Origin of the sequence: Vibrio sp. Isolate25, from assembly GCF_022398025.1 — a bacterium.
In the GTDB taxonomy this organism is placed as follows: Bacteria; Pseudomonadota; Gammaproteobacteria; order Enterobacterales; family Vibrionaceae; genus Vibrio; species Vibrio coralliilyticus_A.
In genome coordinates, this window is sequence record NZ_JAKEUT010000010.1 from 57,672 (window position 1) to 115,342 (window position 57,671).

At 45.3% G+C, this 57,671-nt stretch carries 52 protein-coding genes and 1 other annotated feature (2 of these 53 cut by a window edge); of the genes, 28 read left to right on the plus strand and 24 right to left on the minus strand.

Annotation, left to right across the window (positions count from 1 at the left end; all coding sequences use genetic code 11):
- From L1D15_RS16650 to mtnN, 4 genes are all read right to left on the minus strand, one after another.
- Positions 1 to 595, minus strand: the 5' portion of a protein-coding gene (locus L1D15_RS16650; RefSeq protein ID WP_239838507.1) for a TRIC cation channel family protein. It extends 26 nt beyond the left edge of the window; the window shows 595 of its 621 coding nt (coding positions 1-595); the start codon lies at positions 593 to 595; its stop codon lies off the left edge, out of view.
- An 81-nt stretch (positions 596 to 676) separates the two neighbouring features.
- Positions 677 to 1,498 carry a vitamin B12 ABC transporter substrate-binding protein BtuF gene (btuF, locus tag L1D15_RS16655; RefSeq protein ID WP_239876469.1) on the minus strand — a complete coding sequence of 274 codons (822 nt, stop codon included), beginning with the start codon at positions 1,496 to 1,498 and terminating at the stop codon, positions 677 to 679.
- 3 nt (positions 1,499 to 1,501) lie between these two features.
- Complete coding sequence (locus L1D15_RS16660) at positions 1,502 to 2,455, minus strand: cobalamin biosynthesis family protein (protein ID WP_239868702.1); 954 nt, start codon at positions 2,453 to 2,455, stop codon at positions 1,502 to 1,504.
- Positions 2,456 to 2,479: 24 nt separating this feature from the next.
- On the minus strand, positions 2,480 to 3,178 hold the full coding sequence (mtnN, locus tag L1D15_RS16665; RefSeq protein WP_239876470.1) for a 5'-methylthioadenosine/S-adenosylhomocysteine nucleosidase: 699 nt from the start codon (positions 3,176 to 3,178) through the stop codon (positions 2,480 to 2,482).
- A 299-nt stretch (positions 3,179 to 3,477) separates the two neighbouring features.
- Between mtnN and rpsO the strand changes: the two genes are divergently transcribed.
- From rpsO to L1D15_RS16700, 7 genes are all read left to right on the plus strand, one after another.
- A complete protein-coding gene (gene rpsO, locus L1D15_RS16670) occupies positions 3,478 to 3,747 on the plus strand; it encodes a 30S ribosomal protein S15 (RefSeq protein ID WP_006957756.1) in 270 nt (89 codons plus the stop codon).
- 331 nt (positions 3,748 to 4,078) lie between these two features.
- Positions 4,079 to 6,208, plus strand: coding sequence for a polyribonucleotide nucleotidyltransferase (gene pnp / locus L1D15_RS16675; RefSeq protein ID WP_239876471.1), 2,130 nt, complete (start codon positions 4,079 to 4,081; stop codon positions 6,206 to 6,208).
- A gap of 121 nt (positions 6,209 to 6,329) precedes the next feature.
- On the plus strand, positions 6,330 to 7,253 hold the full coding sequence (gene nlpI / locus L1D15_RS16680; protein ID WP_239876472.1) for a lipoprotein NlpI: 924 nt from the start codon (positions 6,330 to 6,332) through the stop codon (positions 7,251 to 7,253).
- 108 nt (positions 7,254 to 7,361) lie between these two features.
- Entirely contained in the window at positions 7,362 to 7,775 is a 414-nt protein-coding gene (locus L1D15_RS16685; RefSeq protein WP_239876473.1) for a MarR family transcriptional regulator, read from the plus strand.
- A gap of 58 nt (positions 7,776 to 7,833) precedes the next feature.
- Complete coding sequence (locus L1D15_RS16690) at positions 7,834 to 9,171, plus strand: MATE family efflux transporter (RefSeq protein WP_239876474.1); 1,338 nt, start codon at positions 7,834 to 7,836, stop codon at positions 9,169 to 9,171.
- Between the two features lie 297 nt (positions 9,172 to 9,468).
- Entirely contained in the window at positions 9,469 to 10,803 is a 1,335-nt protein-coding gene (vpsR, locus tag L1D15_RS16695) for a cyclic-di-GMP-binding transcriptional regulator VpsR (protein ID WP_239868689.1), read from the plus strand.
- Between the two features lie 514 nt (positions 10,804 to 11,317).
- Positions 11,318 to 11,569 carry a DUF1127 domain-containing protein gene (locus L1D15_RS16700; protein ID WP_239838498.1) on the plus strand — a complete coding sequence of 84 codons (252 nt, stop codon included), beginning with the start codon at positions 11,318 to 11,320 and terminating at the stop codon, positions 11,567 to 11,569.
- A gap of 71 nt (positions 11,570 to 11,640) precedes the next feature.
- On the opposite strand, the gene L1D15_RS16705 is transcribed toward L1D15_RS16700, so the two are convergent.
- Positions 11,641 to 12,675 (minus strand): NADP(H)-dependent aldo-keto reductase, encoded by a 1,035-nt coding sequence (locus L1D15_RS16705; protein WP_239876475.1) that lies wholly within the window; start codon positions 12,673 to 12,675, stop codon positions 11,641 to 11,643.
- 127 nt (positions 12,676 to 12,802) lie between these two features.
- Between L1D15_RS16705 and L1D15_RS16710 the strand changes: the two genes are divergently transcribed.
- A complete protein-coding gene (locus L1D15_RS16710; RefSeq protein WP_239868683.1) occupies positions 12,803 to 13,114 on the plus strand; it encodes a DUF6482 family protein in 312 nt (103 codons plus the stop codon).
- A gap of 1 nt (position 13,115) precedes the next feature.
- On the opposite strand, the gene mutH is transcribed toward L1D15_RS16710, so the two are convergent.
- Positions 13,116 to 13,781: a DNA mismatch repair endonuclease MutH gene (mutH, locus tag L1D15_RS16715; protein WP_239876476.1), complete on the minus strand. Its 666-nt coding sequence runs from the start codon at positions 13,779 to 13,781 to the stop codon at positions 13,116 to 13,118.
- Between the two features lie 621 nt (positions 13,782 to 14,402).
- Between mutH and rppH the strand changes: the two genes are divergently transcribed.
- The 5 genes from rppH to L1D15_RS16740 are packed head-to-tail and all read left to right on the plus strand — an operon-like array spanning position 14,403 to position 19,697.
- Positions 14,403 to 14,921, plus strand: a complete 519-nt coding sequence (rppH, locus tag L1D15_RS16720; RefSeq protein WP_239838494.1) for an RNA pyrophosphohydrolase — start codon at positions 14,403 to 14,405, stop codon at positions 14,919 to 14,921.
- A gap of 2 nt (positions 14,922 to 14,923) precedes the next feature.
- Complete coding sequence (ptsP, locus tag L1D15_RS16725) at positions 14,924 to 17,170, plus strand: phosphoenolpyruvate--protein phosphotransferase (RefSeq protein ID WP_239868677.1); 2,247 nt, start codon at positions 14,924 to 14,926, stop codon at positions 17,168 to 17,170.
- A gap of 8 nt (positions 17,171 to 17,178) precedes the next feature.
- Positions 17,179 to 17,970, plus strand: coding sequence for a sulfite exporter TauE/SafE family protein (locus tag L1D15_RS16730; RefSeq protein WP_255906151.1), 792 nt, complete (start codon positions 17,179 to 17,181; stop codon positions 17,968 to 17,970).
- A gap of 44 nt (positions 17,971 to 18,014) precedes the next feature.
- Entirely contained in the window at positions 18,015 to 18,836 is an 822-nt protein-coding gene (lgt, locus tag L1D15_RS16735; RefSeq protein ID WP_239876477.1) for a prolipoprotein diacylglyceryl transferase, read from the plus strand.
- A gap of 9 nt (positions 18,837 to 18,845) precedes the next feature.
- Positions 18,846 to 19,697: a thymidylate synthase gene (locus L1D15_RS16740; protein WP_239876478.1), complete on the plus strand. Its 852-nt coding sequence runs from the start codon at positions 18,846 to 18,848 to the stop codon at positions 19,695 to 19,697.
- Between the two features lie 262 nt (positions 19,698 to 19,959).
- Here L1D15_RS16740 and L1D15_RS16745 read toward each other — a convergent pair whose 3' ends face one another.
- Positions 19,960 to 21,105: a Na/Pi symporter gene (locus L1D15_RS16745; RefSeq protein WP_239876479.1), complete on the minus strand. Its 1,146-nt coding sequence runs from the start codon at positions 21,103 to 21,105 to the stop codon at positions 19,960 to 19,962.
- 406 nt (positions 21,106 to 21,511) lie between these two features.
- On the opposite strand from L1D15_RS16745, the gene nhaR reads away from it, so the two are divergent.
- Together nhaR and L1D15_RS16755 are read left to right on the plus strand one after the other, a co-directional pair.
- Positions 21,512 to 22,402: a transcriptional activator NhaR gene (gene nhaR, locus L1D15_RS16750; RefSeq protein WP_239838489.1), complete on the plus strand. Its 891-nt coding sequence runs from the start codon at positions 21,512 to 21,514 to the stop codon at positions 22,400 to 22,402.
- A 127-nt stretch (positions 22,403 to 22,529) separates the two neighbouring features.
- Positions 22,530 to 22,835: a metalloregulator ArsR/SmtB family transcription factor gene (locus L1D15_RS16755; protein ID WP_239838488.1), complete on the plus strand. Its 306-nt coding sequence runs from the start codon at positions 22,530 to 22,532 to the stop codon at positions 22,833 to 22,835.
- Between the two features lie 97 nt (positions 22,836 to 22,932).
- Here the strand turns inward: L1D15_RS16755 and rpsT are convergent, their stop codons facing one another.
- The gene (gene rpsT, locus L1D15_RS16760) at positions 22,933 to 23,193 is read right to left on the minus strand and encodes a 30S ribosomal protein S20 (RefSeq protein ID WP_004410238.1); all 261 of its coding nucleotides are present in this window, start codon (positions 23,191 to 23,193) and stop codon (positions 22,933 to 22,935) included.
- A 260-nt stretch (positions 23,194 to 23,453) separates the two neighbouring features.
- Here rpsT and murJ point away from each other — a divergent pair, with 260 nt between their 5' ends.
- The 6 genes from murJ (at position 23,454) to ispH (ending at position 31,064) form a co-directional block, all read left to right on the plus strand.
- Positions 23,454 to 25,016 (plus strand): murein biosynthesis integral membrane protein MurJ, encoded by a 1,563-nt coding sequence (gene murJ, locus L1D15_RS16765; protein WP_239876480.1) that lies wholly within the window; start codon positions 23,454 to 23,456, stop codon positions 25,014 to 25,016.
- Positions 25,017 to 25,088: 72 nt separating this feature from the next.
- Positions 25,089 to 26,024 carry a bifunctional riboflavin kinase/FAD synthetase gene (ribF, locus tag L1D15_RS16770; RefSeq protein WP_239876481.1) on the plus strand — a complete coding sequence of 312 codons (936 nt, stop codon included), beginning with the start codon at positions 25,089 to 25,091 and terminating at the stop codon, positions 26,022 to 26,024.
- A gap of 64 nt (positions 26,025 to 26,088) precedes the next feature.
- Positions 26,089 to 28,935, plus strand: a complete 2,847-nt coding sequence (ileS, locus tag L1D15_RS16775; RefSeq protein WP_239876482.1) for an isoleucine--tRNA ligase — start codon at positions 26,089 to 26,091, stop codon at positions 28,933 to 28,935.
- A 76-nt stretch (positions 28,936 to 29,011) separates the two neighbouring features.
- Positions 29,012 to 29,524, plus strand: coding sequence for a signal peptidase II (gene lspA, locus L1D15_RS16780; protein ID WP_239838484.1), 513 nt, complete (start codon positions 29,012 to 29,014; stop codon positions 29,522 to 29,524).
- Positions 29,525 to 29,640: 116 nt separating this feature from the next.
- Positions 29,641 to 30,072, plus strand: a complete 432-nt coding sequence (gene fkpB, locus L1D15_RS16785; protein WP_239838483.1) for an FKBP-type peptidyl-prolyl cis-trans isomerase — start codon at positions 29,641 to 29,643, stop codon at positions 30,070 to 30,072.
- A gap of 26 nt (positions 30,073 to 30,098) precedes the next feature.
- A complete protein-coding gene (gene ispH, locus L1D15_RS16790) occupies positions 30,099 to 31,064 on the plus strand; it encodes a 4-hydroxy-3-methylbut-2-enyl diphosphate reductase (protein WP_239876483.1) in 966 nt (321 codons plus the stop codon).
- 131 nt (positions 31,065 to 31,195) lie between these two features.
- On the opposite strand, the gene L1D15_RS16795 is transcribed toward ispH, so the two are convergent.
- Entirely contained in the window at positions 31,196 to 32,680 is a 1,485-nt protein-coding gene (locus tag L1D15_RS16795; protein ID WP_239876484.1) for a carbon starvation protein A, read from the minus strand.
- A 207-nt stretch (positions 32,681 to 32,887) separates the two neighbouring features.
- Between L1D15_RS16795 and L1D15_RS16800 the strand changes: the two genes are divergently transcribed.
- Complete coding sequence (locus L1D15_RS16800) at positions 32,888 to 33,238, plus strand: DUF2799 domain-containing protein (RefSeq protein ID WP_239838480.1); 351 nt, start codon at positions 32,888 to 32,890, stop codon at positions 33,236 to 33,238.
- A gap of 52 nt (positions 33,239 to 33,290) precedes the next feature.
- On the opposite strand, the gene murQ is transcribed toward L1D15_RS16800, so the two are convergent.
- The 4 genes from murQ to L1D15_RS16820 are packed head-to-tail and all read right to left on the minus strand — an operon-like array spanning position 33,291 to position 37,796.
- On the minus strand, positions 33,291 to 34,214 hold the full coding sequence (murQ, locus tag L1D15_RS16805; protein ID WP_239868654.1) for an N-acetylmuramic acid 6-phosphate etherase: 924 nt from the start codon (positions 34,212 to 34,214) through the stop codon (positions 33,291 to 33,293).
- A 12-nt stretch (positions 34,215 to 34,226) separates the two neighbouring features.
- Positions 34,227 to 35,336 (minus strand): anhydro-N-acetylmuramic acid kinase, encoded by a 1,110-nt coding sequence (locus L1D15_RS16810; RefSeq protein WP_239876485.1) that lies wholly within the window; start codon positions 35,334 to 35,336, stop codon positions 34,227 to 34,229.
- Positions 35,329 to 36,207, minus strand: a complete 879-nt coding sequence (locus L1D15_RS16815) for a BadF/BadG/BcrA/BcrD ATPase family protein (RefSeq protein ID WP_239876486.1) — start codon at positions 36,205 to 36,207, stop codon at positions 35,329 to 35,331. Before L1D15_RS16815 ends, L1D15_RS16810 begins: the two co-directional genes overlap by 8 nt.
- Positions 36,204 to 37,796 (minus strand): sodium:solute symporter, encoded by a 1,593-nt coding sequence (locus L1D15_RS16820; protein WP_239876487.1) that lies wholly within the window; start codon positions 37,794 to 37,796, stop codon positions 36,204 to 36,206. The genes L1D15_RS16815 and L1D15_RS16820 overlap by 4 nt, the downstream gene beginning before the upstream one ends.
- A gap of 235 nt (positions 37,797 to 38,031) precedes the next feature.
- Here L1D15_RS16820 and L1D15_RS16825 point away from each other — a divergent pair, with 235 nt between their 5' ends.
- Both L1D15_RS16825 and nagZ read left to right on the plus strand, forming a co-directional pair.
- Positions 38,032 to 38,880 carry a MurR/RpiR family transcriptional regulator gene (locus tag L1D15_RS16825; protein ID WP_239838475.1) on the plus strand — a complete coding sequence of 283 codons (849 nt, stop codon included), beginning with the start codon at positions 38,032 to 38,034 and terminating at the stop codon, positions 38,878 to 38,880.
- A gap of 9 nt (positions 38,881 to 38,889) precedes the next feature.
- Complete coding sequence (nagZ, locus tag L1D15_RS16830; protein ID WP_239876488.1) at positions 38,890 to 39,873, plus strand: beta-N-acetylhexosaminidase; 984 nt, start codon at positions 38,890 to 38,892, stop codon at positions 39,871 to 39,873.
- 43 nt (positions 39,874 to 39,916) lie between these two features.
- Here nagZ and btsR read toward each other — a convergent pair whose 3' ends face one another.
- Both btsR and L1D15_RS16840 read right to left on the minus strand, forming a co-directional pair.
- Entirely contained in the window at positions 39,917 to 40,639 is a 723-nt protein-coding gene (btsR, locus tag L1D15_RS16835) for a two-component system response regulator BtsR (protein WP_239838473.1), read from the minus strand.
- A gap of 9 nt (positions 40,640 to 40,648) precedes the next feature.
- The gene (locus L1D15_RS16840; protein ID WP_239868633.1) at positions 40,649 to 42,322 is read right to left on the minus strand and encodes a sensor histidine kinase; all 1,674 of its coding nucleotides are present in this window, start codon (positions 42,320 to 42,322) and stop codon (positions 40,649 to 40,651) included.
- A gap of 240 nt (positions 42,323 to 42,562) precedes the next feature.
- On the opposite strand from L1D15_RS16840, the gene L1D15_RS16845 reads away from it, so the two are divergent.
- Together L1D15_RS16845 and tyrA are read left to right on the plus strand one after the other, a co-directional pair.
- Positions 42,563 to 43,636, plus strand: coding sequence for a 3-deoxy-7-phosphoheptulonate synthase (locus L1D15_RS16845; protein WP_239838471.1), 1,074 nt, complete (start codon positions 42,563 to 42,565; stop codon positions 43,634 to 43,636).
- Between the two features lie 24 nt (positions 43,637 to 43,660).
- Entirely contained in the window at positions 43,661 to 44,788 is a 1,128-nt protein-coding gene (tyrA, locus tag L1D15_RS16850) for a bifunctional chorismate mutase/prephenate dehydrogenase (protein ID WP_239868630.1), read from the plus strand.
- 69 nt (positions 44,789 to 44,857) lie between these two features.
- Here tyrA and L1D15_RS16855 read toward each other — a convergent pair whose 3' ends face one another.
- The 3 genes from L1D15_RS16855 to ettA form a co-directional block, all read right to left on the minus strand.
- Positions 44,858 to 45,817, minus strand: a complete 960-nt coding sequence (locus L1D15_RS16855) for a M23 family metallopeptidase (RefSeq protein WP_239876489.1) — start codon at positions 45,815 to 45,817, stop codon at positions 44,858 to 44,860.
- Between the two features lie 9 nt (positions 45,818 to 45,826).
- Entirely contained in the window at positions 45,827 to 46,198 is a 372-nt protein-coding gene (locus L1D15_RS16860) for a PilZ domain-containing protein (protein ID WP_239838468.1), read from the minus strand.
- 167 nt (positions 46,199 to 46,365) lie between these two features.
- A complete protein-coding gene (gene ettA, locus L1D15_RS16865; protein ID WP_239876490.1) occupies positions 46,366 to 48,033 on the minus strand; it encodes an energy-dependent translational throttle protein EttA in 1,668 nt (555 codons plus the stop codon).
- Between the two features lie 259 nt (positions 48,034 to 48,292).
- Between ettA and sltY the strand changes: the two genes are divergently transcribed.
- Together sltY and trpR are read left to right on the plus strand one after the other, a co-directional pair.
- Positions 48,293 to 50,248, plus strand: coding sequence for a murein transglycosylase (gene sltY / locus L1D15_RS16870; protein WP_239876491.1), 1,956 nt, complete (start codon positions 48,293 to 48,295; stop codon positions 50,246 to 50,248).
- Positions 50,249 to 50,278: 30 nt separating this feature from the next.
- Entirely contained in the window at positions 50,279 to 50,575 is a 297-nt protein-coding gene (trpR, locus tag L1D15_RS16875; protein ID WP_239838465.1) for a trp operon repressor, read from the plus strand.
- 25 nt (positions 50,576 to 50,600) lie between these two features.
- Here trpR and yjjX read toward each other — a convergent pair whose 3' ends face one another.
- The 6 genes from yjjX to L1D15_RS16905 all read right to left on the minus strand — a co-directional run.
- Complete coding sequence (gene yjjX, locus L1D15_RS16880) at positions 50,601 to 51,134, minus strand: inosine/xanthosine triphosphatase (RefSeq protein ID WP_239876492.1); 534 nt, start codon at positions 51,132 to 51,134, stop codon at positions 50,601 to 50,603.
- On the minus strand, positions 51,100 to 53,445 hold the full coding sequence (locus tag L1D15_RS16885; RefSeq protein ID WP_239876493.1) for an EAL domain-containing protein: 2,346 nt from the start codon (positions 53,443 to 53,445) through the stop codon (positions 51,100 to 51,102). The genes yjjX and L1D15_RS16885 overlap by 35 nt, the downstream gene beginning before the upstream one ends.
- Complete coding sequence (locus tag L1D15_RS16890; RefSeq protein WP_239876500.1) at positions 53,429 to 54,469, minus strand: spermidine/putrescine ABC transporter substrate-binding protein; 1,041 nt, start codon at positions 54,467 to 54,469, stop codon at positions 53,429 to 53,431. Before L1D15_RS16890 ends, L1D15_RS16885 begins: the two co-directional genes overlap by 17 nt.
- A 158-nt stretch (positions 54,470 to 54,627) precedes the next feature.
- A complete protein-coding gene (pheA, locus tag L1D15_RS16895; RefSeq protein ID WP_239876494.1) occupies positions 54,628 to 55,806 on the minus strand; it encodes a prephenate dehydratase in 1,179 nt (392 codons plus the stop codon).
- A 13-nt stretch (positions 55,807 to 55,819) separates the two neighbouring features.
- Positions 55,820 to 55,941 (minus strand) — a sequence feature (Phe leader region).
- 128 nt (positions 55,942 to 56,069) lie between these two features.
- Positions 56,070 to 56,399 (minus strand): ribosome-associated translation inhibitor RaiA, encoded by a 330-nt coding sequence (gene raiA / locus L1D15_RS16900; RefSeq protein WP_239838460.1) that lies wholly within the window; start codon positions 56,397 to 56,399, stop codon positions 56,070 to 56,072.
- A 343-nt stretch (positions 56,400 to 56,742) separates the two neighbouring features.
- Positions 56,743 to 57,671 carry the 3' portion of a lytic transglycosylase F gene (locus L1D15_RS16905; protein WP_239876495.1) on the minus strand. 514 nt of this gene lie beyond the right edge of the window, so only the last 929 of its 1,443 coding nucleotides appear in the window; its start codon lies beyond the right edge, outside the window; the stop codon is at positions 56,743 to 56,745.

Genomic DNA, 57,671 nt, shown 5'->3' on the forward strand with positions numbered 1-57,671 from the left:
GAGACAAGTGCCAGCGAATAGCGCCTAAACGAATTAATAGGGTAGAAAATACGCCGGCCAAGAAAGCCGTGTCGGAATCATGGCCCATGGCGAGTGCTGTGGTATGAAAAACACCGCCGATAATACAGGCCGTCGCATACACTTCACTGCGCAGCACCATAGGAACTTCTCGAGCTAAAACATCACGAATGATCCCTCCGCCGCACCCGGTAATCACACCCATAATGATGGCAACCAAGGCTGAATCTTGATAGGTCATGGTTTTATCCACACCAATACCAACGAAAACGGCTAGGCCAATCGCGTCGCAGACAGGAAGAATCCACCAAGCCAGACGTTTGGGGCGACGGACGATGATCATGGTCAACAGACAAGTGATGAGAATGGTCCACAAATAGTTGGTATCAGTGATCCAAAAGACAGGGGTTGCGCCTAAAGCCATATCTCGAATTGTACCTCCACCGATGGCAGTCACACTGCCTAATACGGCGACACCAAAAGGGTCCATTTTTAAGCGGCCAGCGAGTAGTACACCTGATACAGCGAAAATAGCGGTGCCGAATAAATCGACACTATAAAGCAGCATGGAGTTCACGGGGCTAATATCTCTTACAAAGGCTCAGTAGACTGAGTGACAAAAACGACGCGGATTGTATGGTAACAGAGCGTATAGAAGTTAGCGATTTCGTCTCACTGTATCGAAGTGCTCGCAAACTTCCTCGATCGCGTTGAGCGTTCTTTGGGTCGGGCGGTTCAACCAGTTAGAGTTGAGAGACCAAACTTGGTGGTTCTTCACGGCAGAAAGCTGCTGATTCCATTTATTCCATGGATGAGTGTTAGCTATGGCCGATTGTGAAGTAAAAATAACATCCGGGTTTTTTAATACGACTTGTTCTGTGCTCACTTGCGGATAGGGTGCTGAACTGCTCTCAAAGACATTGATGCCGCCACAAAAGGAAAACACTTCGCTTGGCCAACTTCGTTTTGCAACAGTAATCATGGGTTGTTCGCTAAGCTGATAGAAATACGAAACCGGAATTTCAGTTTGATAGCGTTGTTTGAATTCGGCAAGCTTAGCTCTGAATTGCTGTGCGGCTTCGATCCCAATCGATGGATTTTCTGCATATTTACTCAATTGCTCAATATTTTTGGCAATATCGTCCAGTGAATTTGTGGTGGAAAAGTAAATATTGAGACCAAACTGTTTGAGCTTCTCAAGCTCTCTTGGTGGATTACCAGCAGGCCATGCGATGACTAAATCTGGTTGAAGAGCAATAATGCGCTCTAGCTTAATTCCCTGATAGTTAGAAACTTTTTCTATTTCCTTTGCTTGTTCGGGATAATCACTATGCTCGCTCACGGCGATAAGTTTATCCCCCAGACCAGCTGCAAAAGCCATTTCAGTCGCGTGGGGGGCCAAACTGATTACACGTTTGGCTGGCTCGGCGTGGCTGAAGGTTGGAAATAGTAGAAATAAAATAAGGGACAGTCGTGTCATTATTTAAATGCCTTGATAGATTAAACCCATGATCGCACTCTGCACTAATATCCAAGCAAACATCCGCCAAGCCAGTAAGCGTTGTACCTGAGCAATGTGGATCGCAGAAGGGGCTATTCTGCCACCTAGCTTACTTCGCACAGATTTCTTCCCGTCGTAAATGGCAGGCCCTCCGAGCGATAGTTCTTGCTTCGCACCCACTGAAATGATCAGCCAAGATGGTCCTGGAAGTGGCCAACTGCTTGCTTGCTGTTTCAACAGTGCAAACACTTCACTGGTTCGTTTTCCTAACGCTATGACCAGTGCAAACAGGCGAAGTGGAATATAGTCTAATACCGCGACAGCACGGATAACAGGTAGACCAAAAGGAGAAAATTTCTCTCGAGATGGAGACCAAGCGCGAGCCAGTTCTACGGTCATACGATAAATGAAGGCACCAATCCCCCCTGCGATGGCGTACCAGAAAAGGACAGCGACGACATTGCGTCCGTAGGACATGATTAAGGTTTCTGCGCCCGCTTTGCCTAGGCCGAGTAGCGATAGTGAGTCGGTTGAGCGATTTACTATTGGCTTGAGGAGCATTCTTGCGTGTTCTTTATCCTCTCTTGCGAGTGCTTCGACAAAATGTGCGGTGAATTTATCGGTGTTGCGCCAATCAATGGCAAGCAAGAGCAGAGCCAGCTCAAACAGCTGAGCTTGCCAGACAAGAGGTTTTAGGGCGATCAACACGATAAGCATAGGAATGGTCATCAACAACCACGCTAAAGTACCGGAGATCATACTCTGCGAATAACTGGAGTTGGTGTTGACCTTGTCAGCCAGTTGCTCAGCAAATTTATGCCATAAAATAGCAGGGTGGGCTTCTCGAGGGAAAGGAAGGATAAGGTGAAACAACAAAGCGCCCCATAATACGAGGAGCGCTCCATTTGAGTACAACTGATGAAAAAGTTCTTCCATGAATATCAGTCACTCTCTAGAGGATTAAGCTTTTAACAAATCAACCATTTTTACTACCATCTCTGATGAGCTCTTAGCCGCTAATGGCAGGAACTCATCAAAGCTCATGCCCGCTTCCTTATCTGCGACGTCAGAGATAGCACGCACGACAACAAATGGTACCTTGAACTGGTGACAGGTTTGAGCAATCGCTGAGGCTTCCATTTCAACGGCAATAACGGAAGGGAAGTATTTGCGAATAAAGGCTTGACGCTCTGCGCTTGCGACAAATGCATCACCAGTACAGATTAAGCCACGTACGGCGTGTTTGTCGTCCATTTTCGCCAGTGCTTTTTCAGCGACATCCATCAGTTTATCATCTGCCATGAAAGCCGCTGGCTGACCAGCCATTTGGCCCATTTCGTAGCCAAAGGCCGTCACGTCTGCATCGTGGTGACGAACTTCCGTTGAGATCACAACATCACCAAGGTTAAGGCTAGAGTCAAAGCCACCAGCAGAACCTGTATTAATCACGACGTCAGGCTGGTATTCATCCAGCAGAATAGTGGTTCCTATCGCAGCCGCGACTTTACCAATACCAGATTGAAGTAGCACCACCTCTACACCGTTAAGCTGACCTGCGTAGAAAGTACAGCCTGCTTTAGACGCTTCTTGGCAGTTTTCAATAGCTTGCTTAAGAATAGAGACTTCTTGCTCCATTGCACCGATGATGCCGATTTTCATAAGGAATCCTGTTAATTCAAATAGGTAGGTTTGGATAGGCTAAGTGTAACAGAAAAGGGGCATAACGGAATGGACTTCATGTAAGCCCCGGTAGGGTTGTACGGAGTTTGTTTACTGAGAATGGCTGACGTTATTGTTCAAGCGAGTTTTCCTAATCGTTAAGAATAGGTGCTGGATTGGTTCTCCCCAAATACTTATTGCTTAACCCGAGCTCATCCCCTATAATTCGCGCTCCTCGTGTCGGCTGAATCAGAGATTGGCTGGCACAACGTTTAACCTACTCTTATTAGGAGAGAATTATGTCTCTGAATGCAGAAACTAAAGCAGCAATCGTTGCTGATTACGCACGTGGCGAAGGCGACACAGGTTCACCAGAAGTACAAGTAGCTCTACTGACTGCTTCTATCAACCACCTACAAGGTCACTTCAAAGCGCATAAAGGCGATCACCACAGCCGTCGTGGTCTTCTACGTATGGTTTCTCGTCGTCGTAAGCTTCTAGATTACCTAAAAGGTAAAGATCTAGATCGTTACCACGACCTAATCAAGCGTCTAGGCCTACGTCGCTAATTAGCGACTGCATAGAGCAGTTTGTCGAAAAAGGGGCTTTTAGCCCCTTTTTTGTTGCCAGTTACTTATTTTGGTTGGTATAACTTAGCCAAACAGAATTAATCCCGCTATAATACGCCCGCATGCTCTCGATGCTTTAATAAAAGATCAGAGTCTGTTCACAAAGCTCATAGCATTACAGTCAACCACGTCGACCAAAAGGTCGCGACTATTCAAAGTGAATTCAGCCTATCTCAGTTCACTTTTACTAGTCGCGATTTGTAATGCCTTGAGTATCAATCAATACACTCTAAATACATTCATATGATGTGTTTAGAAACAAGGAATAACAATGTTCGAAAAACCAGTTGTTAAAACGTTCCAGTACGGTAACCACACGGTTACTCTAGAAACTGGCGTTATCGCACGTCAAGCGACGGCAGCAGTAATGGTGACTATGGACGATACAGCAGTATTCGTTTCTGTAGTTGGTAAAAAAGAAGCGGTAGAAGGTCAAGACTTCTTCCCACTAACAGTAAACTATCAAGAGCGTACATACGCTGCAGGTAAAATCCCAGGTGGCTTCTTCAAGCGTGAAGGTCGTCCATCTGAAGGCGAAACGCTAACGGCTCGTCTAATCGACCGTCCAATCCGCCCTCTATTCCCAGATGCATTCAAAAACGAAGTTCAAGTTATCGCGACAGTTGTGTCTGTAAACCCAGACGTTCAACCTGACATCGTAACTATGATCGGTACTTCAGCAGCACTTGCTATCTCTGGTATCCCGTTCAACGGTCCTATCGGTGCAGCGCGTGTTGGTCACGTAGATGGTCAACTAGTGCTTAACCCAAGCAACACTGAGCTTGAAACTTCTAAGCTAGACCTAGTCGTTGCAGGTACTGAAGGCGCTGTTCTAATGGTTGAGTCAGAAGCTGACAACCTAACTGAAGAAGAGATGCTATCTGCTGTCGTTTACGGTCACGATCAACAACAAGTTGTGATCAAGGCGATCAACGAATTCAAAGCTGAAGTGGCTACTCCTGCTTGGGATTGGGTTGCTCCAGAAGAGAACACTGCGCTTGTAAACAAGATTGCTGAACTTGCAGAAGCTAAGCTAGTAGAAGCTTACCAAATCACTGAGAAGATGGCTCGTTACGACCGCATCCATGAGATTGCGGCAGAAGTAAACGAAGTGCTACTTGCTGAAGATCCTGAAGCGAACACGAAAGAAATTCACACTATCTTCCACGATCTAGAGAAGACAGTTGTACGTCGCAGCATTATCGCAGGTAACCCACGTATCGACGGTCGTGAAAAAGACATGGTTCGTGCGCTAGACGTACGTACTGGCGTTCTTCCACGTACTCACGGTTCTTCACTATTTACTCGTGGTGAAACTCAGGCGCTAGTAACGGCGACTCTAGGTACGCAGCGCGATGCTCAAATCATTGATGAGCTAACTGGTGAGCGTAAAGATCACTTCCTACTACACTACAACTTCCCTCCATACTGTGTAGGTGAGACTGGTTTTGTAGGTTCTCCTAAGCGTCGTGAAATCGGCCACGGTAAACTAGCTAAGCGTGGTATTGCTGCAGTAATGCCATCTGTAGACGAATTCCCATACACAGTACGTGTAGTATCAGAAATCACAGAATCTAACGGTTCTTCTTCAATGGCTTCTGTATGTGGTACGTCTCTAGCGCTTATGGATGCTGGTGTTCCAATCAAGTCTTCTGTTGCGGGTATCGCAATGGGTCTTGTTAAAGAAGGCGACGATTTCGTTGTTCTTTCTGACATCCTTGGTGACGAAGACCACCTAGGTGACATGGACTTTAAAGTAGCAGGTACTAACACTGGTATCACTGCACTTCAAATGGACATCAAGATCGAAGGTATCACTAAAGAGATCATGCAAATTGCTCTTAACCAAGCGCAAGGTGCACGTAAGCACATCCTATCTGTAATGGATGAAGCGATTTCTGGTGCTCGTGAAGATATCTCTGAGTTCGCTCCGCGTATTCACACAATGAAGATCAGCGCTGAGAAGATCAAAGACGTTATCGGTAAAGGTGGTGCCGTTATCCGTGCTCTAACTGAAGAGACGGGTACAACTATCGAAATCGAAGACGACGGTACTATTAAGATTGCTTCTGCTGAAGGCGCTGCTGCGAAAGAAGCAATCCGTCGTATTGAAGAGATCACAGCAGAAGTTGAAGTTGGCCGCATCTACACAGGTAAAGTAGCGCGTCTAGCTGACTTTGGTGCATTCGTAACTATCCTGCCAGGTAAAGATGGTCTAGTACACATCTCTCAAATTGCTGACAAGCGAGTAGAGAAAGTGTCGGACTACCTAGCTGAAGGTCAAGAAGTTCAAGTGAAAGTGCTTGAAATCGACCGTCAAGGCCGCGTTCGTCTAAGCATGAAAGAAGCCGTAGAAAAGACTGAAGAAGCAACGGAAGAAAAACCAGTAGCTGACGCATAATTTAGTCAACAATGGCGTATTAGCCTATTGTGCTAAAAGCATGTTATAAAGGGAGCATTACGCTCCCTTTTTTAATGCGGACCAGTCTGGGTTAAAGGCTCAGCAACAGGAGTATTTATTTGTGAAATGGTTTCAAACCGCAACACTTAGTTTGGCATTGTTAGTGACGGGCGGTTGTGCGTCTGTATTCGATCAGCAGCCTGATTGGATATTGCCGCCGATGGTTGAAGCGTTACAGCCTACTTTGCAACAAGAAGTACAGATAGCCCGATTAAGCCAACTGCTACAGCGCCCCGATTTACCCAATGAAACGAGAGCTAAAATGCTTAACGAAAGGGGAAATCATTATGATAATGTTGGCTTGAGAAACTTAGCTCGATTGGATTATGAGCAATCATTGGCAATCTACCCTGCTCAGGCGGATCTCTTCAATTTGTTAGGAGTCTATTTCACAGAGAATAGAAACTTTGATGCCGCCTATGATGCATTTGATTCTGCTTTAGAGTTAGCTCCAGATAACTCATATGCGGCAAGAAATCGTGCTATTGCTTTGTACTATGGTGATCGAATTGAACTAGCGCTTGAAGACATGCAGTTACATTATGATCAGGATCCCAGTGACCCCTTCCGAGCGCTTTGGTTATATATAGTCAAGTCTGAAGTTTCCCCTAATGTTGCGAAAGAAGAGTTACTGTCTAGATACGCGGACCGTGACAACCAGTGGGGGTGGTTTTTAGTCGGGATTGTTTTAGGTGAGGTGTCCGAGAGAGAGGCTTTTAAAGCCATCACGGAAGCCAGTAAGGAACGTACTGTTTTGGCTCAGCGCTTGACGGAAGCTTATTTCTATTTAGGTAAACGTTATCAAGCTCAAGGAACCGATGAAGGTCTAGCGAAAGCGATCTCATTCTATAAACTGGCTATTTCTTTCAATGTCTTTGAGTATGTTGAACATCGCTACGCATTTCTCGAACTACAGGGCATCTATGATGACGCGCATCAAAAGGGGATGGCTGATTCCCAAAATAAACAGGCCCGTTTAAAGTAGTCACTAGCTATTTCAATTGGAACCGCTGCCTTGCAGCGGTTTTTTATTGCCAAAAATCTACGCTAAGATTAACATAGTTAGCCTTGCTAACTATGTTCTGGGGTTGTTATGGAACTAGAGAATTGTTTGGTAGAACTGGAGCGTTTTTGTGCTAAAGCGTGGCGTGTGCACGCAAAAGAAGACCCATTATCGTTATTGAGTTTCAACGAGTATGATTATCTGCGGGCCATTGAAGAGCATCCGGAAGGGATCAGAATTACCGATTTGGCTAACGAGATGAAAGTCACCAAACCTTCTGCGTCAAACATGGTGGCTCGGCTACAAAAGAAAGGTTTGGTTGTACGTATGGCTTGTCATGAGGATGCACGCTCAAAGCGAGTTGTACTTAGTGAGCAGGTATTAAAAGACTTATCTAAAGAGCAGGTGGTATATCAGCATATTGCTCAAGCGATGAAGGGTAAATTAAATGACAAAGAAGCAGGACAGCTCGTGTCTTTGTTGGAAAAATCATTGAAAGGCTAATGGGAAAACTCCTTTCAATTTAACTATTTAGTTAGCATGGCTAACTTGTGGTGAGAAAATGCAAACGTCCATATATAAACAATTTTGGAAATACACCATTCCAACCGTGGCCGCTATGTTGGTTAACGGTCTTTACCAAGTTGTTGATGGTGTATTTATTGGCCGCTACGTCGGTGCCGATGGATTAGCAGGCATCAACGTTGCTTGGCCGGTTATTGGTTCCATTCTTGGTATTGGTATGCTGGTGGGAGTGGGTACCGGAGCGATGACGTCTATTCGTCAGGGGGAAAAGGATACCTTAGGAGCAAAGCAAACCTTGGCGACAGGCTTAGTGTTGCTACTTGCGCTCACGCCCGTGGTATCAGGTGTGCTGTTTTTCTTTGTGGATGACTTTTTGTATTGGCAAGGCGCGCAAGGGCGAGTTTTCGAATTGGGATTGCAGTATCTGCATATTTTGATTGGTGCCAGTGTGTTTACACTTGGTTCGATAGCGATGCCATTTTTGCTGCGTAACGACGATAGCCCAAATCTCGCGACTTTGTTGATGGTCGTTGGAGCGGTGATCAATATCATACTCGACTACTTATTTATTGCTTGGCTTGAGTGGGAATTAACAGGAGCAGCAATCGCGACAGGGATCGCCCAAATGGTGGTTACTTTGCTGGGCGTGGGGTACTTCTTTTCCGAGAGAGCCAAATTGCGTCTTCGGTTTCATGAGCTGAAATTGAGAGTAGCACTGGTTCCAAAGATATTTTCTATTGGTACATCAAGCTTTTTTATGTATGCCTATGGTTCAGTGATGGTGGCATTGCATAATAGCTTATTTGCTCAGTATGGCGATCAACTCATGATTGGTGCCTACGCGATATTAGGTTACATCGTTACAGTTTACTACTTAACAGCGGAAGGTATTGCCAATGGGATGCAGCCTTTGGTGAGTTTTAACCATGGTGCTCGTCATCAAGAAAACATTCGCAAGCTGCTTAAGGTCGCAATGGTGAGCTCTGTGATGCTAGGCCTAGTTTTTGTCATATTGCTGAATATTTTTCCGAACGAGTTTGTTTCGGTATTTAATTCTTCCGATGAAAAACTGATTGAAAACACGATATTAGGTGTCCGTTTACATATATTTGCCTTGGCTTTAGATGGATTCCTTGTAGTGACAGGCGCCTACTACCAAGCGATTAACAAAGGCAGTAAAGCCATGTTTGTTACTATAGGTAATATGCTGATTCAACTGCCTTTTCTTTACGTTATGCCGAAACTGATGGGGGTGCCGGGTATTTGGATTGCTTACCCATTATCCAATATTGCCCTCAGTATTGTGGTGTTGCTAATGCTATTAAGAGATGTACGTCGCTATCACACACAACAGACAGAACACGTGATGGCTTAATAGAAGTCGTGTTTGCAATGAATCCGGTATAGGTGAGACTTATACCGGTTTTTTCGTTTCTGATGCCTGCAATATCAAGGAAGATTGCACAGCAGCTTTGGCTCAATCTCTCTTTTTGTGCTTGGAAATGCATATTCACTTTGAATGTTGTTCGAATTGTTGTTTGGAATTTATATAATTCACTGGCTAGTCTTATAGATGAGACAGATTATCTTGCCGAGTCTCTATAATGTAACGGCTGAATTTCATGTGCCTCTGGGCATTGCATTAAAATTTGAATCAATAGGGATACATTTCATGGCTAATCAGTTCCGAATGGACTCCATTCCTGGTTCACTTGTCGTTGTCGGTGGTACGTACGAGCCCTGGCTGTCGGTGTTAGAGCAAGTTGGATGGCGTTGCACTCAATGTGCAGATTTACGCAAAGCAGATGCTTTGTTCAGTGAAACAGGGCCTTGTATTGGCATCGTCGATCTTAGCCATGATGAGTTCAGCCTCAATGGTATTGCGAATTTGGTTAGCACACACAAGCAAGTCCGTTGGCTCGCATTTATTCGTGAATCGCAGTTAAGCTCAGATACCATTTGCCAGTTTATTGTTAACTTCTGTATCGATTTCTTCACTGCGCCGATTCCGGATGCTCAGCTATTGGGCACGATTGGTCATCAACTTGGAATGCTTAAGCTAGAGAAAAAAGTCTGGCCACATTATGGCAGCAATAACGATATGGGATTGATTGGTGAGTCGATCCCCATGAAGCGTTTACGTGACCAGATCAAGCGTATTGGCCCTACTGATGTCAGTATTCTTATTTATGGTGAGAGTGGTACTGGTAAAGAGACTGTGGCTCGAGCGGTTCATAAAACTTCTTCACGTGCGCAGAAAGAATTTATCTCAGTAAACTGCCGTGCAATGTCAGAAAGGCGTCTTGAAAGTGATTTGTTTGGTATTAATCGTGATGATGTTTCAGAGCCTTCTATTCTTGAGAAAGCCAATGGCGGCACCATACTGCTCAACGATATTCTGACCTTACCTAAATCACAGCAACTGAATTTATTGCGCTTCCTTCAGGAAGGTACGATAGAAACGATAAATGGTCGCCAAGAAGTAGATGTGCGTATCCTAGCGGCAAATTCGGCAGATATTGAAAAAGCCTTGATCGATGGTGATTTCAATGAAGAACTCTATCACTACATCAATGTCTTGCGCATCAATGTGCCAAGCTTAAAAGAGCGAGCAGGGGATATTGCGATATTGGCGCGTCATTTCTTGCAGGAATATTCGAAAGAATACAATGCTCAGGCTCGCAGCTACACTGAGGAAGCGACCCGCGCTCTGACTCGCTACCACTGGCCGGGCAATGTTCGCGAGTTAATGAATCAAATTAAGCGCATTGTTTTGATGTCTGAAACGGTGATGTTGGATGAGCAACACCTAGATTTACCTAAACGTAGCGATGGTAAGCGTAGCCTCAAGAGTATTCGTGAGCGTAGTGAGCGCGATGCTTTATTGCTGGTATTAGAGTCCCATTCTGGGCAGGTGTCGATGGCAGCAAAAGAGTTGGGTGTATCACGCGCGACCATGTACCGATTGCTAAATAAGCACAACCTCATTAGTGACACAACGGTATAAATAATTGTTTTAGCTATATAAAGTCACACGCTAACTGGTGTGTATCTATATTATCTCTAGTTAATATGTCGATTAATCTGATATTGCTTAGTGGAATATCTTATGTCATTAAGCTTTATTGGGTTATTTTTAGGTTAATACCTTGTATTTAAATTTTATCTAACAAAGTGGTTGAAATATCATCGTTGATGCATAGAATTTAACCATGAGCACACGCTCATAAACCGAAACACTTTTCTATTTGGATTAATACGTTACTTAGGAGGCGCACAATGAAACATTTCAAAGCTACTTCATTGAACATTGCGTCTTGCGATCACTCAGCGATCATGGCGACTAAACAAGATAAGTCTGTTGCATGTGATCCTAGATCTACCCGAGTAATGTAATTAGTCCGTATCCTTTTATTTTTAATTGGCTGCGGAAAAGCAGCGAATTAAAAGTGTCCTCATTTTGTTGTCAGTTTATTCGTTGATCTTTTCCCAGCTGTCTATCATCCAACTGGAGAATTATCATGAGCCATTCTGTATATCTAAAACTTGCTACGCTATTGGTGAAAGCTGACCTACGTCGTGAAGAGCGTGAGTGGAAGCGTCGAGTTCGACGCAGTGCCTTCCATATCCCATGGGAAAATGAGCGTTTATTACGTGATATAGGTTTAGAAAGAGACGGTCGCCCTGTCGGTCATACAGAACCAGATAGCGTAAAAGCTGAACGCCGTATTCGTCATCTTCGTCGAGTACTCAGTGCGCGAATACCGACGTAATTAAAAGGGCCAGTCTGCTTCGCTGGCCCGAACCTTATCAACCAGCTACTGCATCAGTAGCTGGTTTCTCGTTAAGGGCAAGGATTGGAATAGGTCGTGCCAATCTCTTGAAGTCCCTGAAGCAACTCTTCACTTAATACGACATCAAGGCTGTCAATATTAGACTTGAGCTGTTCCAGGTTTGTGGCTCCTATGATATTGGAGGCAACGAACGGTCGTTGATTAACAAATGCTAAGGCCATTTGAGCAGGATCGAGCCCATGCTCTCTGGCAAGGTTGACGTAAGCTTGCGTTGCTTGGATGCCTTGCGGTGTAAAGTAACGCACAAAGCGCTCAAACAACGAACATCTTGCACCTTGTGGACGTGCATTATCGAGGTATTTGCCGCTCAAACAACCAAATGCCAATGGTGAGTAGGCAAGAAGCTGAACACCTTCATAGTGGCTAATTTCAGATAAGCCAATTTCAAAACTGCGGTTAAGCAGGTTGTATGGGTTCTGAATGGAAACAATACGTGGCAGTTCATGTTTTTCTGCCAGACGTAATAACGTCATAACGCCCCAAGGGGTTTCATTCGATACACCAATATAGCGAACCTTACCGGCTTTAATCAGTTCCGCCAAACTCTCGAGAGTTTCAATTAACGTGACTTCTTCCTGCTCATCTGGATACGGGTAGTTGAGTTGCCCGAAGCAGTTTGTCTTACGTTGAGGCCAGTGCAGTTGGTACAGATCAACGTAATCAGTTTGCAGCCGCTGCAAACTTTGGTCTATTGCTTGATGAATATTACGTCTATTCAAGCTCATATTGTCACGGATGTAAGGAACATTTCTTGGCCCTGCAATTTTGGTGGCCAGTACGACTTTCTCTCTCTTTCCCGATGTTTTCAGCCAGTTACCAATGTACTGCTCGGTTAGACCTTGAGTATTTGCTTGAGGTGGAACCGGATACATCTCAGCGGTATCGATAAAATTCACACCACGTTCAAGCGCATAATCAAGCTGGCTAAATGCTTCTTGTTCAGTGTTTTGCTCGCCAAATGTCATGGTACCGAGACAGATTTTACTAATTTCAAGAGTGGAATGCGGTAACTTGTTGTATTGCATTGAACTTCCTTACTCAATATCTCTTTGTTATCCCAATATAGGGCATCGTCACATGAGATGAAACGGGAACGATAACAATTTCGCAAAATCTGCGTAGTTAACTAGAATTTAAATACGGAGGTAAGCTATGCAAAAAAGCCAATTAGATAAATGGATTCATGGACACCATAAAGACAGCTATCAACCACCTAAAGTGTTTGTCATTGGTTGCTCAGATCTCTCACACTACCTTCTCGCGGTGGAGTATAAGCACAAATTGGAACCTATTAAGCAAGATGATGAGACGATTCATTTCGAATCATTAGACTCTGTCAAAGAGGAGCTATTGCGGCTCGGTGTCGAAAGGGCTTATCTCAGGTTACATAATGCCTATGACGAATGTGGCTCAGGGGATGCACCACTTTATCATGATGTAGAGCTGTCACTAACGACGCACTAATTTAGACAAAGTGTTGTTCAAGAATTTTGGCAGTAAACTGAGTACGAAGATAGAATCCGCGCGGCAACGTCATTATAGGTTTGCCGCTCGCTCCATAGGCTTCGGTTAAAACACGACTGTTGGCTGCTTTTGGTCTTAGTTGAAGGACTTCGCCATGGCGCGCTGTAATTTGTTCGACTCTTCCTAAAACGATCATCTCCATCAGTTCTTCCCAGTCCGTTTTGAGCTGACATTCTTCGCTTTGGTTTGGTGACCAAATAAGAGGTGAGCCAACTCGACGTTCGGCTAATGGAATTTCTCGCTCTCCTTGTACGGGCACCCAAAGAACACGTGATAGCTTGTTGCGGACATGACTGGTTTCCCAAGTTAAACCTTGAACTCCTATTAATGGTGCGACACAAACAAAAGTGGTTTCTAAGGGTTTTCCGCTATGACTGATTGGGATTGTTTTAAGCTCTATGCCGAGTTGTTCAAAGTCTTGTTGCGGCTTGCTACCCGATATGGCACCCAGATGCCATTCGAGTAGTTGTCCAACCCAGCCTTTGTCTCTTCTCAAATCAGGTGGAATGGTAAGCTCAGCTTCTGCGGCAAGCTCTTGAAAACTGATACCAGCAATCTCCCTTGCTCGGTCAAGCAGCTCTGTTTCTGACTTGGGTTCAGGTTTCATGTGGGTTTATCGGCTTGGTCAAATGTGATGGTCATTGTAACGGAATTTGATCCAAATGTGACTGGTGAAAAATTGATCTTAGAGTTGAAAAGATCATCGTTTAATGAGTTATCCACAGAATTAGTCGTGTGCTAGTTGTAATTTTTCCATATTGTATGAATAAACAGTGCTTTTAATGCGAGTTTTTACTTGAATTTTCCAACTCTAATTGTATTTGTTATTTTTTTTGTGGATAAATATAGTGCTGATGGATCTTTAACCGATCGTGTTTGGGATTGTCTGTTTGATCATTACAGCATGATGTAAATTATCACTGTTTTCTTATCTTTTTGATTTTATTTTTATTTTTTGGTTTTTGATTTAAGGTTTTATCGAGTTTTAAGGTGTAATGGATAAACAACGATCACTTTCACTAAGATTCTACACATGGTTATACACAGAAAAGGTGTATAAATGTGGCCTGAGTCTCACCTTTGTGTGTATAACCTAGCTTTAGGCTAAAAGTTATTCATGAAAGGCAAGTTAAGCCATATTTTACGTATCAGTCACACTAGTAAGTTTGCTACATCTGGGGATATGTGGAAAAATCACTGTAATTAAGAATTTATTAGAGGTTGGCCAGTGATAGATGGCGATGGTTACCGCTTAAATGTGGGAATTGTAATCTGTAACAACCATGGTCAGGTCTTCTGGGCTAAACGATACGGGCAACATTCATGGCAATTTCCTCAGGGAGGAATTGACGACGGTGAGACTCCTGAGCAGGCAATGTACCGGGAGCTCTACGAAGAGGTTGGTCTTACTAAAAAAGAGGTAAAAATTGTAGCCACTAGCCGTCATTGGTTAAGGTATAAACTACCAAAACGATTAGTGCGCTGGGATTCGAAACCTGTCTGTATCGGACAAAAACAGAAATGGTTCCTTCTTCGTCTGGATTGTGATGAATCACGAATTAATATGCAGCGAGGGAATTCCCCTGAATTTGATGGTTGGCGTTGGGTGAGTTACTGGTATCCAGTCAGGCAAGTCGTATCCTTTAAGCGTGATGTGTATCGTCGAGCCATGAAGGAATTTGCCTCTGTCGCAATGCCATTTAAAGAACGCAGAGCGAAAGGTAAACGCAAACATAAAAGAGGATAGACATGCTTTCTCAACTAAGGGACATAGTTGAACGGGTATCTAAAGTCGAAGATGTGCATCAGGCACTAAAGGTTTTAGTAAAGCAAACATGCAGCGCCATGAACACGGAGTGTTGTACTGTCTATCTCGCTAATGAAGAAATGCAACGCCTTGAGTTAATGGCAACTCAAGGCCTTCGTTTTAAAGGTAATAAAATTCATATCAATTTCAGCGAAGGTTTGGTCGGCTTGGTCAAACGTAGCGCTGAACCTCTCAACCTTGCTGAAGCTTCTCGGCATCCTAGCTTTAAATACTTTTCCCAGCTCGGCGAAGAGGTTTATCAAAGTTTTCTTGGCACGCCTATTATCTATCGCAAGCAAGTCTTAGGCGTTCTGGTTGTACAGCAAAAGCAGCCCCGTCAGTTTGATGAGATGGAAGAGTCCTTTCTGGTGACTCTGGCGGCCCAGCTAGCGGTGATCATCGCTCATGCTCAAACGCAAGGTCACTGGCGCTTAGAGAAAAAGCAACATGCCATCAAAGGTGTGCCAGCCTCGTCTGGGGTCGCGATTGGTGAGTTTTGGTGGGATGATACTCAACCAGATTTGACCGAGGTGTATCCCGCATCAACCTTAGATGTTGACCGTGAACAAGAGTGGTTATTGCTGGCAATTGAAGATGCGCTGAGCGATTTCCGTCGAATGCGTAAGAAGCTTGACAGTGAAATTAACAAAGACACTCTGGCTATTTTCGATTTGTTTACGCACTTGCTGAACGATCCGATGTTGCGCAAAGATCTCAAAGCACAGATCCAAAAAGGGGACCGTGCCGATTGGGCGTTAAGACAAGTTGTTGAGAGCTACTCTAACCGATTTGCTCGTATGTCGGATGTCTACCTCAGAGAGCGAGCACAGGACATAAAAGAGCTGGGGCAGCGCTTATTGTTCTTTCTCCACAATACAGAAAAAGATCAACCCGAGATCGATAAACCCGTTATCTTGGTTGTGCGTGAACTCACGGCGACTTTACTGGCTTCTATCCCTAAAGAAAAATTGCTAGCGGTGATCTCTCTAGAAGGGGCCGCGAATTCCCACGCAGCGATTTTATCGCGAGCTTTAGGGATCCCAGCTGTGATGGGGGTGACGCTTAACCCTAAGCCAATCAATGGCAAGCGTGGTATTGTCGATGGCTACAGTGGCAAGATTTTTGTTTCTCCGGGGAAGCAGCTACTCAGAGAATACCGTGAGCTAGCTCATGAAGAGAGTGAGTTGGCGAGCATGGTTAACCAACGAATTCTTGAGCCGGCTTGTACAAGTGATGAGGTTCGTATCGAGGTGATGCTTAATGCTGGCTTAAGCGCGGATGCCAATATCGCGGTGAACCAAGGGGTTGATGGCGTAGGTTTGTATCGGACTGAAATTTCTTTTTTGCTCCAACATCGATTCCCTTCTGAAGATGAACAAACGTTGCAGTATCAATCTGTCCTTAACACATATCCCGATAAACGTGTCGTTATGCGTACGCTGGATGTGGGTGGAGATAAGGCTTTACCTTATTTACCTATCGAGGAAGATAACCCATTTTTAGGCTGGCGGGGCATTCGATTTACTCTAGATCATCCAGATATCTTTTTAATGCAAATTCGGGCTATGATGCGTGCCAGTGCTGAGCACAATAACTTGAGTATACTTCTGCCTATGGTGTCTGGTGCTCAAGAGCTGGATGGTGCGATCGATCTCATCGAGCGTGCCTATCAGGAAGTCTCAGAGTTGGATGATAGGGTTGAGATGCCTGCGATTGGTGTGATGATTGAAGTGCCGTCGATGATTTATTTGCTGCCTTTGATTGCAGAGAAAGTCGACTTTGTTTCTATCGGGACCAACGATCTAACCCAATATCTGCTGGCCGTTGATCGTAATAATGCACGGGTGTCTGATGTGTACGAATCGATGCACCCCGCAGTGATCATGGCTTTAGATCATATTCAGCAGACATGCCAGCAACTGCAATTGCCAGTTTGTATCTGTGGTGAATTGGCTGGCGACCCTATTGGCGCACTTCTTATGGTTGGCTTGGGTTATCGTAGTTTGAGTATGAATACATCCAATGTGGCTAAGGTCAAATACTTGCTGCGCCACACTGACAGTGGTGAATTAAGGCAACTTGCTGACAAAGCATTGATGCAACCGTATGGCAATGATATTTATACAATGATGCAAACTTTCTTTGAAGAGAAAGGCTTTGCAGGTTTTATCCGTGCAGGTAAACGATAAGGAAAAACGTGAATATTGAATTTGTAGTCTTGCTGCTCCTTCTAGGCAGTATTGTTGGGGTTATGGCGGGGCTTCTCGGCATTGGTGGCGGATTAATCGTTGTACCTGCTTTGCTCTTTTTACTACCTATGGCAGGCATTGACCCTGCTATCAGTATGCAAATCGCTTTGGCGACTTCTCTTGCCTCAATTATTGTCACTTCCGGTTCTTCTGCTTTAAACCACTTTAAGCTCGGTAACGTAGACATGTATGTAGTGAAGTGGTTGATGCCTGGTGTGGTTGTTGGTGGTTTTCTTGGAGCCAATGTGGCTGAATGGATCCCTTCTCAGTATCTGCCTAAGGTGTTTGGTGTGATTGTGCTGTGTTTAGCCATACAAATGTTGTTTTCCATCAAAGGGCAGAGCCAGAGAGTCATGCCGGGTAATGGGGCAACATTGACAATTGGCACCGGGATTGGAATGGTCTCGAGCCTAGCGGGCATCGGTGGAGGCTCTTTATCTGTCCCGTTTTTGAACCGGCATGGGATTGAAATGCGTAAAGCGGTTGGCTCCTCCTCAGTTTGTGGTTGCTTTATTGCCATCTCCGGTATGATTGGTTTCATCTTGCATGGTTATCAGGCACAATCGTTGCCTTCTTACAGTTTGGGATATGTTTATGTGCCAGCGCTGATTGCGATTGCGTCGACTTCAATGTTGACGACCCGTGTCGGTGCCAAACTCGCCACCTCATTACCCACCGCAACATTGAAGAAAATTTTTGCAGTATTTTTACTCTTTGTTGCTGGAACTATGTTGCTGTAGTGGAATCTCACCTAATTATCTAAATACCAAAAGAGTATAGTTTTATGTCTCAGGGATATTTTGAATTTCCTAATATCGATCCCGTTTTAGTTGCGATTGGACCTCTGTCCATTCGTTGGTACGGGCTGATGTATCTGGTTGGTTTTGCTTTTGCACTTTGGCTGGCAAATCGCCGTGCAGATAAGCCAGACAGCGGCTGGACACGCGAGCAAGTGTCAGACTTATTGTTTGCCGGTTTTCTTGGCGTCGTGATTGGCGGCCGAGTGGGTTACGTGCTCTTTTATAACTTCGATTTGTTCCTACAAGATCCGCTTTACTTATTTAAAGTATGGACGGGTGGAATGTCATTCCACGGTGGCTTATTGGGTGTCATTACTGCGATGTTGTGGTATGCCAAGAAGAATGGCCGTACCTTCTTTGGTGTCGCTGATTTCATTGCACCGCTTGTACCGTTTGGCTTAGGTATGGGGCGTTTAGGTAACTTTATGAACAGTGAGTTATGGGGACGGGTTACCGATGTGCCGTGGGCGATCGTTTTCCCTAATGGTGGGCCTTTACCTCGGCATCCCTCCCAGCTCTATGAGATGTTCTTAGAAGGTATTGTGCTGTTCTTCATTCTCAATTGGTTTATTAAAAAACCTCGCCCACTAGGCTCAGTATCAGGGCTATTTTTAGCGGGTTATGGTACATTCCGTTTCCTTGTCGAATACGTTCGTGAGCCTGATGCCCATCTGGGATTGTTTGGCGGATTTATCTCAATGGGGCAAATCCTGTCTCTGCCTATGGTTATCGTTGGTATCTTGATGATGGTTTGGGCTTACAAGCGTGGTCACTACAAAGATGAAATCCCACAAAAAATGAAGTAAGGACTTGGTGTGAAACAGTATTTGGATCTCTGTCAGCGTATCGTTGAGCATGGTGAGTGGATTGAAAATGAACGTACAGGAAAACGCTGCCTGACGGTCATCAACGCTGATCTGACTTACGATGTTGGCCACAACCAGTTCCCATTAGTGACAACACGTAAAAGCTTTTGGAAAGCTGCGGTGGCTGAGCTACTCGGTTATATTCGTGGTTACGACAGCGCGGAAGCTTTTCGTAAGCTCGGTACCAAAACTTGGGATGCGAATGCAAACCTAAACCAAGCTTGGCTTAAGAATCCTTATCGAAAAGGTGAGGACGACATGGGCCGCGTTTATGGCGTTCAGGGACGTGCATGGGCGAAACCAGACGGTGGTCATATAGACCAACTTCGTAAGATTGTTGATGACCTAACTCGAGGTGTGGATGACCGCGGCGAAATCTTGAACTTCTACAATCCCGGTGAGTTCCATATGGGGTGTTTACGCCCTTGCATGTATAGCCATCACTTCTCGTTGTTAGGTGATACGCTTTACCTCAATAGTACTCAGCGCTCATGTGATGTGCCTCTTGGCCTGAATTTCAACATGGTTCAAGTGTATGTGTTCTTAGCGATCATGGCTCAGATCACTGGCAAAAAAGCGGGCCAAGCCTACCACAAGATTGTTAATGCGCACATCTATGAAGATCAACTGGAGTTGATGCGAGATGTACAGTTAAAACGTCAGCCTTTAGCGTCGCCAACTTTCCATATTAACCCTGAAATTCAATCTCTAGAAGATTTGGAAACTTGGGTCACATTGGATGACTTTTGGGTTGAGGGCTACGAGCATCATGACCCAATTCAATATCCATTCTCAGTCTAATACGCACTAGATGTTAAACAGCCGCCTAAAATTGGGCGGCTTTTTTATACGAGAAAAAACGGGCGGCACCTTATGGAGCGCTTTGGTACTGGAAAGTGGGATCGAGCGTCGCCTTGTTGAAAACTAGTGTTGTTTACTTAACCACAACTTATTAGCAACTCTAGATTTCCGAAGGACGAAGCCCGTTCTCAACAGCTAACGCAGACAAGCAAAAAGCCCGCAACCTAGGTTGCGGGCTTTGAATAAGCGATGGTTCTTCGAATTAAGCAGTCAGCGCTAGGATGCTACCTGGCAGTACAAGGAATACCGCAATAAGGTAACCAGCCACTACAGCTTTGTTCTTCACTGCCATATCAGAGATGATGTCAGCGGCTTTAACTGGTAGTTCACGTAGGAACGGAATACCAAAGATAAATACTGTGGCTAGGATGTTGAACGCTAGGTGTACCAAAGCAATTTGTAGAGCGAATACTGCGAACTCACCTGATGCTGCTGTTGCTGCCAATAATGCGGTAATGCATGTACCGATGTTGGCACCTAGAGTGAACGGGTAGACGTCACGAACTTTCAATACACCTGAACCTACAAGCGGAACCATTAAGCTGGTAGTGGTTGAAGAAGATTGAACCAGTATAGTAACGACTGAACCAGAAAAGATACCGTGAATAGGGCCACGACCAATGGCGCTCTTTAAGATTTCACGAGCACGGCCAACCATTAGGCTCTTCATCAGTTTACCCATCACAGTGATAGCAACGAAGATGGTTGCAATACCAAGCACGATAAGTAGTACGCCACCGACAGTATCACCAAAGGTTGCTAGCGGCTCTTTTACTGCGTTAACAACTGGCTTTGTGATTGGCTTGATGAAGTTTAGGCCTTTCATACTCATATCGCCAGTCGCGAGGAATGGTGATACTAGCCAGTGAGAAATTTTCTCAAGGATACCAAACATCATTTCGAGTGGTAGGAAGATTGCGACCGCGAGAAGGTTAAAGAAGTCGTGAATGGTTGCACTTGCAAAAGCACGTTTAAACTCTTCTTTATTTCGGATATGGCCCAGTGAGACCAAGGTGTTAGTGACAGTGGTACCTATGTTGGCACCCATGATCATAGGGATCGCGGTTTCTACTGGTAAACCGCCAGCCACAAGGCCAACAATGATCGATGTTACTGTACTGGAAGATTGGATAAGAGCGGTTGCGACAAGACCTATCATCAGGCCTGCTACTGGATGAGAAGCGAATTCGAAGAGAACTTTAGCTTGATCGCCTGTCGCCCATTTAAAGCCACTGCCTACCATAGATACTGCCAGAAGCAGTAGGTATAACATGAATGCCAAGTTAGCCCAGCGTAACCAGCGAGTAGTGCTCGATATCGGCGCCGCTGTAGTAGTAGCTTGGTTCATAATTTTCTCCGTGGACCGTATAAATTTGTATTGGTCGGTTGTTGAAACTGTGGGCGATAGTAGAGGGTAAATATTTCATTAATATTACAGTTATGTGTAATGGGATTTTTTTTGTCTCTTCGTCGCAACTTTCAATGTTTATTCACTTCTTTGCTGTGTGTATTATATTGAAAAGTAAGGGTTTTTACTGATTTTTTATGAGGTTTCTGAGAGTGTTGGAAAATGGAGTTATTTCACAAATTGACCATGATGTAACAAGCTTCCTAGTATGGCTTTGTCATATAACTTTTATTACTTGTCGGTAAAATCTTGTTTTTTTTGTTATGAGATCGGTTTTTTCGAAAGATTGTTGTCATTTGAAGCTTCTGCTATAACCATAGCCATACATAAAGCAGAGAGATTTTTCATGTCGCATTTAAATTACAACCATCTTTATTACTTCTGGATGGTATGTAAGCAGGGATCAGTGACCAAAGCTGCTGATGCGTTATTCCTCACTCCTCAGACGGTAACTGGGCAGATCAAAGCGCTTGAAGAGCGTATGGACGGTAAACTGACCAAAAGAAATGGTCGAAGTATCGAGCCAACCGAGCTTGGTCAACTGGTATTTAAATACGCTGACCGAATGTTTGGCTTAAGCTACGAGATGCTGGATATTGTCAACTATAGCCAGCGATCCAATATACTGTTTGATGTAGGAGTTGCTGATGCCTTATCAAAAAGGTTAGTCAGTAAAATTCTAATGACCACAGTTCCTCCTGATAACAGTATCCATTTACGTTGTTTTGAATCGACCCATGAAATGCTACTTGAGCAGTTATCTCAGCATAAACTGGATATGATCTTGTCCGATTGCCCTGTTGACTCCAGTCAAAGTCCCGGCTTATACAGCAAGAAGTTAGGGGAGTGCAATATGAGCTTCTTCTCTAGCCGAAGTGTTGAACAGGTAAAATTTCCTGCAGTGCTTGAACAGCGGAAATTATTGATACCGGGGAGTCGAACGGCAATGGGGCGGAAAGTTCTGCAGTGGTTCGATCGTCAGGGGCTTCAACCAAACATTCTTGGTGAGTTTGATGATGTCGCTTTAATGAAATCTTTTGCTCGTTACCATCACGATGTTATTTTTCTTGCCCCTTCTTTATATGTGTCGGAAGTCGAAAGTGATTTACCTTTGCAGTTGATCGGTCATATTGATGAGCTTAAAGAAGAATATTACGTGATTTTCGCTGAGCGTATGATTCAACACCCAGCAGTGAAGAATGTCTGTGATGCAGACTTCACGAATCTCTTTCAGTGAGAACCTTTTTCATTTCTACAAATAGATTACTGGATGTAAATAGATTAGTATCAGCTATAAATGTATCAATTTATTAATTACAGGCTGAGATTTGTTGATGTTTTGTTGTTTCAAGGGGTACTAGCCGATGAATTTACAAGAAATGGAAAAGAATTCTGCCAAAGCGGTGGTACTACTTAAAGCGATGGCGAACGAGAGACGTTTGCAGATTTTATGTTTATTACATAACCAAGAGTTGTCTGTGGGGGAATTGTGCAGCAAGCTCGAATTAAGTCAGTCAGCGCTGTCGCAACACTTAGCTTGGTTGCGCCGTGATGGCTTAGTTGATACACGCAAAGAAGCACAAACGGTCTTTTACACACTAAGCAGTGAAGAAGTGAAATCAATGATCCATTTACTACACAGCTTATACTGCAGTGAAATGACGGATTAACCTACCATCGTTAGATCTTGGGTACTCACTTTGTGAAATTCAAATATAAAAAAACCGGCCTGAGCCGGTTTTTTTTCACTGGTAAATCAGAGTTCTATTAAAGAGCTTTGATTGCAGCAGCGAAACGAGACTTATGACGAGCAGCTTTATTCTTGTGAATAAGGCCTTTAGTTGCCATGCGGTCTAGGATTGGTGTAACTGTAGCAAATGCTTCAGTTGCAGCAGCTTTGTCGCCTGCTTCGATAGCAGCAACAGTTTTCTTCATGTAAGTGCGCATCATTGAACGACGGCTAGCATTGTGCTGGCGACGTTTCTCAGCCTGGATAGCGCGCTTCTTAGCAGATTTACTATTTGCCAAGGGTCTAACTCCCAAAAACTTTAGTTCGGTGACAATTTAAGGGCGAGGAATATCCCTCATTTGCGCCTAAATGTCAAATGATTTGTGCAAAAACCAATCGGAACCAAACAAATTTTGGATTAGAAAGGTCTTCACGGTTAAGATGGCGGGGATTCTATCAGTATTTTTTTTTCATTGCTAATACTAATCTTCTCTAGTCCTGACATTCCTGTCATAGAGTGGAGCCTTATTGAAAGTATTGCAGGATTCCCGAGGTAGCTGTGAGTAAACGTCTGCTCAAGTCTGGCCTAATTGTTAGTGCTATGACTTTGATTTCTCGTGTGCTTGGATTAGTGCGCGATGTGGTAGTGGCGAATTTAATGGGCGCGAGCGCGAGTGCCGATGTCTTTTTCTTTGCCAATAAAATTCCCAATTTTTTACGTCGTCTATTCGCTGAAGGGGCATTTTCTCAGGCGTTTGTCCCTGTTTTAACGGAGTATCACGCCGCGGGTGACATGGATAAAACTAGGCAACTGATTGCCAGAGCTGCAGGTACCTTAGGTGTGCTTGTCTCTATTGTAACTGTGCTGGGAGTTTTAGGTTCTGGTGTGGTAACGGCATTATTTGGCTTTGGCTGGTTTCTTGATTGGTTGAATGGTGGGCCATCGGCTGAAAAGTTTGAGCTGGCGAGCTTCATTCTCAAAATTACCTTCCCTTATCTATGGTTCATTACTTTTGTGGCCTTATCTGGTGCGATTCTCAATACCATGGGTAAGTTCGCGGTGTCATCTTTTACTCCGGTATTTCTCAACGTTATGATCATCCTCTCGGCGTGGTTTATTTCGCCGAATATGACTCAGCCTGAAATTGGCTTAGCGATTGGGGTGTTCTTAGGCGGCCTGGTCCAGTTTCTATTTCAGACCCCTTTCCTTATTAAGGCGGGTGTTATGGTGAGACCTAAATGGGGTTGGCGCGATCCCGGAGTGGTCAAAATCCGTACCTTGATGATTCCCGCTCTATTTGGTGTCTCAGTCAGTCAGATTAATTTGTTGTTTGATACCTTTATTGCCAGTTTTCTTCAGACTGGCTCTATCAGTTGGCTTTACTATTCAGATCGCTTGTTGGAGTTTCCTCTTGGACTATTTGGCATCGCGATTGCCACTGTGATACTGCCAGCGTTGTCGCGTAAACATGTCGATGATCATAGTGATGGCTTTGCCCAAACCATGGATTGGGGCGTGCGTATGGTAACGTTACTTGGAATACCTGCAATGCTTGGCTTGATGGTATTGGCAAAGCCAATGTTGATGGTGCTGTTTATGCGTGGTGAGTTCAGTCCTCAGGACGTACAGTTCGCATCGTTGTCGCTGATTGCTTATGCTTCAGGGTTACTTAACTTTATGCTGATCAAGGTGTTAGCTCCCGGTTATTACTCTCGACAAGACACGAAAACACCGGTCAAATATGGCATCATTGCGATGGTAGCCAACATGGTCTTTAATGCTATTTTTGCTTGGTTCTATGGCTATGTTGGTTTGGCTATCGCTACAGCCCTGTCTGCATTTGTCAATATGTCGCTGCTGTATCGTGGGTTACATGTTGCTGGGGTCTATACACTGACGCGCAAGACCCTGATCTTCATATGTAAGCTGGTATTGGCTGGGGGCTTGATGGTGACATCCATTCTTTGGCAGTTAGAGGAGATGTCGGTATGGCTTATGTGGAGCCTGCTTGAGCGGGTAACTTCACTGACAATCTTGATCGGATTGGGAGCCGTCGTTTATCTGCTCACACTTGCTGTGTTAGGGGTGCGTTTAAAAGATCTAAAAGCAGCGACAGAATAAGGGGGATTAGTATATAATCCGTCAGTTTCACACTTTGCTAATAATAAAGAAGACAGGAATTAGAAGCTTCCAATGGAATTGATCCGAGGTATTCACAACATCAAAGCACATCATGCTGGGTGTGTCCTGACGATAGGAAACTTTGACGGTGTGCATTTAGGTCACCAAGCGGTACTGCGTCAAGTGTCTGAGCAGGCTGCTAAATTAGGCTTACCTGCAACGGTCATGACGTTTGAGCCTCAGCCTTTGGAGTTATTTGCAAGAGAGAGAGCGCCTGCGAGACTAACTCGGTTGAGAGACAAATTTGTCCAGCTGAGTAAATTGAGTATAGAACGCTTACTTTGTGTTAATTTCAACAAGCGCTTTGCCAATCAGACGGCAAATGAGTTTATTAGCGACTTGTTGGTGAAGCGATTGGGTGTTAAGTTTCTCGTTGTTGGTGATGATTTCTGCTTTGGTAAAGGCCGAAAAGGCAACTTCCATATGCTCAGAGAAGCCGGTAAAAAATACGGTTTTGAAGTCGTTAGCACACAAAGTTTCTGTCTCGAGCAATTGCGTGTCAGCAGTACAGCGATTCGCGAAGCCTTAGCAAGTGATGAGTTGCACTCAGCAGCAGAGATGCTGGGTCGAGATTACAGCATCAGTGGTCGAGTATCACACGGTCGTAAGTTAGGAAGAACCATTGGTTTTCCTACAGCGAATATCCCACTGAAGCGTTGCGTGTCACCTGTATCAGGCGTTTATGTCGTTGAGGCTCTAGGCCTTGGAGACAAACCGATTGGGGGCGTAGCAAATATTGGCAACCGACCGACCGTGAACGGAGTTCGCCAGCAACTAGAAGTACATTTATTTGACTTTCAAGCCAATTTATATGGCAAGCAGCTAGAAATCGTACTTTTAAATAAACTTCGCGATGAGCATAAATTTGACTCATTTGAAGCATTGAAACAACAAATTGAATTGGATGCTGAAGCAGCAAGGGTGTGGCTGCGTCAGCGTAATAGCTAAACGGTCTAGTCCACCGCTTGGCATAATGTCTAACATTCGCCCAACACAACGGAATTAAGAATCGATGAGTGAGTATAAAGATACCCTGAACCTTCCTGAAACAGGGTTTCCGATGCGCGGCAATCTGGCGAACCGCGAGCCAGAAATGCTTAAGCGTTGGTATAAAGAAGACCTTTACGGCGAAATCCGTAAAGCGAAGAAAGGCAAAAAATCTTTCGTTCTGCACGATGGCCCTCCATACGCCAACGGTGACATTCATATTGGTCACGCACTAAACAAGATTCTTAAAGACATTATTATTAAATCCAAAACACTTTCAGGTTTTGACGCGCCTTATATTCCTGGCTGGGACTGCCACGGTCTACCTATTGAATTAATGGTAGAAAAAAAGGTGGGTAAGCCAGGTCAAAAAGTGACCGCGGCTGAGTTCCGTCAGAAATGTCGTGATTACGCAGCGGGCCAGGTTGAAGGTCAAAAGGAGAGCTTCAAACGCCTTGGTATCATGGGTGAGTGGGACAAGCCTTACCGCACTATGGATTTTGCTACCGAAGCAAACATCATTCGTGCTCTAGGTAAGATTGCTGATAACGGTCACCTACTGAAAGGTTTCAAACCTGTTCACTGGTGTACAGACTGTGGCTCAGCGCTTGCTGAAGCAGAAGTCGAGTACAAAGATAAAGTATCGCCATCTATCGACGTGCGCTTTAAAGCGGCCGATGAAGCAGCGCTTCTCTCTAAGTTCTCATTGAACGAAGGGCATGAAGGTGAAGGCGGCATCTCTATCGTTATCTGGACAACTACACCATGGACTCTGCCAGCAAACCGCGCAGTTTGTCTACGTGATGATCTAGAGTATGTCTTGATCCAAGTTGAAGGTGATTCTAAAGAGCGAATCATCGTTGCTTCTGAACTTGCTAAAGACGTGATGGATCGCGCGGGTATCGAGCACTTCCATAACCTTGGTTTTGCCAAAGGTAGCGATCTTGAGCTATCTCAGTTTAACCACCCGTTCTACGATTTCACCGTTCCTGCGATCCTTGGTGATCATGTAACAACGGATTCTGGTACTGGTGTGGTTCACACAGCACCTGGCCACGGTCAAGAAGACTTTGCGGTCGGTAACAAGTACAACCTAGAAGTCGCTAACCCAGTAGGTTCAAACGGTGTTTACCTGCCGGATACTGAGCTATTTGCTGGTCAGCATGTATTCAAAGCGAACGATGCAGTGGTTGAGACGCTAAAAGAGAAAGGCGCGCTTCTACATCACCATGCTTACGAGCACAGCTACCCACATTGTTGGAGACACAAAACGCCAATCATCTTCCGTGCAACGCCACAATGGTTCGTCTCTATGGACCAAGCGGGTCTACGTGCAAAAGCACTTGAGTCAATCAAAGGTGTTGAATGGATGCCTGAGTGGGGTCAAAGCCGCATTGAAGGTATGATTGAAGGTCGCCCAGAGTGGTGTATCTCTCGTCAACGTACTTGGGGTGTGCCAATCGCTCTGTTTGTTCATAAAGAAACAGCAGAGCTTCATCCAGATACAAGCGAATTAGTAGAGAAAGTAGCTCTGCTAGTTGAAGAGAAAGGCATTCAAGCTTGGTGGGATCTAGAAATCTCTGACCTACTCGGTGAAGAAGCGGATAAGTACGAGAAAGTACTGGATACGCTAGACGTATGGTTCGACTCAGGTGTGACTCACTATTCAGTGGTTGATGCTCGTGAAGAGTACATTTTCCCTAATGAAGAAAAGGGCGCGTCGGCAGACCTATATTTAGAAGGCTCTGACCAACACCGTGGTTGGTTCCAGTCTTCACTCATTTCATCTATCGCGATGAAAGACGAAGCACCATACAAGCAAGTGCTTACTCACGGTTTCGTAGTTGACGGTCAAGGCCGTAAGATGTCGAAATCTATCGGTAACGTGGTTGCGCCCAAAGATGTGACTAACAAGCTAGGTGCTGACATTCTGCGTCTATGGGTTGCTTCAACGGACTACACGGGTGAAGTGGCGGTTTCTGATGAAATCCTAAAACGCTCTGCAGATGCGTACCGTCGTATCCGTAACACTGCGCGTTTCTTCCTTGCCAACCTAAGCGGCTTTAACCCAGCAACGGACCTTGTTCCTGCTGAAGAAATGGTGGCGCTAGACCGTTGGGCTGTAGGTCGTGCACTGGCTGCTCAAGAAGAGATCGTGAAAGCGTACGGTGAGTACAACACTCACGCAGTAACACAGCGTTTAATGCAGTTCTGTTCTATCGAAATGGGCTCATTCTACCTAGACGTAATTAAAGATCGTCAGTACACAGCGAAACTTGGCGGCCACGCTCAACGTAGCTGTCAGACTGCGCTTTACTACATCGTAGAAGCGCTTGTTCGTTGGATGGCGCCAATCATGTCGTTCACTGCAGACGAGATCTGGAACGAGATGCCGGGCGAACGCGATAAGTTTGTATTCACAGGCGAGTGGTACGAAGGTCTGTTTGGTCTAGCTGAAGGTGAAGAGCTTAACAACGAATTTTGGGCTGAAATCCAAGCGGTTCGTGGCGGTGTGAACAAGCTGCTAGAAGATGCTCGTAAAGAGAAGGCCATTGGTGGCTCTCTGCAAGCAGAAGTGACGCTTTATGCTGATGATGCACTAGCAGCGAAACTAAGCAAGCTTGAAGATGAGCTACGCTTTGCGTTACTGACGTCAGCCGCGGTTGTGAAGCCTCTAAGCGAGAAGTCAGAGGCGGCACAAGCAACCGATGTTGAAGGTCTGTTTGTTGAAGTGAAAGCAACGGAAAACGAGAAGTGTGACCGTTGTTGGCACCACTCTCCAGACGTAGGCACAATCGAAGGTCACGAGAAGATTTGTGGTCGTTGTGTGTCTAACGTTGATGGCGAAGGTGAAACACGTCGCTTCGCGTAATTTATAGCAACTAGAAGTTGAACTTTATTGAGATAATATAGCCCCAGTACTGACTGGGGTTACTTTTAGGAATCGTATGAGCGAACAAGCATTCACTTTGAAGCAATCAGGCGTGCGCTGGTTGTGGCTAGCATTGGTTATCTTTCTAGCGGATATCGGTATTAAGCTGTTTGTGATGGATAACATGGGTTATGGCTGGGCGAACCGCATTGAGGTGTTGCCTTTCTTTAATCTGCTTTATGTACATAATTACGGTGCTGCATTTAGCTTTCTGAGCGATCAGGCTGGCTGGCAACGTTGGCTGTTTACGGGGATCGCTTTTGCGGTAACCGCTATGCTGACTTACTGGATGAGTAAACTGCCAGCAAAAGAGAAATGGAACAATGTGGCTTATGCCATGATCATCGGTGGTGCGGTGGGTAACGTGTTTGATCGTGTGGTACACGGTTATGTTGTCGATTACCTCGACTTTTTCTGGGGTGACTACCACTGGCCAGCGTTCAATTTGGCCGACAGTACCATTTGTATTGGCGCTGCAATGATTATTCTTGATGGATTTCGTAAAAAAGACGCTGAAAAAAAAGCGTAAGCTGATAATGATCGAATAACCCTAAGCGCTGTCTGTTGATTCAGAGAGCGCTTTTTAATATAACGATGCCTCTATTGAATAGAAGCCGATATCTTCAATAACAAGGAAACACTATTGTGACCACAATTGTCCAGGAATCCGCAGTTACACTGCATTTTACTATCAAGCTTAAAGATGGTTCGGTAGCCGATAGTACACACAACATGGGTAAGCCGGCTAAGCTAGTCATCGGTGATGGTAGCTTGAGTGAAAATTTTGAGCAGTGTCTGTTGGGACTTGAAGTGGGTGAGCAAAAGGCTATTGAACTGAAAGCGGAAGATGCATTCGGTGCTCCTAATCCAGATAATGTGCACTATATGGATAGGGCGAAGTTTGTCGGTGATGCGGAAGTGGAAGTAGGCACAATCATGGCTTTCTCTGGTCCTGATGGTATGGAAATCCCTGGAATCATTACTGAAATTGCCGGTGACTCAGTGACGGTTGATTTTAACCACCCGCTAGCAGGGCAAGATGTGACTTTTGAAGTTGAAATTTTGTCAGTAGAATAGCGACCTGAAGCGATAAGATAATCACTATGAGCAATGAAATGAAAATTCTTTTAGCCAACCCACGCGGTTTCTGTGCTGGTGTTGATCGCGCGATCAGTATTGTTGAGCGTGCATTAGAAATGTACCAGCCACCGATTTATGTTCGTCATGAAGTCGTACACAACCGATTTGTGGTCGAGGGGCTGAAACAAAGAGGCGCTATCTTTGTGGAAGAACTTCATGAAGTGCCCGATGATAATATTGTGATCTTTTCTGCTCATGGTGTCTCTCAGGCGGTTCGTAAGGAAGCAAAAGAGCGCGATCTGACGGTCTTTGATGCGACTTGCCCATTGGTAACCAAAGTTCATATGGAAGTGGCTCGTGCAAGCCGCCGTCATATGGAAGTGGTTTTGATTGGCCATGCCGGACATCCAGAAGTCGAAGGTACAATGGGTCAGTATGCCAGCGAAGAGGGTGGTATGTACCTAGTTGAGACGCCAGCGGATGTGGTCTCTCTTAAAGAGAAAGTCAAAGATCCGAGTAATCTTCATTATGTCAGTCAGACGACACTGTCTGTAGATGAAACCGCTGATGTCATTACCGAGCTGCGTCGTGTTTTCCCAGAGATTCAAGGGCCACGTAAGGACGATATCTGTTACGCCACGCAGAATCGTCAGGATGCGGTACGTGAAATGGCAACGGATGTGGATGTCGTGATTGTCGTCGGCTCGAAGAACTCGTCAAACTCGACTCGTTTGAAAGAGCTGGCGGAGAAACTCGGTACACCAGGCTATCTCACCGATTGTTCTGAAGATATTAAGCCTGAATGGTTTGACGGAAAAATCAAGATTGGTGTCACTGCGGGTGCCTCTGCTCCAGAAGAATTGGTGAATCAGATCTTAGAGCGAATTCAAGAACTCGTGGGTACTCGATCAGTAGAAGAAGTATTGGGCCGTGAAGAAAATATGTTTTTTGAAGTTCCCAAAGAGTTACAGATTAAACAAGTCGACTAACTGATAGTAGAATTTAAAAAGGTGGCTAAGCCGCCTTTTTTGTCTCTGGCCTTTGTCAGATAGATGTGACTCAGTATAGAGATAAAGAAAAGGGCTCCTAATGGAGCCCTTTACGTTTCTGTAATTATTGCTTATGCAGTCTTGGTCATCGCTTTTGGCTTCTCTTCATCAGCCAGATCCAAGTCACCTTTGCCCTTAGAGGTCTTGATGACATAAGTCGTCACGCCAAGTGAGAACAAGATACCAGCGATGGTAGAAACGTTCATTGGTAGACCAAAACCTAGTGTGCTGTTATTGAGGATAAAGGTCACGACAACGGTCGTCATAAATACTGCAGGAATTGTGGTGATCCAATGCAGTTTGTTATGGCGAAGCAAGTAAGCTGAAGCCGTCCACAGCATCATGACAGCAGTCGTTTGGTTGGCAAAACCGAAGTAACGCCAGATAACACCGAAGTCGACTTGAGTTAGGATGCCACCAATCACGAAAAGAGGGACAGCCATCAGTAGACGGTTACGCAGCGTTTTCTGCTCCATATTGAAGTATTCAGCTAGAATCAGACGGCTAGAGCGGAATGCGGTGTCACCTGATGTGATAGGAAGAATAACTACGCCCAAGAAAGCAATCACGCCACCAAATACCCCCAGCAAACCAAATGAAGAGCTGTAAACAACGTTACCTGGACCACCATTTTTCACGGCTTCAGACAGTGCATCAAGGTTGCCGAAGAAAGACAAGGCAATCGCACACCAGATAAGCGCAATCACACCTTCACCAATCATGGCTCCGTAAAAAACGAATCGGCCGTTTTTCTCATTTTCCATACAACGCGCCATCAAAGGTGACTGAGTGGCGTGGAAACCCGAGATAGCACCGCAAGCAATGGTAATAAATAGCGCAGGCCATAGTGGCATGTCATTAGGGTTTAGGTTGGTAAACATATCTGTGACTTGGAAATCACCCATGACGGTGTGCTCGCTTGATAGCGCCACTGCTGTCATCAGGCCAACCGACATAAAGATAAGTAGAGCACCAAACAGTGGGTAAAAGCGACCAATGATTTTGTCGACAGGGACAATCGTGGCAATGATGTAATAGGCAAAGATGGCAATGACCATGGAAGTCATGCTAACAGAAAAGCTTGTCTGGTCATTGATCAGGTTAGTGATCATCCCTGCCGGTGCTGAAACGAATACCACACCGACCAGAAGCAACAGGACAATGGCAAAAATATTCATAAAGTGTTTTGCACCATTGCCTAGATAGCGACCAGTGATGGTAGGAACGGAAGCGCCACCGTTGCGCACGGAAAGCATTCCTGAGAAGTAGTCGTGTACTGCGCCAGCGAAAATACAGCCAATGACAATCCACAGCATAGCCGCTGGGCCGTAAAGCGCGCCCATGATTGGACCAAAAATCGGGCCTACGCCTGCGATGTTCAAAAGCTGAACGAGATAGACTTTCTTGGTCGACATAGGGACGTAATCCACACCGTCCGCTTGGGTATGAGCTGGTGTCTGGCGCTTTTCATTGATGCCGAAGACTCTTTCAACAAAAGCCCCGTAGAGGAAGTATCCGCCTATAAGAGCGGCAACACAGGTTAGAAACCACAACATAGCACTCGTTCCTTAGTGATAATTTAATAAGTTCAGCGTCGATATTACGCTTCTGATTAGCAAGGCTCATCCGAATTTGAGTTGAGTGGTCGTATGGCGGCGCCAGTGGTAATTGACACCATTAAGCGGTTTTTAACCGATCTCGGTGGCAAAGTTGGTCATTTAGTGTTTTGATTAAGATAGCTTTAATAAAAACAAGGAAAAACAATGAGAAAACTCATTTTTTTGTTGTTGGTATCTACGTTAGTTGCCTGTGCGGCAAGCCCAGAACAATTGGCTGAGGAAGGAGACTGGTACGAAATTGGTTATCAAGATGGTGTCCGAGGTCACACTCAGCGTTCTTTTAAAGAGCTAGCCAGCTTAGGCAGTGTTAAACAAGGGGATTATGATCAGGGCTACCTGACAGGAATCCAAGAATACTGCAATCCTAACTTTGCGTATCAGATTGGTTTAACGGGGCAGTATTATGAAGGTGTGTGCGAGGGCACTGAAGAGGCGCAGAAGTTTCGCATGGAGTGGAAGCGTGGCTGGGATGAGCACGCTAATAAGTATTATTGATGAAACAAGGCTTGGTTGAGGCCAAGCCTTGTTTATTTTACTTGTAAGATTTCTAGCTGCTGTGGTTTTCCACTGCCTTTCTGAGAAAGCCCTCTTGACGACTTAACTGTTGTTTTGCGCTGTCGACATCCAGCCCAGTGAGAATCATTAAGATGGCGAGTTTCACGTCATAATCAGTTTGCTCAAGTGTCGTGATGGCTTGTTGCTTATCACAGTCTGTGGCTTGCATGACAATTCGCGCTGCGCGGGCAACCAGCTTTTTATTGGTGGCTTTGACATCCACCATCAGGTTTTCATAACTTTTACCCAAACGAATCATGCTTGCTGTTGTTAGCATGTTGAGTACCAGTTTTTGCGCGGTACCTGACTTCAGTCGTGTTGAGCCAGTCAGCGCTTCAGGGCCAACGACTGGGCTGATGGCGATTTGAGCGACTTCAGCAATGACCGAATCTGGATTGCACGATAACGCCACTGTTGTTGCCCCTAGATCATTAGCGTATTCCAGTGCGCCAATAACATAAGGGGTACGTCCGCTGGCCGCAATACCTACCACCACATCTTTCTCGCTAAACTCAATAGATTTGAGATCCGCAACGCCAAGTTCCGGTGAATCTTCAGCGCCCTCTTTGGCTTTGAGGATCGCTTCTGGGCCACCAGCAATCAGTCCGATCACCATTTGATCAGAGACACCAAACGTCGGTGGGCATTCAGAGGCGTCAAGAATTCCCAAGCGCCCACTGGTTCCCGCTCCCATGTATACTAAGCGACCGCCAGATTGAAAGGCTTGAGTGATTTTATCGACAGCCTGAGCAATGTCAGGCAGGACTTTTTCTACCGCGAGAGGAACGAGTTTATCTTGCTGGTTAATTCTTTTAACGATTTCCAGAGAGGGCAGCAAGTCGATATCCATGGTGTCTGGGTTACGACCTTCAGAAACCAGATGTGAAAGCGCTGCGATAAGTGCATCGTTGGTCATAATCGTCCTTATTTAATCGGCAAAGTACATCACACCAAGAGAAGCTTCTTGGCTTGCTCCGGTGACTTCTGGCAAATTGCTTGGCAGGTTGTGAATACGGCGATAAGCAAGCCAAGCAAATGCCATCGCTTCCATATTTTGACTGTCGACACCTTGTGAGTCTGTTGGACTCACACTCCATCCGGGAAGTAAGGCTTTAAGGCGTGCCATTAATAAAGGATTGTTGGCACCGCCACCGCATACTAATAGCTGTGGTTGCTCACCTTGAGTGTATTTGTCGACTTCATGGCTGATAGTTCGTGCAGTGTATTCACACAAGGTACGCTGAACATCCTCAACTGAGCAGTTGTGATGACTGAGAATCGCTTCTAACCATGGTAGGTTAAATAACTCTCGCCCTGTGCTTTTTGGTGCTTTCGCTGCAAGGTATGGTTCCTGGAGTAAGGAGCTGAGTAAACCTGAATCTACATTACCTTGCTGGGCAAACAATGCGTCTTTGTCATACGGGTGACCACGGTGTTTCGCACACCAAGCATCCATTAGCATGTTACCAGGCCCCGTATCGTAGCCAATGACAGGGTGGTCATGACGAAGGACGGAAATATTGGCGATACCACCAATGTTGAGCACCACTGTACTGGCTTCGTTTGATTCAAATAAAGCGCGATGGAAAGCGGGAACCAACGGCGCCCCTTGTCCGCCCAGTGCCATATCTTTGCGTCTGAAATCCGCAATGGTCGTAATGCCGGTTCGTGTTGCAATGATATTGGCATCACCAAGCTGAGTGGTAAACGGAGTTTCTCCAGTTGGCTGATGGAAAACCGTCTGACCGTGATTACCGATCGCGGTAATTTGCTCTTTACTGTGGCCTGTTTTTTCAAGCAAAGCCAATACTGCTTCGGCGTATAAGTGGCCTAGCTGATGGTCGAGCGCCCCAATTTGTTGTAGGTCAGTTTGCTGACCCAGACAAATGTCGAGTACCTGTTGCTTTATTGATGACGGAATCGGGTAATCTTGGTTGTCGATTAACTGAATCTGTCCATTCATGACTTCAATTAGAGCGACATCAATACCGTCCAAACTGGTACCAGACATGATGCCAATATAAAGTTCTTTACTCATTGTAATTTTCCACCTGTTGTCTGGCTAGCAGAGTCGCACCGTCAAGTGCATCGCCTTTAGGAGTGATGAGTCTTGAGGACCATTTGGGGCTGAGATGTTGTTGATAGTATGCGCCCAAACTGCCTAAAAAAGCGATGTCTAGCTTGTTATTATCGCAGCACTTTGCCACCAGGTTATCAATATGTTGTTGACCTCTGTTTACGATTGCTGTGCTTACTGGACAACCTTGTTGCGCGTGGTCCAATACGGCAGGAGCAAGCTGAGCAAAGCGTGAAGCATTGGCCGTGGTTAACCATTGTAAAACCTCTCCCCGTTGGCCACCTAAGTGTTGGGTCAAATAGTCGGTGAGTGGGTGGGAGGTTTCTTGTTCAAGCGCTTCAATGAGTGCTTGAACGGCTTGTTGTCCCAGCCAGGCACCTCCGCCATGATCGCCAATTGGAAACCCCCAGCCGCCATACATCTTACTGTGCCCGTCGGCATCCAGTTGTGTGGCGACGCTGCCTGTACCAATGGCAATGCAATTCACGGCCTGACCGTGATTGACGCCCAGCAGTGAAATATGTGCATCTGTTGTGACTACGCAATGAGGGTAGATTTGCAATGATTGTTCAAGAGCAAGCTTTGCTTTCGCGTTACCTGCCCCAGCGACACCAATTACAATAGAAACATGATTGGCCGCTAGTTTTACTTGCTGTAAGCAAGCCTCAATCGCTTGATGTAGTTGCTGATGAGCTTGCTCCCCTTGTTGTGTGAGAGATGACGGACCCAGAGTCAAAGTAAAAATCGGGTCCGTCATTAGGGGGTCTATTGACGTTAGACGTAAGGCGGTTTTGGTTCCGCCTCCATCTATAGCGAGTAAGTGCGTAATCATAAGCGAGCCGCTTGTAGTTGCTCTTGTGGCTGTGCTTTGCCACATAGGCAGACCGCAAATGAAACGAAAGTACCGATACACAGCTGGTAAGGAAACGCTAGGCTCAGCCCAACCCAGTCAGGGTTAAGTAAGCCGAATGTGTTATCCCAGACATAAGCTTGAAGTAACAGTGTGGTTAGAAAGCCTGCCACCAGTGCCATGGCAACGGAACGTTCACTGCCTCGGTCAGTAAACAAAGCGGTGAAGTAGACGCCAAGTAATCCTGTGTAGGCAAATACCATCACGCTGAGAGCAAAAGCAAGTAGTGGCATATCTGTGTATTGTTGCCAGTAAAAACACAGGATCCCCATGCTGCCAAGTGCTATGGCTGCGGCTGCCATACCCAACCGGCCAACTTTGACATAGTGCGCATCATCTTGTTTGCCATCACGGGCTTCTTTCCAAGGTTTGTAAAGATCTTGAGTGGCGACAGAAGACATTGAATTCAAACCCGAATTTAATGTTGAAAGCGCGGCAGCCACCACACCTACGGTGACTAAGCCACGTAGACCCGCAGGCATCTCATTAAGAACGTAATACATGAAGATGGTGACACTCTCGCCATTGAAGTTCTGTACTACATCTTGCCCTTCTCCTCCCATTAGGTCCGGACGTTGATAGAATACGTACAATAGCAAACCAATGGTCATGAAAATCAGAACAATTGGCAGTGAAAAGATGATCGAATTGATCATGGCCTGTGAGCCCTGCTTGGCATTCTTACAGGTTAATACACGTTGAGTCATATCCTGATCGAGGCCAAACGCACCGATGTTCAATAGCACAAAGCCAGTAATACAGGCCCAGAAGCTAAATGTACCAGCGGGTGAGAAATCGAGGCTGAAATCGAATAAGGTAAGCTTTGAAGCCTGATCCGGCCCTGGGTTGTCTAAGACCTGCATGATCTGACTAAGATCGGCGGGAATTTGTCCAAGCAGGTAAATGATGACAGCCACAGCAGCACCAACGTACACAATCAGCTGAATAAGATCACTCCAAATAACAGAGCGAATCCCCCCCATGTAGGTGTAGGCGAGACCGACAACAACCAATATCACGATGGAAGCAATAACGCTGATAGGATCAATATTGGTAAACAGGATCATAGAAACGGCAATAGCGGCCATGTACAGGCGAGAGCCAGAAGCAAACACACGCCCGACAAGGTACATCAAGCCTGCTCGTTGCTTGGTTCTTTCACCAAAACGAACTTTGAGCAACTCATAAACGGTCGAGACTTTGTTTTGGTAAAAACGAGGAATCAGCACCCAAGCCACAAATAGAGCGCCAAGAATACCGCCGATGTTCGTTGCAAGGTAAGTTAAGTCGCCACGGTAGCTGGAATCTGGCCCACCTAAAAAGGTCGCGGCAGATTGTGAGGTAGCCAGAACAGAGACAGCCACCACCCACATAGGCATACTATTTCCCCCGAGGAAGTAGTCCTTCGTCGAGGTGATTTTGACTCGGCTGAAATGCCAGCCAGTGTAGGCAATGATCGCAAAATATAAGGCGAACACTAACCAGTCTAGAGAGGTAAATAAAGAATTCATCGCAGCTCCATAGCTTGAATCATGTAGGGAATCTATTTATCGTTTTTTAGCAGTATGCTGATATGAATAACTCATTCCTAAATCTATTCTATGGTGGAATAATGACCGCTTTGATTCTATGATCCTGTTCTCAGTTCAAGCGTTAGCCTATTCCAAATACGGGTTTAACTTGGAATAACTATTCCCCAGCCTCATAGCCCTGAGTACACTGCAAACCATATAAAGGAGAGGGAAGATGAAAGGTTTAGCCCGAATTCGAGCATTGCTACCACAATTGTCGCCTGCTGATAACAAGATCGCCCGTTATCTGCTCGAATACCCTCAACAGGTCAAACAGTTTTCTTCTCCAGAGCTAGCCAGAGCAATTGGTGTGAGCCAGTCGACGATAGTTAAGTTCAGTCAAAAGATCGGCTACAGCGGGTTTTCCGACTTAAAAGTCCGCCTCTATGAGAGTGAATTGGCGTACCAGCCAAGTTCAAAAAAAGCGATTCATGGCACCATTTCACGTAGTGATAACATGACGCTGGTTATGGCTAAACTCCTTTCAAGCAAGCAGCAATCGCTCGACCGAACCGTTGCTCTCAATGATGAACAAACCATTCAGCGGGCAGCGGGATATTTGCATCTAGCGGGTAAAATTCAAATCGCTGGAGTAGGGGCTTCTTCGCTGGTGGCAAAGGACTTGAGCTATAAACTGACCAAAATTGGTCATGCCGTCCATTGTGAATACGATACGCATATTCAGGTGGCGAATGCGGCGGCATTGAGTGAAAACGATGTATTGGTGGCGCTGTCTTACTCAGGGCGAAGTCGAGAAGTTTTGAGCATTGCTCAGCTGGCTCGTAGTAAGGGGGCCAAGGTGATTATCATTAGCCAGCTTGCCCCTACACCATTGGACAAATACGCGGACATTAAGCTGATGACCGCCGCAGATGAAGAGCAGATTCGAAGCTCTTCCATTACCGCGCGTGATAGCCAGCTTTTGATGACCGATCTGCTCTTCATTGCTGTGACTCAGCAGGAAGAGAGCGCGGATCAATTAATTGAACAAAGTAAATCCGCCGTAGCGGCTTTAAAACAGTAAGGAATAATTATGGGACCTTTATGGCTTGATGTAGAAGGTTGCGAACTGAGCGCAGAAGATAAAAATATTCTTGAGCATCCAACGGTTGGTGGAGTGATTCTGTTTGCACGAAATTACCACGATAATGAGCAATTATTAGCACTGAATAAGTCGATTCGCCAGGCTGCGAAGCGTCCCATCTTGATTGGCGTTGATCAGGAGGGAGGGCGAGTTCAACGCTTCAAAGAAGGCTTTTCTCTGATCCCTGCGGCAGAAGCGTACGCTAAACACAATGATGGTGAAAAGTTGGCTGAGCAAGGTGGCTGGTTGATGGCAGCTGAGTTGGTTGCTCATGACATCGATCTAAGCTTTGCTCCGGTACTCGATAAAGGCCATGAGTGTAAGGCGATTGGTAGCCGCTCATTTGGTGAAGACGTCGATACCATCATCCGTCACAGCAATGCCTACATGCGTGGTATGAAAGCGGTGGGCATGGCAACGACAGGTAAACACTTTCCCGGCCATGGTGGTGTGATTGCGGACTCGCATCTGGAAACCCCCTATGATCAGCGAGACACCATTCTCGAACAGGATATGGCGATTTTTAAAGCTCAGATCGAGGCAGGCTTGCTGGATGCCATGATGCCTGCGCATGTGGTGTTCCCTCATTATGACGACCAGCCTGCCAGTGGTTCTGAGTTTTGGCTTAAGAATGTGCTGAGAAAACAATTGGGCTTCAATGGCATTATTTTCTCTGATGACCTGACGATGGAAGGCGCGTCTGTGATGGGTGGCCCTGCCGAGCGTGCGCATCAATCTCTGGCATCGGGTTGTGACATGGTACTAGTGTGTAATCAGCGTGATGCGCAGATTGAAGTGTTGGATAACCTGCCTGTAATGGAAACACCACAAGCTAGTCAGCTATTGAAGAAACAATCTTTCACTTTGTCTGATCTGCGTAGCAGTGACGAGTGGAAGCAAGCATCCGAAGCCATGAAACGCGTTATTGGATAAGTTGAAAGTAACGAGTGAACAAGAGCCGCAAGCGCGGCTCTTTTTAGTGGAAGCCAAGCATCTCTTTGAGGTTTTTCAAATAACGACGGCTAACGGGGATAGGGTGATCACTGACTGTGATGATTTCTGCTAGCCCATTCTCAAGTAATTTGATCTCTTTTATGGCTTTGATGTTGACCAAAAACTGGCGGTGGCAGCGCACTAGCGGGGTTTTCTCTTCCAGTACTTTGAGTGTTAGTTGTGAAGTGGCTTTCTGCTCTGCTGTTTGGACGTGCACACCACCGATATCACTGTAGGCAAACTCTACATCTTGAGTTGGAATGATGACAATCCGATTGAGTCCGGTACAGGGTACCTGATCTAAGCTGGTTGGTGTGAGAGCGGAGATTTGTTGTTGAGTATTATGAGTGACGGACCTAAGAAGTCGTTTAATGGTTTTCTCTAATCGACAAGTATCAATGGGCTTTAACAAGTAATCGAATGCGTTGTCTTCGAACGCCTGAATAGCGAACTCATCGTAGGCGGTGACAAACACAACTTTCGGCATGGTGTCTGGATCGAGCATACCTAGTAGTTCAATGCCTGTGATTTGTGGCATCTGTATATCAAGAAACACTACATCGGGCTTGAGTTGATTGATTTTTTTTAAGCCTTCAATAGCATTACTTGCCTGCTCCAAGACGGTGACCTTTCCTGATTCTTCAAGCAGCTCTGTCAGCTCTTCTCGAGCAAATAATTCGTCATCTATGACTAAAGCAGAAAGCATGTTTGTTTCCTAATCGATATTTTTCTCGGGAATGAGGAAGCTCATTCGAGTCAGTTGGTGTGGCGTCACTTCGATACTGATCGATGCAGCCGGGCCAAATTTGTTAGTCAGTCTCTTGTCGACGATCTGCATTCCCAGACCTTGATGATCCGCAGGTGGTGTGTAGCTGCCCGCATTATCTTCAACGCATAACCGATAGCCTTGGGGCAACTTCTGGCTGTAAATCCGAATTCTTCCCCCTTCCAGAAGATTTGAAATGCCGTGTTTGATAGCATTTTCCACTAAGGGTTGAAGCGTAAAAGTGGGCAGTTTTCTCTCCAGCAGAGTGGAATCAATGTCAACGTCTACTTCTAACCTGTCGGTAAAGCGCGCTTTTTCTATGGTGAGATAAGCATTAACGTGCGCTAATTCTTCTTTAAGGGTAACCGTTTCTACATTTTGTTTGAGGTTGCTGCGAAAGAAATGTGACAGATGCTGAATCAACTCCCTCGCCTTAGGGGGATCGCGTCGAATCACGGCGCTAATCGTGTTGAGTGCGTTAAATAAAAAGTGTGGGTTGACTTGTGCATGGAGCAGCTTTATTTCAGCTTGGGAAAGTAAGGTACGTTTTTGCTGATAGTCACCAAACAAGATCTGACTGGAAAGTAACTGAGCGATGCCTTCAGCCATGGACATATTAATGGTTGAAAAGAGCTTACGTTTAGGCTCGTACAGCTTAATGGTGCCAATAACCTTGTCACCTGCATGCAAAGGAATAATCAGAGCAGACCCTAGTTTGCAGTTTTTAGACAGGGAACACTGATAAGGTTTGTCTTTGCCATCGAGGTAAATGATGTCATTACGTGCAATGGCGTCTAATGTGCTTTGTGATGAAATAGGGGTTTCAGGTTTGTGATGGTCATCGCCGATACCGACAAAGGCAAGTATCTTCTCATTGTCTGTGATTGAAACCGCCCCTACGTTGGTTTCCTCATACACGATACGCGCAATCTTCTCGGCATTATGGGTATTGAAACCCGAAGCGAGTATGCCGACCGAACGCTCAGCAATGTTTAATGCTCGGCGTGAAAAGGTCGCCGAGTACTCTTCAAAGATAGTTTTTCGATCTTGCAGTATGCTCATAAACAGCGCTGCGCCGACTGAGTTTGCGATGATCATTGGTGCTGCAATCGCAGAGACTAATGAATATGCCTGATCAAATGGTTTAGCGACGATCAGAATGATCGCCATCTGGGCTATTTCCGCCACCAAGGTGACCGCAAATACCACACTTGGGTTAAAGAGTTGGGCACCTTTGCCCCGCCTGAGCAGATAGGTGTGCAATAAGCCACCAATCAAACCTTCTGCGGTGGTCGAGATAGCACAAGCAAGGTCGGTAAAGCCGCCAAGTGAGTAGCGATGCAAACCACCTGTTAACCCGACAAAGAACCCAACCACAGGCCCACCAAATAAACCACCCATCACGGCTCCTATCGCTCGGGTATTGGCAATCGCATCATTGATCTGCAAACCAAAGTACGTCCCCATGACACAAAACAGGGAAAACAGTACGTAGACACTGAGTTTGTGCGTTAGGCGATTAGAGATACTCAGCAATGGCAGGAAAATGGGGGTTTTACTTAGCATATAAGCAAGGACTAAGTAGACACACATCTGCTGAAGTAAGGAAAGAATGAGATCCATGAGTGAAATAATATGCTGGGTTATAGGCTTATTTTAGAAAAGATAAGTGGAAGAAAATATGCTTGAGTCGAAGTTTTTCAACTAACTAGCTCAAATGATAATAATGTAAAATTAAATTTACAGTGTGTTTTTTAATATGTACACCTTGAAATTTGTTTTTAGGCTGTTATTTTATGTTTATTCGCAGCCCATTAGAGATGTATTTAATTGGGTGTAAAAAAATAAATACAGGTTTGAGTTATGCAAAAAAGTGAGTTGAGCAATATAAATATTAGCGAAGAACAAGTTCTTATTACACCTGAAGAGCTGAAAACTAAGCTGCCTTTGAGCGATAATGCACGTCGCTTCATTCAAGAGTCTCGCCAGACTATCGCCAACATCATCCATAAGAAAGATCACCGTTTGTTGGTGGTCTGTGGCCCTTGTTCAATTCACGATATTGATGCAGCTAAAGAGTACGCGAAGCGACTCAAAGCCTTATCTGAACAGCTCAGTGATCAACTTTACATTGTTATGCGTGTTTACTTTGAAAAGCCACGTACTACGGTGGGCTGGAAAGGCTTAATTAATGACCCGCATCTCGATGGCACTTTCGACATCGAGCACGGCTTGCATGTAGGGCGTCAACTTCTGATCGAGCTTGCTGAAATGGAAATTCCTCTCGCAACAGAAGCGTTGGATCCGATCAGTCCTCAGTATCTAGCTGATACATTCAGTTGGGCGGCAATTGGTGCACGTACTACCGAATCTCAGACTCACCGCGAAATGGCGAGCGGCCTTTCGATGCCAATCGGCTTCAAGAACGGTACTGATGGTAGCTTGGCAACAGCCATCAATGCTATGCAGGCTGCGTCATCAAGTCATCGCTTTATGGGTATCAGTCGTGAAGGCCAAGTTGCGCTTCTCACTACCCAAGGCAACCCAAATGGCCACGTGATTCTTCGTGGTGGAAAGCAAACTAACTATGACTCAGTCTCTGTGACTGAGTGTGAGCAGGATATGGCGAAAGCTGGTCTTGATGCCTCTCTGATGGTGGATTGTAGCCATGCCAACTCACGCAAAGATTTTCGCCGCCAGCCTTTGGTCGCAGAGGACGTCATCCATCAAATCCGTGAAGGCAACAAATCAATTATCGGCCTAATGATTGAGAGTCATATTAATGAAGGTAACCAGCCGTCGGATATTCCTCTCAATGACATGCAATATGGCGTATCTATTACCGATGCCTGTATCAATTGGGATACAACTGAGGCACTATTGCGTCACGCACACACAGAGCTGGTCCCATTCTTGGAAGACCGTCTGAAAGGTTAAAAGAGAAGAGTAACAAGGAACATCATGGCCGTTGAATTGAATGAATTGCGTGATCAAATTGACGCAGTAGACAAACAGATTCTGGATTTATTAGCGCAGCGATTGGCTTTGGTTGAGAAGGTCGGTGAAGTGAAAAGTGAACACGGCCTGCCGATTTATGCACCAGATCGTGAAGCGGCCATGTTAGCTTCACGCCGTGAAGAAGCGGAGAAGAAAGGTGTACCGCCTCAGTTGATTGAAGACATTCTTCGTCGCACCATGCGTGAATCGTACGCTAGTGAAAAAGATTCTGGTTTTAAGTGCTTAAACCCCGAATTGCGCTCTGTGGTGATTGTGGGTGGTAACGGCCAGTTAGGTGGGCTATTTGGCCGTATGTTCAAATTGTCTGGCTATGATGTCAAAGTGCTGGGTAGTCAGGACTGGGACAAAGCAGATGAAATGTTGGCAGAGGCTGGGTTGGTTGTCGTAACTGTCCCGATTCACCTAACGCAGGGGGTGATTGAAAAGCTGGGTAACCTACCAAAAGATTGTATTTTGTGTGACTTAACTTCTATTAAGTCTAAGCCTCTTCAAGGCATGTTAAGTGTCCACCAAGGGCCGGTTGTTGGTCTTCACCCAATGTTTGGCCCCGATGTTCCAAGCTTGGCAAAGCAGGTGATTGTGTACTGTGATGGCCGCGGTGAAGAGCATTACCAGTGGCTACTGAAACAATTCTCTATTTGGGGTGCTAGCTTATGCCAGATTGATGCCTCAGAGCACGATCATGGTATGACTTTGATTCAGGCTCTGCGTCACTTTACGTCTTTTGCTTACGGCCTACACTTGAGCCGTGAAAATCCGAACATTGAGAAGTTGCTGCAGTTAAGCTCCCCCATTTACCGATTAGAGCTGGCGATGGTTGGTCGACTGTTTGGTCAAGATCCTAACCTTTACGGTGATATTATCCTTTCTTCCGATGAAAATATCGAGATGATCAAACGTTTCCATCAATGCTTTGGCGAAGCTCTAAAAGTGCTGGATGGTAAGGATAAGCAGGCGTTTGTTACGAGCTTCAATAAAGTGAGTGAGTGGTTTGGTGACTACTCGCAGCAGTTTATGCATGAAAGCCAGAATCTACTGAAGCAAGCAAATGATTCCATTCATCGTGGCTAACCTATAACTCCTAACCAGATATTGTAAGAGCTGCCCTAGGCAGCTCTTTTTTGTCGATTAATCTACCCTTCATCGGTTCTTTACTGTGTGGACCGACTGATCCTCATAGGGCTGATGAGTCAGGTTAACCTGCAATCTAACTGTGTTGTTGATTAGCTTAACCAGTGGTGCCCATTTCACTTTCTTTTCTTTTTCAAACAGGTAATTAAAGTTTTCTGGTGTCCAGTCCATCATGTACTGCGGATTGAGTGCACGGCCGAGAAAGCGAACTTCATAGTGCAGGTGTGGGCCAGTTGAGTTACCTGAATTGCCGCAAGCTGCAATCAGATCGCCTTTACTGACGAACTGTCCGCTGCGAACTTTAAACTTAGCTAAGTGGGCATAAGAACTCACAAAGCCAAAAGAGTGCCTCAAAGTTAGAAAGTTACCAAAGCCTTTTGTGCTTGGACGAACTGTTTCGACAACACCATCAGCGGGGGCGTAGATGGGTTCGCCACGCTTACAGGTCAAATCGATCCCCGTATGGGTATGACGTTTACCCGTGATAGGGTTAGTTCGTTTACCATAGGAGGAGGAGATACGAAGGTAATCCATTGGCGCGTCGTTGGGAATCATCCGAAACATAGTAGCTCGCACTGCAGAGTCTATAGCCGCGGCATCCAGGCGACTGAGTAGGTTGTGTTCTTCTGCTTGTGTGTCATCAGCTAGACCGAGTACCGACTCTACATCATAAACTCGTTTGCCTAAGGTATGGAGCTGGTCGCGCTTCTCTTCAAGTTCCTGAGATAGGGTGTGAGTTTCATCCACTTGCTGCTGATATTGTTGCTCGGTTTGATGGAGTTGTTTGAGTAATTGAGCCACTTGAGAGCGGGAGAAGCTGTGTTGATACCAGCTGTAATAAGCGATCATCGTACTGAGTCCAAGCACACAGATTGAGCCAATAATAGTAAAAAGAAGGGCTTTTCTTGAAACGTGAAAAAGTTGCTCCCCAGATGACGAGGGGATAGAAATTATGATCTGTTTGGACATACGGCTCGGTTAGGTGTATTCACCCAAGTCTGACAGGTGTTCGATGTCTCTATGTAGGAGTTCATCATCACCGACATTCAATTCAATTAACCGCTTAAGATGTCCGATACTTTCTATATCAATATGATCAATACTCATACGAATCACATTGTTACGGAGGCTCACAATTTTGCCGACTAGCTCAATCGTGATATCACTATCTTGAAGCGAGAATGTTACATCTACCATGCTGTCGACATCAAGCGAGTCTGCGTCATCCGACGTCAGCAGCAGTCCATGCAAGGATAAATCGCATAAAGAGGATTTCACCACTTTGTTGTCTTGAGATAGCAAGGCTTGTGTTTGGTAAACAATGCGCGAAAAACGACGGCGTTCGATCATAGTTGTCTCTCTTAATGGTATCCAATAAGGCTATCAAATCAGGACTGACTGCTATACGCGTCGGCTCGCATTATTGATTTAAAACACGGTAAAAACCACCCGTATTGTGAATCAATATACAATAAAGGCCGCTATATTAGCGGCCTTTGCACAAACTTCAAGCAGAATTACTTCGCAATACGCTTGTATTTGATTCGGTGCGGTTCCGCTGCTTCTGGACCTAAGGTCTTCTTCAGCCACTCCATATACTCAGTATAGTTACCTTCGTAGAAGTTCACCTGTCCTTCATCACGGTAGTCAATAATGTGTGTGGCGATACGGTCAAGGAACCAACGGTCGTGCGAGATAACCATGGCACAACCAGGGAATTCGAGTAGGGCCTCTTCCAATGCTCGTAACGTTTCAACATCGAGATCGTTGGTCGGCTCATCGAGTAGCAGAACATTACCGCCAGCTTTAAGTAGCTTCGCTAGGTGAACGCGGTTACGCTCACCACCGGATAGCTCACCAATGACTTTCTGCTGATCACTGCCTTTAAAGTTAAAGCGTGAGCAGTAAGCGCGCGCTGGAATTTCAAAGTTATTGATCTTAATGATGTCTGCGCCTTCAGAGATTTCTTGGTAAACGGTTTTGGTGTCATCCATAGAATCACGGAACTGATCAACTGAGGCCAGTTTAACAGTATCACCCATTTCAATGGTTCCAGAGTCTGGTTGTTCAGTACCGCTAAGCATTTTGAACAGAGTCGATTTACCTGCGCCGTTAGCACCGATAATACCCACGATAGCACCCTTAGGCATACTGAACGACAGGTTATCAATCAGTACTCGGCCATCGAAAGATTTAGACAGGTTATTGACTTCGATAACCTTATCTCCTAGTCGCTCACCAGGTGGAATGAACAGCTCGTTAGTCTCGTTACGCTTCTGGCGATCGCCACTTTGTAGTTCTTCAAAACGAGCCATACGTGCTTTAGATTTAGACTGACGACCTTTAGGGTTTTGACGAACCCACTCCAGTTCTTTTTCAATCGTTTTCTGGCGAGCTTTTTCCTGAGAGGCTTCTTGTTGTAGGCGCGCATCTTTCTGCTCTAGCCAAGACGTATAGTTACCTTGCCATGGGATACCTTCACCACGGTCAAGTTCGAGAATCCAGCCCGCGGCATTGTCTAGGAAGTAACGGTCGTGGGTGATAGCGACAACAGTACCTGTGTAGTCCACTAGGAAGCGTTCTAACCAAGCAACAGACTCTGCATCAAGGTGGTTGGTTGGTTCGTCGAGTAGCAGCATATCGGGCTTAGAAAGAAGCAGGCGACAGATGGCAACACGACGGCGTTCACCACCAGATAGGTGTTCTATCTTTTGATCCCACTCAGGAAGACGCAGTGCATCCGCAGCACGCTCCAGGGCGTTCTCAAGATTGTGCCCTTCTTTGGCTTGGATTAGCGCTTCAAGTTCACCTTGCTCTTTTGCGAGTGCATCAAAGTCAGCATCTGGCTCGGCGTACGCTGCGTATACTTCGTCAAGACGTTTCATTGCTCCTGCAACATCGGATACCGCTTCTTCAACGATTTCACGTACGGTTTTGGACTCGTCTAATACAGGCTCCTGCGGTAGGTAACCGACGTTCAATCCAGGTTGTGGGCGTGCTTCACCATCGATGTCAGTATCGATACCTGCCATAATTCGAAGAAGTGTCGATTTACCAGCACCATTTAGACCAAGAATACCGATCTTGGCGCCAGGAAAAAAGCTTAGCGAGATGTCTTTCAGAATTTGACGCTTAGGTGGCACGATTTTGCTCACCCGCGACATAGTATATACGTATTCAGCCATTGCCGATCGTTCCTAAAATTTCAATTCACGTAGAAGAAGCATTTTATACCAAGATGACGGGCTTTGTTACCTTCGAAATGAGGTCGGCAAGGAACTAATTAGGTTATTGATTGATAAGTGAACAAATCATTTGTTGTGGTGCCACTTATGTCACAGTTGTGTGAATTTATTATTATTTGCATCTATACGCTTTACACGGCTGCTTACAATAAGCATAAATGAATAACCATATGACTTATTCTCAACGGGACGAGAATTTATGATGCTGACGTTTTCAAAGTCGCTGCATCGCATTCCTTCATCGATTCTGACCTGGGTTTCGATGGTTTGCAGCGCAAGCATAGCCACTTCAGCAATGGCGAGCGATCTCCAGCAACAGCGGAAGATTTATAATCAGGCTCAAGAATACCTCGATAATGATCAGGTCACTCAATACCAAAAAATCCGTAACCAGATCAAAGACTACCCTTTAACACCCTACACAGACTATCGTGCATTTTTGGTGAATATTGGACAGCGTTCTCCAGCCGAAGTTGAAGCTTTCATTGAGAGCAACCGTACTTTGCCATTCTCAAGTCGTATTCGGGCACCATACATAGATAGTCTTGCCAGACAAAAGCAGTGGCAGAAGTTGATAGAGTTTCAGACGGTTGAACCTCGTGGCGAAACGTATCAATGTCATTACTACCATGCGCTTTACCAGACGGGTCAAAAAGATCAGGCATTTGCTGGTGCGGAAAAACTTTGGCATTCGGGGCAGAGTATCGCTGATGCTTGTGACCCTCTATTTGATGCCTGGGACAGAGCTGGGCTGAGAACTGACCAGCAAATCCTTGAGCGTATGTTGTTGGCGTTCGAAGCGCGCAATGGATCTTTGATGAACTATCTCAAGAAGCTATTGGACTCAGATAAAGCTCGCCAACAGGCTTTAAACATGAAGGCATTGTTCAATCGTCCAGAAAGTGTGGTTAATTTTGCTCGCCAGCATCCGGACAACGATCTGTCTCGTGCTCAGACTGGTCTCGCGCTGAAGAAGCTGGCTCGAAAAGATGTTCGAATGGCTCAAGAGGCCTTTGATAAAGCAACTAAAGCCCAAAGTATGCCCCAAGATGAAAAGCAGAAATTGGCGGATTATATTGCTTTTAGACTAATGAATACTGAGTCTAAATCGCTGGCAAAATGGCGTGATAAAAAGATAGCCACCTCTAGTAATGATAATCTGATAGAGCGGCGAGTGCGCTTAGCGATACAGGAAGCTGACTGGCATGGAGTTGAAAGTTGGATCAGCTACTTGTCTGAAGAAAAGCAGCAAAGTTTACGCTGGCAATACTGGCTAGGTCGTAGCGAAGTGGCACTAGGCGACACTACTCGAGGCAGTCAGCGTCTTGAGGGGTTGGTTGGTCAGCGGAATTTTTATAGTGTAGCGGCAGCTAAAGAGATTAAACGCTCGATAAATTATCCTGTCTCTACCATTTCTTTTGAACAGCAAACAGTCAAACCATTTAGGACGGCTTTAGTTCGTATTGAAGAGCTGATTGAGCGGGATAAAATAGCCGCAGCGAAAAGTGAGTGGCGCTGGTTATTAAATCGTGCCAATTCACAGCAAAAGGAAATGTTGGCAGCGTATGCCTCTTACAAAGATTGGTCTCATTTAACGGTAACTGCGAGCATTAAAGCGAAAATGTGGGATAACCTTGAGCTGCGTTTTCCAGTTGCGCATCGTTGGTGGTTTAATTTCTATGGTGAAAAGCACAGCATTGACCCAATCACGTTGATGTCTTTGGCAAGGCAAGAAAGTGGTTTGGATGTGGAAGCGCGTTCTCCTGTCGGTGCTCGCGGGATTATGCAAATAATGCCATCAACCGCCAAGTATACGGCACGTAAGTACCAACTCGCCTATCGCAATAGTAACGACTTATATAAGGTCGGTAAGAATATCGAGATAGGTAGCCACTATCTCAAAGGCTTGTTAGAACGATACGATAATAATCGAATTTTTGCGTTTGCTGCGTATAATGCAGGGCCACACCGAGTGAAAACCTGGCGCGAGCGTACCCAAGGTAAGTTGGATGCTTATGCATTTATCGAAGCTATTCCATTTAAGGAAACTCGTGGTTACGTGCAAAACGTTTTGATGTTTGAAACCTATTATCGCAACCTGTTAGGGGTCGATGGTGCGTTCCTCAACCAAAATGAAATTGACACCAGGTACTGATTTTATGGCGTTCCTAGGTAGCGAGAACAGATGGCAACACAACCCGAGTATACTGACTGGCAACAGGTCTTAGACCTGATAAAAAGTAGCGTAGAGTCCGATCAGCATGAAATGTTGCTGACGATGCTGCTGACACCTGATGAGAGAGAGTCTTTAATCGCAAGGGTCAATATATGTCGTGAATTGCTTAAAGGTGAATTGTCTCAGCGTCAAATCAGTCAGATGTTAGGGGTGGGGGTCGCCACTATTACTCGTGGATCCAATGAGCTGAAATCGAAGAGCGAAGCAGAAAAGGCTGAAATCTCAGTGTTACTTGAACCCAAATAAAGGTGCTCTCGCACCTTTATTCTTATCAGAGATTCGCGGGGAAATGCTCTGGATTGGTAAATGGAATTAATGCCAATATCAATGCTTGATGATAGACGCTGCTGCGAGTGAGTTGATCTTGCGTCAATAAACTTATCGCTCCGCCTTTTTGTTTAATATTCTCTGTGCCAAATATTTCGTCCATTACATCGCCGAGCTCGTTGGCCTGAGCGAGCTTCTCAATGACAACCGGTGGAAGCATCAAACTGGCAGAGCGAGATTCGCCGCGGTGGGTGTCAGACTCGATCACCATCCAGGCAAACGTGATGTTATCTTCAATACCTGCTTCAAGCCCTACATAATAGTCTCCATCAGGCTGAGTGGTTTTGGCGTTACGAACCCGATTGAGCGCTCCGGTATGTGTCTCTTCATTGCTCATCGGTTGATCAGCCACTTCACTGGCTACATTCACACCAACAAATTCAAACGATTGGGAGCTAAAAGTCGCTTGAAACGCACTTTTGACGGCATTTATTTTGGCTGGATTAAGCGAAGCGACAATAACTTTCTTCACCGACATGATGGTTTCCTTGTATTGATGATTTGAGGAACTTTAGCTCGGAGAGTGAAACTGGCGGAGAGAGGAAATACCCTTGCATGTAGTCACATTGGTTTTCCGCCAGCCATTGATGCATTTCTTTAGACTCTATGCCTTCTGCTGTAACAATCATTGACTGTGAGTGGCACAGATCGACCAGTGGTTTCACCACCTTCTGGTTGCTGGTCTTGATCAGTGCCGCGAGAAATTCACGATCGAGCTTAATTTTCTGTACTGGGTATTCTACAAGCTGAGTGATAGATGTATAGCCGGAACCGAAGTCATCAATCGCAAGCTTAAAGCCCATTAAGGAAAGTTCGTGTAGCAATGAATAGCTTTGTGAATCGGTGGCGAAGGTTTCAGTGATTTCAAAATCAACCAGACTTGGGACAACGTGATATCGCTTGGCTGAGCGCTGTATATCTCGTGCCAGTTGTAGTGAATCTAACTCTGCAGACGAGAGATTGATCGATAACTGAATTGGCGACTCAAAGCAGCTTTGCAAGGCAACGAAGTCCTTGAATGCTTGCTCTATGACCCAGCGATCGATTTTTCCAAATAGCCCTGTTTTTTCTGAAATAGGAATGAACTCACCAGGATTTACTTTGCCCATCTTGGGCGACTCCCAGCGCAGTAGAGCTTCAACGCCGACGATTTTTGTCCCTGAGCGGTCAAAGTAGGGCTGATACATTAGGTGGAATTCGTCATCGAATTCACCATTTCTTAATGCACGCTCAATCTGAGTTCGGCGACGAACAATTTGGTCTAATTCCTCCGAATAACGCGCGACTTGATTCTTACCAGCACGTTTTGCCTGATACATAGCGGTATCGGCATTAGAAAGCAGTTTGGCGAGATCCCGGCCATCTTGAGGGTAGGTTGCGATCCCAATACTGGCGGTGATTGGAAAGCTGCCCAGCGATGAGCTTTGCGGATTTTGAATCGGCTCTAACACTGCTTGAGCCACTTTGTCAGGGTAATCGTTCTGATGAGCGGAGGCGATAAAAATGGCAAATTCATCGCCTGATAACCGAGATGCAATACATTTTACGCCATGAGACTGTTCGTACTGACGACAAACCTCGCGAATATGATTGGCAAAATTAACCAGTAGCGAGTCCCCGAGGTGGTGACCATATTTATCGTTGACGTATTTAAAGTTATCTAAATCGATGTACAGGATCCAAGCATGAGTATGCAGCAGTTTATTCGCGATAGTCCGTTCCACATAGACTTGAAATTGATAGCGATTGGCTAATTGAGTGAGGTGATCATTTTCGGCCATCGCTTTAGTTTTCTGATAACTCGAATTGAGTTCTTTGTACATCTCATAGAATCGCACCGATAAGCGACCAATTTCATCGTCACTATTGAGCTTTTCTATATTTTGCCGTTTATGCCGTTCCACTTCCTGAAGCTGTCGTTCAAGTTGGGTAATGGGGCTTATAACTCGTCGATGGAGTAAGAACAGCAAGATAAGTATTGTTGCTATGGTGGATGCGCCAAAAAACAGCATCAATCTTTGCTCAATTTTGTTGAGTTTTTTTGCCAATAAATACTGAGCAGGGTCGAGCACTGCGTATAAGTTGGGTTTGAGCTCGACCGACTGAGTGAGGCCTGATTTAATGACTGGCTGGTCAGTGAAAAAGATACTGCTGTCGTTATCAAACTCGATGAGGTGCTTGAGTTGATCAAACTTATCCAAAGACAGATACACCACAATAAAGAACACCTGATCGGTGTTGTAGCTGAGCGGGGAAATCAGCGTGTTGGTGTCCAGCACATCATAGCGAACCAATATGCTTTGGCCTTGGTGATTCTTTGTAAAACCAGTGTAGGATGCATTGCCGGTACGACGATAAGTACGATCGACAAAATGAAACACATTTTGATCAAGCTTAGAGAAGGGGTCGGTTTGATTATCTGCGTAAAATTTGGGGGCTCGATTATGGTCTAAAATGGCGACTGAAATATCATTCTGTTGGTTAGCCTGAAGGTTAGCTATGGTCGTCTGCAGATTATCTATCAGCTCCATTTCTCGATAAGGGTTATCTTGTTGACCGAAGTAGTGACGAATAATGTCACTCTTTGTCAGAGTAAGAGAGTAGCTGTTCAGTAATGCTACCGACTGACGAAAGTGTCCGGCGAGCTTCTCCATCGTAAGTTGGAGGTAGCTGTATTCACGCTTTATTAATGCGTCTTTTTGGTTGTTGTAGATACCGTAGCTAGAAAATGCAGCACTGATTAGGATGACTGGAGAGACTAGCAACAGAACTCTAGTACTGAGCTTCATGGTGTTTCAGAATGCGATTTATTATTTTTGCTCGTAAGCTGATGTTTGACGCCGAGAGTTCGCTATCTACACGTCCTTGCTCGACTCGCTGTTGTTCTGGAAACAATGATGCATCATCTAGATACCAATCTGGCATCTGTTTTAACGCCGTTAAGTTTGGTGTTGCAGCTTTGATGTCTGTTGCATTTTTTGCAGCCACAGTGGGATCCATGAGGTATTCTAGGAAGGCTTTTGCTGCTGGTTTGTTCTCTGAATGACTGCTGATGGCTAGGCAATCGACCCAAAGATACAGTTCACCTTTGGGGATGGTATATGCCCACTGATTACCTGAGTAATATCGGTTGAGTGAATATTGATCGCCACTATAAGCCAATGCCATAGCAAGCTTCTGAGCATTTTTATTACTGCGGATGTAACTTAGAATATATTCGTAGGTTAGGACTTTATCGCTAAATGCCTGTAGAGCTGGGTAGGCTTGCTGGAAAAGAGTTTCACTTTCCTCTGTTGGAGCGATCCCTAAGCTGTAAAAAACAGGCAGGAAGCTTTCAACGCTGTCATTGATCATGCCAATCTTGCCTTCTAAATTTTTAGGCGGATTGACGAACTCTTGCCAACTGGTTGGAGGTTTCTCGACCATATCTTTTCGATAGGCTATCCCCACCGTGCCCCAGAAATACGGAACGGCATAATCACCGCAGGCTCGTAGCCATTTGTCGTCATTATGCTGACGATTACTCAGTTGGGTTAGGTCCTCAAAAGAGCCCAAACGTCCGTAAATTTGTGCTGAAACATTATCCAATACGACCAAGTCAAAAGGTAACAGTACACCTTTCATCATAAGTAGACTGCGCTCATCGTCATTATCGAAATGGGACAACTTGAGCGGTGTTCCCGTAGAGGATTGCCAGTCATTGATGACATTAGGTGAGAGAGTATCTTCCCACATATAGACATTGAGGGGATTGGCTTGGGCAGGCAAGCTGTGTACGAAAAGAGTGAGGGAATATAGAAGTATCGTTCTCATATCAGCCAAGAAGTGACCTTCGGTTCTATGAATAGATAACGCCTATTAGAGTGAAGGACTGTCACCACACCTAATATGCAACCAAGATGCGGGATATTAGGTGTATTTATGGTTGGTGTCAGTCCCTGTCAGTAATTTATTTGATCTGTATTGTTGAATTATTGAAGTTTGACTGTGGTTGGCTTGATATTCTCACTTGGGTAACAACCCAACACTTTTAAATGTTTTGTCAGCTGGGTTAGCTCGTTTAGCGCTTGCTGCATGTCCTCTGACTCGAGGTGAGACTCGAGATCAACATAGAACATTTCTTCCCATGGATTACCCATAATTGGGCGTGATTCCAACTTGTTTATATTGATGCCATATTTTTGCAGGATTAGCAGTGTTGCTACCAAAGAGCCGGCTTCTTGCGATGTTGACATAATAAGAGTCGTTTTCGCAGGAATTTGACTAGAAACTTCCACAGGTTTACGTGCTACGATAATGAAACGAGTGTGGTTTTCGGTTTGGTTTGCAATGTTGCCTTGTATAGATTGAAGACCATAGAGTTTGCCGCTTGAGGCGTTCCCGATTGCTGCCACGTCACTGCGGTTCATTTCTTTGACTTTCTGCATGGCATCTGCAGTACTGGCACAGGACTCAAGCGTTACGCCTTTCATCCGGCTTAGGAATTCACTGCACTGCTGGTGCGGTTGGGGATGTGAGTAAAGAGTTTTAATCTCTTCTAATCGAATGTCTGAGGTCGCGACTAGGCAGTGTTCAATCGGTAGCGTCATTTCGCCCACAATGTACAAAGTGGTATGTTGCAACAAGTCGTACACTTCATTAATTGAACCAGAGCTAGTGTTTTCGATCGGTAGAACACCGTAGTCAGCGTGACCGGACTCGACGGTTTGGGTCACTTCTTTGAAATGTTCACAGTTCAGTTCGATAAGCTCGGTATTTTTACGGCTGAAGTATTCGCGGCTCGCCAAATGAGAGTATGAGCCTTTGGAACCAAGAAAAGCGACGCGAGCGAGGGGTTTGCGACTTAGTTCGGGGTTGGCTAAATTCTGCAGGTAAGACTGTTGCAATAGAACAGAATCTTCGATGATGGTATGAAATAATTTAGTGATGTATTGAGCATCAAGCTCATATTTGTCACGGCCAGCATTGATCAGTTTGACTAGCAGTTGTTGCTCTCGCGCTGCATCGCGCACGGGCTTGGATGTTTGAACTTTACTCTTGGCAACCTCAATGCTTAGTTTTCTTCGCTCGGATAAGAGCTTTAACATTTCGTCGTCCAGCTCATTTAAACGTAAGCGAATTTCATCGAGTGAGTATTTTTGTTCGGTCATCCTGTATTCCTTCATAAAAAAAGCCTCCCGTTTGGGAGGCTTCCTGTTCGTTTTTGACTTTTCTTTCGAAAACGAGAGAGCCTCCAAACTTAGTGGAGAAAAAAGAAGTCAAAAAAGAACAGGGTGTTTAGAGCCATAAATCGTTATTTTGTTGTGATGCTGCCAACACAATAAGCAACCACTTAGTGAGCGTCAAGCAAAAAAATAGCGCCGTTTGGCGCTACTTTTTAAATCTTCCGTCACTCATCATTGTGAGTAGACCATTATTCCGTTTCTATCTCTTCTAGCTCTGGCTTTTCTGTGCGTCGAGCTTCTGGTTTGTGACGCAATTTATTTAGCTGACGCTCCAGTTTCTGTTCTACGTCATTAATAGCAACGTATAGGTCTTCATGGGTAGCTGACGCGACAAGTTGGCCTTTAGGGACAGTAATAACAGCTTCAAATTTCTTCTGTTTGTTTGGCTCCTCGCTGAAGCTTGCCTGACATCCAATGATGTCTACTTGCCATTTTTCTAGTTTTTTAAATTTGCTCTCGATATGAGCGCGGATTGCAGAGGTGATGTCGATGTTTTTACCAGTGATATTTACTTTCATAGATGTTTTCCTCTGTAGCATCCCTCATGGGTTTAACTTCAGGTTACTCGTCTAAGTGGAAAATAATGTGACGTTAATCACTGTTTTGTGAGTGTGTTTTGGGATTGAAATTAAACGTGATCTATCTCAAATACTGAGTGTATTCAGCAGACAAAAAGCTTGTACGGATAAAAAATATCGCTAGATTGGGGTGAAGTAACATACTAAAAATCATCTGCTTTTTAGGGCTCAGATGCGACCTAACAAAAACAGGTGGTTGTTTATTGTCCACTCTTCTATGTGATCCGATCCACACAGCTATTTTCTTCACTCCGTAACGAATGGTGTCGTCACGTTCGCGTTCTTATTCGTCGATGTTAGGAACAAATAAATCCGGTATATCTGCACTACTTGATGGGGTGTGACCTTGTTGTTTTAATGCATTCAGTTGCTTGTAAATGATGAAATAGCGATTGATGTTGGAAACATAATGAACAGGTTCTCGTCCAATGTGTCGCCGCGCGATTATTTCTACGTGTCTAAACCATTGATTTGGGTCGTAGCCCTGTTGAATAGCTAAGCGGCGCATTTTACGAATATTGGCGGGCCCGGCATTGTAGGCAGCAAGGGAAAAATAAACCTGATTGTCGGGCGTGATGTCATCATCACTAAAATAGCGATCTTTAAGGAAACGCATGTATTTCACCCCCGCATGGATATTGTTGTCCACTTGATAGATGTCAGGAATGGCGATGTTGGGATCTTTGGCTGTGCTGGGTAATACCTGCATGACGCCTACTGCGCCTTTGTGTGACACCTTGCTCTGATCTAAGCCTGATTCCTGAAAACCTTGGGCAGAGATCATCAATGGGTCAAAGTCGTATTGTGCTGAGTAATTGGCGAATATTTCTGATAATGCATCTAAGCGCGTCACGTGCTCTGGATTAAGGATGCGCTTCAACCAGCCCGTGTGATCTAGATATTTGTCGTAAATAACGTTGCCCAGTAGAGTACCTGAACGGGTTCTTTGGAGGTATTGATTAACGAAGGATTGGAGGAGAGGGCTTTGTTTACGCATTGCCCAGGCAATTTTCCCATCTGTACGTAGTGGGGCCTGATCGTGCACTGAGATGTTTTCCATCACTTTAAGCCAAAGCTCTGTTTTATGGCTATCTAACACGGTTGCATCAATATGACCTTGATTGACCAGTTCTATGATTTCAATATCTTGTAGCGTTTCTTCAACAAAACGAATGGTGACAGGCTGTAAATTATGCTCATCGAGCATTCGAT

Coding starts and splice junctions, on each gene's coding strand:
- L1D15_RS16845 (WP_239838471.1), top strand. CDS start 42,563: ATGCAAAAAAGTGAGTTGAGCAATATAAATATTAGCGAAGAACAAGTT.
- ileS (WP_239876482.1), top strand. CDS start 26,089: ATGAGTGAGTATAAAGATACCCTGAACCTTCCTGAAACAGGGTTTCCG.
- L1D15_RS16815 (WP_239876486.1), bottom strand. CDS start 36,207: ATGATTACGCACTTACTCGCTATAGATGGAGGCGGAACCAAAACCGCC.
- L1D15_RS16710 (WP_239868683.1), top strand. CDS start 12,803: ATGCAAAAAAGCCAATTAGATAAATGGATTCATGGACACCATAAAGAC.
- L1D15_RS16685 (WP_239876473.1), top strand. CDS start 7,362: ATGGAACTAGAGAATTGTTTGGTAGAACTGGAGCGTTTTTGTGCTAAA.
- lspA (WP_239838484.1), top strand. CDS start 29,012: ATGAGCGAACAAGCATTCACTTTGAAGCAATCAGGCGTGCGCTGGTTG.
- L1D15_RS16820 (WP_239876487.1), bottom strand. CDS start 37,796: ATGAATTCTTTATTTACCTCTCTAGACTGGTTAGTGTTCGCCTTATAT.
- ispH (WP_239876483.1), top strand. CDS start 30,099: ATGAGCAATGAAATGAAAATTCTTTTAGCCAACCCACGCGGTTTCTGT.
- mutH (WP_239876476.1), bottom strand. CDS start 13,781: ATGAAACCTGAACCCAAGTCAGAAACAGAGCTGCTTGACCGAGCAAGG.
- L1D15_RS16660 (WP_239868702.1), bottom strand. CDS start 2,455: ATGGAAGAACTTTTTCATCAGTTGTACTCAAATGGAGCGCTCCTCGTA.
- L1D15_RS16690 (WP_239876474.1), top strand. CDS start 7,834: ATGCAAACGTCCATATATAAACAATTTTGGAAATACACCATTCCAACC.
- ettA (WP_239876490.1), bottom strand. CDS start 48,033: ATGGCTGAATACGTATATACTATGTCGCGGGTGAGCAAAATCGTGCCA.
- L1D15_RS16855 (WP_239876489.1), bottom strand. CDS start 45,817: ATGTCCAAACAGATCATAATTTCTATCCCCTCGTCATCTGGGGAGCAA.
- L1D15_RS16840 (WP_239868633.1), bottom strand. CDS start 42,322: ATGGATCTCATTCTTTCCTTACTTCAGCAGATGTGTGTCTACTTAGTC.
- L1D15_RS16705 (WP_239876475.1), bottom strand. CDS start 12,675: ATGCAATACAACAAGTTACCGCATTCCACTCTTGAAATTAGTAAAATC.
- ribF (WP_239876481.1), top strand. CDS start 25,089: ATGGAATTGATCCGAGGTATTCACAACATCAAAGCACATCATGCTGGG.
- nhaR (WP_239838489.1), top strand. CDS start 21,512: ATGTCGCATTTAAATTACAACCATCTTTATTACTTCTGGATGGTATGT.
- yjjX (WP_239876492.1), bottom strand. CDS start 51,134: ATGTCGGTGAAGAAAGTTATTGTCGCTTCGCTTAATCCAGCCAAAATA.
- L1D15_RS16795 (WP_239876484.1), bottom strand. CDS start 32,680: ATGTTGTGGTTTCTAACCTGTGTTGCCGCTCTTATAGGCGGATACTTC.
- btsR (WP_239838473.1), bottom strand. CDS start 40,639: ATGCTTTCTGCTTTAGTCATAGATGACGAATTATTTGCTCGAGAAGAG.
- L1D15_RS16890 (WP_239876500.1), bottom strand. CDS start 54,469: ATGAGAACGATACTTCTATATTCCCTCACTCTTTTCGTACACAGCTTG.
- nagZ (WP_239876488.1), top strand. CDS start 38,890: ATGGGACCTTTATGGCTTGATGTAGAAGGTTGCGAACTGAGCGCAGAA.
- L1D15_RS16860 (WP_239838468.1), bottom strand. CDS start 46,198: ATGATCGAACGCCGTCGTTTTTCGCGCATTGTTTACCAAACACAAGCC.
- L1D15_RS16700 (WP_239838498.1), top strand. CDS start 11,318: ATGAGCCATTCTGTATATCTAAAACTTGCTACGCTATTGGTGAAAGCT.
- sltY (WP_239876491.1), top strand. CDS start 48,293: ATGATGCTGACGTTTTCAAAGTCGCTGCATCGCATTCCTTCATCGATT.
- murQ (WP_239868654.1), bottom strand. CDS start 34,214: ATGACCAACGATGCACTTATCGCAGCGCTTTCACATCTGGTTTCTGAA.
- mtnN (WP_239876470.1), bottom strand. CDS start 3,178: ATGAAAATCGGCATCATCGGTGCAATGGAGCAAGAAGTCTCTATTCTT.
- lgt (WP_239876477.1), top strand. CDS start 18,015: ATGTCTCAGGGATATTTTGAATTTCCTAATATCGATCCCGTTTTAGTT.
- raiA (WP_239838460.1), bottom strand. CDS start 56,399: ATGAAAGTAAATATCACTGGTAAAAACATCGACATCACCTCTGCAATC.
- L1D15_RS16810 (WP_239876485.1), bottom strand. CDS start 35,336: ATGAGTAAAGAACTTTATATTGGCATCATGTCTGGTACCAGTTTGGAC.
- pnp (WP_239876471.1), top strand. CDS start 4,079: ATGTTCGAAAAACCAGTTGTTAAAACGTTCCAGTACGGTAACCACACG.
- vpsR (WP_239868689.1), top strand. CDS start 9,469: ATGGCTAATCAGTTCCGAATGGACTCCATTCCTGGTTCACTTGTCGTT.
- L1D15_RS16885 (WP_239876493.1), bottom strand. CDS start 53,445: ATGAAGCTCAGTACTAGAGTTCTGTTGCTAGTCTCTCCAGTCATCCTA.
- L1D15_RS16745 (WP_239876479.1), bottom strand. CDS start 21,105: ATGAACCAAGCTACTACTACAGCGGCGCCGATATCGAGCACTACTCGC.
- L1D15_RS16825 (WP_239838475.1), top strand. CDS start 38,032: ATGAAAGGTTTAGCCCGAATTCGAGCATTGCTACCACAATTGTCGCCT.
- tyrA (WP_239868630.1), top strand. CDS start 43,661: ATGGCCGTTGAATTGAATGAATTGCGTGATCAAATTGACGCAGTAGAC.
- L1D15_RS16755 (WP_239838488.1), top strand. CDS start 22,530: ATGAATTTACAAGAAATGGAAAAGAATTCTGCCAAAGCGGTGGTACTA.
- btuF (WP_239876469.1), bottom strand. CDS start 1,498: ATGACACGACTGTCCCTTATTTTATTTCTACTATTTCCAACCTTCAGC.
- L1D15_RS16800 (WP_239838480.1), top strand. CDS start 32,888: ATGAGAAAACTCATTTTTTTGTTGTTGGTATCTACGTTAGTTGCCTGT.
- trpR (WP_239838465.1), top strand. CDS start 50,279: ATGGCAACACAACCCGAGTATACTGACTGGCAACAGGTCTTAGACCTG.
- ptsP (WP_239868677.1), top strand. CDS start 14,924: ATGCTTTCTCAACTAAGGGACATAGTTGAACGGGTATCTAAAGTCGAA.
- rpsO (WP_006957756.1), top strand. CDS start 3,478: ATGTCTCTGAATGCAGAAACTAAAGCAGCAATCGTTGCTGATTACGCA.
- pheA (WP_239876494.1), bottom strand. CDS start 55,806: ATGACCGAACAAAAATACTCACTCGATGAAATTCGCTTACGTTTAAAT.